This window comes from Burkholderia sp. FL-7-2-10-S1-D7 (assembly GCF_001524185.1).
GTDB classification, from domain to species: Bacteria; Pseudomonadota; Gammaproteobacteria; order Burkholderiales; family Burkholderiaceae; genus Burkholderia; species Burkholderia diffusa.
The window spans coordinates 1-57,671 of the sequence record NZ_LOWY01000088.1; the positions used below are offsets into that span (position 1 = coordinate 1).

Sequence of the window (57,671 nt, forward strand, 5' to 3'; positions counted from 1 at the left end):
GTCGCGATGTGGTTCAGGTATTCGACGCCGCCGTCGATCCGGCCGTACAGCGTCACGCTTGTCTGTGCGAACGCGGCTGCCGGCGCGGCGGCCACGATCAGCCATGCGAAATGTTTGAGTCGCAAAATGTTGCCCCCTCGGAGTCCAGACCGTCCGACACGCGCCCCATGCGCGCGCCGGCGATCCGTTTACCCGCGATCGATCGAAAAACGTCCGGGGCCCGCCGCGCAGAGCGCGAGCAGGCCGCCCGAGATCGCGATGTTCTTGTAGAAATGAATCATGTTGTTCATCTGCTCGCCGCCCGTCATCGTCCAGAAGTGGTGGCCGATGAGCGCGGTGCCGATCGTATACAGCGCAAGCAGCAGCGCGAGCGGCCGCGTCTGGAAACCGACGAGGATCGCGATGCCGGCGAACAGCTCCATCACGACGGAGATTGCCGCCGAAACGATCGGTGCAGGCGCACCCTCGCTTCCCATGAACGCGATCGTACCGGAGAAGTCGACGATCTTCTTCCAGCCGAACATCACGAACAGGATCACGAGCAGGATTCGGGACAGCAGCAGCAGCACATCGCGCTGGGAAGCGAGAAACGGTTGATTCGGTGTCATGGTGTGATCAACGAAAGCGGTGCGCGAACCGCGCGCACCGGATTGCCTGTGAACCGGAGCGGGCGACTGCCAGCCGCCCGCCCCGCTCTGCAACAACCGGCATCGGGGCCCGCCCGATGTGCTGTGCGCCTCCTCTTGTCAGTATTGACCTGCTTCGTGCCGCGTCGCGTCCGGCATCAACGCGCCTTCGCGACGTCCTGCTCGGTCACCTTCGCGGCCGGGTTGCCGAACTGGCCGGTCAGGTAGTTCGCCAGCGCGGCGATCTGCGCATCCGACAGCTCGTTGCGGAACGCGGGCATCCCGACGTCCTCGCTGCCGGCCTTGCGCTGCACGCCGTTCAGGATCACCTGCACCAGGTTCGCCGGATTCGGCGCGCCCACGGTCGAGTTGTGGAACAGCGACGGGTAATAGCCGTCCGGCGTGCCCTTTCCCTGCATCTGGTGGCACGTCGCGCAGTTGCCGAGATACAGCCGCGCCGGATCGATGCCCGACGATGCGAGCGCCACGCCGCGCAGCTTCAGCCCGTCTTCGGCCGGCTTGCCCCACGACGAGCGCGACTGCTTCGCGTCGCCGCTGGCGACGGCCGGCACCGTGCGGATATACGTCGCGATCGCGCCGATATCGGCGTCGGTCATCTTCGAAAAGCTGTGCTCGACCGCCTCGGCCATCGGGCCGGCAGCCTGCGCGAGGCCCGGCACGCTGCCGGTACGCAGGTACTGGACGAGTTGCTGCTGCGTCCAGCCGCCGATCCCCGCGTTCGGGTCGGACGTGATGTTGTAGCCGTCCCAGCCCGCGAGCACCGAACCCGACAGGAAGCTGCGGCCCGTCTCGTCAAGCGACTTCTCCTGCAGCGCGATGCCGCGCGGCGTGTGGCACGTGCTGCAGTGCGCGAGGCCCTGCACCAGGTACGCGCCGCGGTTCCACTCGGCGCTCTGCGCCGGCTTCGGCTGGTACGCGCCGTCCTTCAGGAACAGCCAGTTCCAGATCTTCAGCGGCCAGCGCATGCTCAGCAGCGCGGGAATCTCGTTCTTCGGCGGCGTCTGCTTGACCGGTTCGACACCGTGCATGAAGTACGCATACAGCGCCTGCACGTCGTCGTCGTTGATCTTCGCGTACGACACGTAAGGCATCGCCGGGTACAGGTTGTCGCCGTTCTTCGCGACGCCGTGGCGCACCGCGCGCTCGAAGTCGTCGAACGTCCAGTTGCCGATGCCGGTGTCCGGGTCCGGCGTGATGTTGCTCGTATAGATCTTGCCGAGCATCGGCACCGGCATCCCGAGGCCGCCGGCGAACGGCTTGCCGCCCTTCGCGGTGTGGCAGGCCATGCAGTCGCCCGCGACCGCGAGATATTCGCCGCGCTTGATCTGCGCGGGATCGGCCGAGTCGGCCGCGCGCACGAGGCCCGGCAGCGCGAGGCAGCCCGCGAGGAGGAAGGTGAGAGTAGATTTCCGCACGGTCAGACTTCCTTCTTCAGCGTGTCCGACATCCGCAGCGCCAGCGCCGCGATCGTCAGCGTCACGTTCACCGTACCGACGGTCGGCATCGTCGAACTGCTCGAGATGAACAGGTTCGGATGGTCGAACGTGCGGCAGTCCTTGTCGACGACCGAGTCGCGTGCATCCGCGCCCATGATCGTCGCGCCCGTGATGTGGTTGTTCGGCGCGAACTCGTCGTTGAACACGACGTCCGTGCCGCCCAGCACCTGCGCCGCGGTCGCATAGACTTCGCGCGTGTGCACGGCGCCGCGCTTCACGTAGTCGTCGATCGCATAGGTGATTTCCGGGCGCGGAATGCCGATCGCGTCGGTGGCGGTCTTGCTCGGCACGATGCGGTTCTCGGGCTGCGGCAGGATTTCGTGGAAGCAGTCGAACTGCACGTAGCGGGCCGAACGATCGCGGATCTGCGCGTCGAGCTCGTCGGACTTCATCAGCTTGCCGGCCTTGAAGATCTTCTGCGTCTCCTGGTTGATGCGCGACATGTTCGACAGATGGATCTTCTTCGCGGCTTCGGTCGCGCGGAACGGACCGTCGCGGAAACCGATCAGCGACGTCATTTCCTGCGGGCCGCGACCCGGCCACAGCTTCTCGCTCGCGTAGAACGACACGCCCGTGCCCGGGTGGTCCATCAGGTTGCGCCCGACCATGTCGGAGCTGTTCGCGACACCGTTCGGGAAGTCGCGGTTCGCCGACATCAGCAGGATCTTCGGCGTCTCGATGCCGTTCGCGGCGACTACGAAGTACTTGCCCTCGACGCGATGGTCGGCGCCCGTCTTGTCCTTGTAGATCGCGGCGACGATGCGCTTGTCCGGCCCCGTCTCGAGCTTGTACACGACCGCGCTGTCGATCAGCTTCGCGCCGGCCTGCTCGGCCTTCTCGACGTGCACGATGCCGTTGTACATCGCACCGATCGGGCAGATCGGCATGCAGTTGTTGTTCCCGCAACAGGTTGGCCGGCCGTCGTACGGACGGCTGTTGCGCGCGACCGGTTCGGTCACCACGTGGAACTTCGGGTCATGGCCGTTGAGCGCGTTCTTGATCGTCTGCTCGTTGAACGACAACGGCAGCGGCGGCATCGGATACGGCTGCTTGCGCGGCGAGTACAGGTCCTCCTCGGGGCCGGGGCCCCACACGCCGAGTTCTTCCTCCGCGCGCTGGTAGTAATGCTCGAGGTCGTCGTACTGGATCGGCCAGTCGCGACCGACGCCGTACACGGTCTTCATCTTGAAGTCATTCGGGATGAAGCGCCACGCCGACGCGGCCCAGTGCCACGTCGTGCCGCCCACCGCGCGGATGTACTGCGAGTTGAACTTGTGCTCGCCCTTCAGGACCAGGTAGTCGTTCGGCGGGCCGTATTCCGGATGCGGCGCCCACGGGCTCGACGGGTACGGCGCCATGAAGTCCGTCTTGTCGGGCTGGTTGCGGAAGCGTTCGACGATTTCCCAGCGCGGCATGCGCGGGCCTGCCTCGAGCAGGATCACCGACTTGCCGGCCATGGCGAGCTGGTGCGCGACGATCGCGCCTGCGACACCGGATCCGACAACCACGACGTCGGCTTTTTGCGTATCGGTATCGGCCATCAGGCTTGCCTCTCGATCGGTTTTTCGGCCCAGAAGCCGGGTTTGTTGGGGCAATACGAAGGAATCACAAGCGTGTCGGATACGACGCTGAACATTAATGCTTCCTCGTACGTAATCACGACGTTGTCGACAATGCCGAGATACCACGCTTCGAGAATCGACAGCGCGGCGGCCTGCTGATCGGGACTCAATGAACCGGACGCGAGCGCGCCGGCGAGTTGCGACAGACCGTCGGCGGTCTTGAACGAGCCCTTCTGCAAGGCCTGCAGGAAGCGGTCGCCGAGCACGCGGCTCAGCCCTTTCTTGCCTGTCAGTGCTTCGGAGAGCGTCATGAACGTATCGAGCGGCGCGGTGCCGGGACTATCGGCCAAGGCTCGCAACGCCAGCGAGCCGGTGAGGCCTGCCGCCGTCAGCGCCAGTGCGCCCTGCAGCCATTGACGCCGCGTGATGCCGGATGCGGCTGCGTCGCGATCGCGACGCGAGTGGGGGGTGTTGTCGTTGTGCATGTTTCCTTCTCTCGAACACCGGATTCGGGAAAACCACGCTTGATATTTCTCAAACTTTCGCGCGGCCCTGAAATGTACGCGCACAATTCGAATTGAACAATGCTTTTATAGTCCAATAAATGTTCCGCAATCCGAGATAATCGACATTTGGCTGCATTTTTGTGTCGTCGGCGCGACAATTCTGCTTCGGGATGCCGGCGTGTCGCAAGCCGGCGGCTCGCCGTCTCCATTCATCCGCTCACATGCGCGTCGGTTAGAATCGCGTGCAATCAAACAGAAAGCTTCCCTCCGAGGGCATCGAGCGATGAAGCAGCACGACAAGCACAACAACACGAATTCAACCCGTCACACCACACGGCTGCTCTGGCGCATCGGCGCGGTCACGGCGCTCGGCGCTGCCGCGGCACTGTCGCTGCATGCGGGCGCCGCACGCACGGTGAGCGTGTCGCCGCAAGGCACCGTCACCGAAGTGCGGCAAAGCGTCGTCAAGTTCGACGAACCGATGGTCGCGTTCGGTTCGGCCTCCGCGCCGAGTCCCGCACGCATGACTTGCAACGACTCCACCGCCGCACGCGGCCAGGGGCACTGGCTCGACGACAAGACGTGGGTCTACGATTTCGAAGACGACCTGCCGCCCGGCGTGCGCTGCGCCGTCGCGCTCAACGACACGCTGCGCTCGGTCGCCGGCAATGCGGTCAGCGGCCCGCGCCGCTTCACGTTTCAAACCGGCGGCCCGTTCCCTGTCACGGTACGCCCCGGCTCGCGCGAGATCGAGGAGCGCCAGGTTTTCGTGCTGAAGCTGAACGGCCCGGCCGAGCCGCGCTCCGCGCTCGCGAACATCTGGTGCGAGGCGGCCGGCATCGGCAACCGCATCCCCGTCACGGCCGCCGACGACGATACCCGCAACGCGCTGCTCGACCACTTCGGGCTGAAGAAGGACGCCGCGCGCGTGCTGACGCTGTCGTGCGCGCAGGCGCTGCCCGCGAGCGCGAAGATGCAACTCGTCTACGGCAAGGGCGTCGCGAGCCCGAGCGGCATCGCGAACGACACCGAGCGCCGCTTCGACTTCACCGTGCGCGCGCCGTTCGCCGCGAGCTTCTCGTGCGAGCGCGAAAATGCGAAGGCGCCCTGCACGCCGCTGCGTCCGCTCACGCTATCGTTCAATGCGCCGATCTCGCGCAAGAACGCCGAAGCGATCAAGCTGCGCGGTCCTGACGGTTCGCTTTCACCGACCTTCGCGGCCGACGATCACAGCGACGAAGTGACGACCGTCACGTTCAACCCGCCGCTGCCTGCGCAGGCGAACCTGACGATCGAGCTGCCGTCCGGCCTGCGCGACGTGACCGACCGCTCGCTCGCGAACGCAGACCTGTTCCCGCTCGCGACGCGCACCGCGCCGATGCCGCCGCTCGCGAAATTCTCGTCGGGCACCTTCGGGATCGTCGAGCGTTTCGCCGAACCGGATACGCCTGCGCTCGTGCCCGTCACGCTGCGCAACGTCGAGGCCGACCTGCATGTCGCGGGCCTCAACACGAGCGGCGCGCAATTCTCGAACCTGAAAGTCGACGACGACACCGCGATTCGTCAATGGATGCGCACCGTCGAGCGCTTCGACAACTGGTCGATGACGGCCGGCACGATCGACGAGCGCATCCCGGGCCTGCTCCGTCGCAAGGGCCAGCACCCCGTCTACGTGCCGCTCCAGGCCGGCGAAAAGATGCCCGCTCCGCAGAACCGTCGCATCGACGTGCGCTCGCTGTCGCTGCTCGCCGGAGAACCGGGTGCGCAGGCACTGACGTTGCCGAAGGCCGATCCGAGGGCGCTGCGTCCGTTCGAGGTCGTCGGCGTGCCGATCGAAAAACCCGGCTTCTACGTGCTCGAACTCGCGTCGCCCGCGCTCGGCCGCTCGCTGCTCGCGAAGCCGTCGAGCATGTACGTACGTACCACCGTGCTCGTCACGAACCTCGGCGTGCATCTGAAACAGGGCCGCGAGAACAACCTCGTGTGGGTCACGACGCTCGACAAGGGCAAGCCCGTGCCGAACGCGCGAATCCGCGTGTCGGATTGCAACGGCGATGAAATCGCGTCCGGCAAGACCGATGTGCACGGCCTGCTGAAGATCGACGGTGCATTCGAGCCGAAGCACGAATGCAGCCAGTCGGAACACTTCGACGACTACTTCGTGTCGGCCCGCGTCGACGATCCAAAGACGGGCCCGGACATGGCGTTCGTCAGCTCGAACTGGAACCGCGGGATCGAATCGTGGCGCTTCAACGTGCCGACCGACACCGACAGCGCGCCGACCGTGCGCGCGCATACCGTGTTCGACCGCACGCTGCTGCGTGCCGGCGAAACCGTGTCGATGAAACACTTCCTGCGCACCGAGACGCTGCAGAGCCTCGCGTTCCCGGCGCAATACCCGACGCGCGTGACGATCCGCCATCTCGGCTCCGACCAGACCTACAAGCTGCCGCTCACGTGGTCCGCCGACCACAGCGCCGACACGCGATTCACGCTGCCGCCCGCGGCGAAGCTCGGCGAATACAGCGTCTCGCTCGAAGGCGGTCCCGACGATGCACCGACCGCCAGCTACTACAGCGGCAGCTTCCGTGTCGAGGCATTCCGCCTGCCGGTGCTCAAGGGGTCGATCGGCGCGCGCGACGCGCAGAAGAGCCCGCTCGTCGCGGTCAAGGAAGCGCCGCTCGCGGTGCAGATCGACTACGTGTCGGGCGGCGGCGCATCGAACCTGCCCGTGCAGGTGTCGGCGCTGATGAAGTGGGCGTCGCCGCCGTTCGCGGATCGCTTCGAGGACTTCAGCTTCACGCCTTATCGTCCGGAGCGCAGCGACGGCAATGCCGACGACGATGCGCAGGACGGCGACAGCGCATCGGCCGCGAACAACGATCCCGACGCGACCCGGTTGATCGCGGACAAGCTGCCGCTGACGCTCGACCGCAACGGTGCCGGCACCGTCACGCTCAAGGGCCTGCCCGACGTCGACGCGCCGAAGCGCATCGCGCTCGAGGCGACGTTCGCCGACCCGAACGGCGAAGTGCAGACGATCCGCGGCGACACGATCCTGTGGCCGGCCGCGGTCGTGGCCGGCATCAAGGCCGGCCGCTGGGTGTCGGTCGGCCAGCGCGTGCCGGTGCAGGCGCTCGCGGTTGACCTGCAGGGCAAGCCGCGCGCATCGGTGGCGGTCGAGATCAAGGGCGTCGCGCACATCACGACGTCGTCGCGCAAGCGGATGGTCGGCGGCTTCTACGCATACGACAACAAGAGCGACACGCGCGACCTCGGCGTGCTGTGCTCGGGCAAGACCGACGACAAGGGCCGCATGGCCTGCGACGCGACGCTCGAACAGGCCGGCAACATCCAGTTGATCGCGGTCGCGAAGGACGGCGACGGCCGCACGTCGAATGCGTCGACGTCCGTCTGGGTCACGCGCGAGGACGAACTCTGGTTCGGCGGCGACAACACCGACCGGATCGACGTGATCCCGGAAAAGACGTCCTACGAGGCGGGCGAAACGGCCCGCTTCCAGGTTCGCATGCCGTTCCGCTATGCAACCGCACTCGTCGCGGTCGAACGCGGCGGCGTGATGGAAACGCACATCGTCGAACTCAACGGCAAGAACCCGACCGTCGACCTGAAGGTCGGCGAATCGTGGGGGCCGAACGTGTACGTGTCGGTGCTCGCGTTGCGCGGCCGAATGCGCGAAGTGCCGTGGTACTCGTTCTTCACCTGGGGCTGGAAGGCGCCGATCGAATGGGCCCGCGCGTTCTGGCGCGAAGGCCGTCACTATGAAGCGCCGACCGCGTTCGTCGATTTGTCGAAGCCCGCGTTCCGCTATGGCCTCGGGGAGATCAAGGTCGGCACGGGCGTGCATCGTCTCGGCGTGTCCGTGACGACCGACGCGACGCGGTACACGGTGCGCGGCAAGGCACAGGCGCACGTGCAGGTCACGCTGCCGAACGGCCAGCCGGCGCCAGCCGGCACGCAGATCGCGGTCGCTGCCGTCGACGAGGCGCTGCTCGAGTTGATGCCGAATAACAGCTGGGACCTGCTCGACGCGATGCTGCAGCGACGCGCGTACGGTGTCGAGACGGCCACCGCGCAGATGGAAATCGTCGGCCGCCGCCACTTCGGCCGCAAGGCCGTACCGGCCGGCGGCGGCGGCGGCAGCTCGCCGACACGCGAGCTGTTCGACACGCTGCTGCTGTGGAATCCGCGCGTGACGCTCGACGCGAACGGCAGCGCGACTGTCGAGGTGCCGCTGAACGACGCGCTCACGCGCTTCCGGATCGTCGCGATCGCGGCGGTCGGCCCCGATCGCTTCGGCACCGGCAGCACGTCGATTCGCAGCACCCAGGATCTGCAGCTGATCTCCGGGCTGCCGCCGCTCGTGCGTGAAGGCGATGCGTTCCGCGCGCAGGTCACGCTGCGCAACACGACCGACCGCGCGATGCAGGTCGTCGTGACGCCGCGCGTGACGGGCCTCGACGTCGCGCCCCAAACCGTGTCGCTCGCAGCCAATGCGGCGACGGAGGTGGCATGGACGATCACCGTGCCCGAGCAGGCGCTCGACGCGGCCGGCGCGCTGAACTGGCGCATCGAGGCGGCCGAGCAAGGTGGCAAGCGCGCGGCCGATGCGCTGGCCGTCGCGCAGAAGGTCGTGCCCGCGCTGCCGGTCACCGTGCAGCAGGCCACGCTCACGCAGGTCGACGGCACGCTGACGGTGCCCGTGTCGGCGCCGGCCGGCGCCGTCAACAACGCACAGGGCGCGCCGCGCGGCGGCATCGCCGTGTCGCTGCAGTCGAAGCTCGCGGACGGCCTGCCCGGCGTGCGACGCTGGTTCGAGCGCTATCCGTATCGCTGCCTCGAACAGCAGACGTCGCGTGCGATCGGCCTTCACGACGCCGCGCAATGGCAGGCGCTGGTTGCGCGCATGCCCGTGTACCTCGACGGCGATGGCCTCGCGAGCTACTTCCCGCCGTCGTCCGACGATGCACACACCGGCAGCCCGACGCTGTCGTCTTATCTGCTCGTGGTCGCCGACGAGGCCGCACGCCTCGACGCACGCTTCGCGCTGCCCGAAGACCTGCGCACGCAGCTCGAGGCCGGGCTCGCACGCTTCGTCGACGGCCGCATCGAGCGCAATGCGTGGGCGCCGCGCCAGGATCGCGATCTGCGCAAGCTCGCCGCGATCGAGGCGCTGTCGCGTTACGGTGCAGCGCAGGGCCGCATGCTCGGTTCGATCGAGATCGCACCGAACCAGTGGCCGACGTCGGCGGTGATCGACTATCACGCGATCCTCACGCGCGTGAAGGACATCCCGCAGCGTGACGAGAAACGCGCGCAGGTCGAGCAGATCCTGCGTGCGCGCCTCACGTATCAGGGCACGCAGCTCGTGTTCTCGACCGCGCGCGACGACGATCTGTGGTGGCTGATGACGAGCAACGAGACCAACGCCGCGCGTCTCGCGCTGGAATTCGCGGGCGACCCGGCGTGGAAGGACGAGATGCCGCGCATCGCGACCGGCCTCCTCGCGCTACAACGCCAGGGCGCATGGCAGACGACGACGTCGAACGCGCTCGGCCAGCTCGCGATCGAACGCTTTTCGCGCACCTACGAGAGCACGCCTGTGGCGGGCACGACGAAGGTCGCGCTCGGCGGCAACGAGCGCGCGATTTCCTGGTCGCAGGCGCCGGCGCCCGCCGACGTCCCCGCGTCGGCCACTGCCGCGACCCGCGCCGCCGCCGCGCGCAGCGTGCTGATGCCGTGGCCGCGTGCGGCGCAGGCGCCGGCCACGCTGTCCGTCATCCAGGACGGAACGGGCCGCCCGTGGGCGACCGTCGAAAGCCTCGCGGCCGTTGCGCTGCGCGCGCCGTTCGCGGCCGGCTACCGGATCACGAAGACGGTCACGCCCGTGTCGCCCGCCGTCAAGGGCGTGCTGACGCGCGGCGACGTCGTGCGCGTGCATCTCGACATCGATGCGCAGAGCGACATGACGTGGGTCGTCGTCAACGATCCGATCCCGTCCGGTGCGACGATCCTCGGCTCCGGCCTCGGCCGCGACTCCGAAGCCGCGACGCAGGGCGAGAAATCCCCGGACGGCGCATGGCCCGCGTTCATCGAACGCGACTTCGACGGCTACCGCGCGTATTACGACTACCTGCCGAAGGGCAAACTCTCGGTCGAATACACGGTGCGGCTGAACAACGTCGGCACCTTCGGGCTGCCGCCGACGCGCGTCGAGGCGCTGTACGCGCCGTCCGTCTACGGCCTGTGGCCGAACCCGCCGATGACCGTGAAGCCGGCCGACGCGGGCAAGTAACGAGTACGTGATGATCGATCGTGCATTGCCGCGGCCGGTGCGTTTCGCCGGCCGCGTATTCGTCGCCGTCGTGCTCGCCGCGCCGCTGGTCGCGCACGCGCTGCCCGGCTACGACGACGTGCGCCGCAACTGGCGCAGCTCTGACTGGGTGCTGCTCGCGCGCGACGGCACGCCGCTGCAGCGCACGCGCGTCGACCTCACCGAGCGGCGCGGCGACTGGGTATCGCTCGCCGACGTGTCGCCAGCGTTCCGCGAGGCGATCGTCGTGTCCGAGGACAAGCGTTTCTACGAACACAGCGGCGTCGACTGGCGCGGGATCGCCGGCGCGGCGTGGGGCAATCTGTGGAACGAGCGCACGCGCGGCGCGTCGACCGTGACGATGCAGCTCGCCGGGCTGCTCGGCGATTCGCCGCGCCGCTCGGGCCAGCGCTCGCTGCCGCAGAAGGCCACGCAGGCGATGAACGCGCTGCTGCTCGAACGCGGCTGGCGCAAGGACCAGATCCTCGAGGCCTACCTGAATCTCGTGCCGTTCCGCGGCGAGACGGTCGGGCTCGCCGCGCTGTCGCAGGTGCTGTTCGGCAAGGCGCCGTCCGGCCTCGACGCGCGTGAAGCCGCGATCGCGGCCGCGCTGGTGCGTGCTCCCAACGCGGCAAGCGCGAAGGTCGCCGAGCGTGCGTGCCGGATCCTGCGCGACATGCACGCGGAACAGGCGTGCGCGTCGCTCGACGGCTACGTGCAGCTCGTGATCGCACGCCCGGCCAACGCCGTGCGCGACGACGGCGCCGCCCTCGCCCCGCACTTCGCGCGCCGCATCGCGGCCGAGGTCAGACCGTCGCCCGGCGCACAGGTGCGCACGACGCTCGATGCGCCGCTGCAGCGCTTCGCGCGCGACACGCTGACGCGCGCGCTGACCGAGCTCAACGCGCCCGCGCACCGGCGCAACGTGCAGGACGGCGCGGTCGTCGTGATCGACAACGCGACCGGCGAGATTCGCGCATGGGTCGGTTCGTCGGGGGCGCTGTCGAGCGCGCGCGACGTCGACGCCGTGCTCGCGCCTCGCCAGGCCGGCTCGACGCTCAAGCCGTTCCTCTATGCGCAGGCGATTGACGAGAAACGGCTGACCGCCGCATCGCTGCTCGACGACGCACCGATCAACCTCGCGGCCGGTGGCGGACTCTACATTCCGCAGAACTACGACAAGGATTTCAAGGGCTGGGTGAGCGTGCGCAGCGCGCTCGGCGGCTCGCTGAACGTGCCGGCCGTGCGCACGCTCGTGCTCGTCACGCCGCACCGCTTCGCGCGCACGCTGACCGCGCTCGGCCTGCCGCTGGCGCAGGAAGGCGATTACTACGGCTTCAGCCTTGCGCTCGGCAGCGCGGACGTCACGCTGCTGTCGCTGACCAACGCGTATCGCGCGCTCGCGAACGGCGGCGTCGCGCGCAAGATCGTCGACCTGCCCGCGCCGTCGCCCGCGTCCGGCATATCGGCATCGGGGCGCACGGACAGCGGCACGCGCGTATTCAGCGAAGCGGCCAGCTTCGTCGTCACCGACATCCTCTCCGACAACAACGCGCGCGTGCGCACGTTCGGCTTCGACAATCCGCTCGCGACGCGCTTCTTCTCGGCGGTGAAGACCGGCACGAGCAAGGACATGCGCGACAACTGGACGGTGGGCTTCACGTCGCGCTATACGGTCGGCGTGTGGGTCGGCAATGCGGACGGCTCGCCAATGTGGGACGTGTCAGGGGTGACGGGCGCGTCGCCCGTATGGTCGGCCGTCGTCGGCTACCTGCACCGCGACCTGCCGAGCCGCGCGCCAGGTCCGCCGGCCGGTGTCGAAACGCGCCGCATCACGTTCGAGCGCGACGTCGAGCCGTCGCGCGACGAGTGGTTCATCGCGGGCACGGCGCTCGACACGATCCGGCTCGCGGCGCCCGTCACGCCCGGCAAGGACGGCGCGCGCGCACCGCTGACGATCGGTGCGCCGACCGACGGCACGATCTTCGCGATCGATCCGGACATTCCGCCGAAGAACCAGCGGATCTGGTTCGAGCGGTCTTCCGGGCATGCGGCGCGGTTCGCGTGGCGGCTCGACGACAAGGTGATCGGGCACGCCGACCGCCTCGCGTGGATGCCGTGGCCGGGCAGGCACCGGCTGGAACTCGTCGACGCGCGCGGCAACGTGGCGGATGCGATCGGCTTCGAGGTGCGCGGCGCGTTCGCGAAGCCGGCCGCGCGCAAGCCCTGAGTGCCCGGGCAGGCCGCTTACTGGCCGGCTGCGTTCGTCTTCGGCGGCTGATTGGAAAAGTCGACGACGGGCGCGGTCGAAATCGCGGATTCGTTCGCGACGCTGAAGTTCGGACGAGGCTGATAGCCGAAGATCCGCGCGATCACGACACCCGGGAACTGGCGGATCTGCACGTTGTACTGCTGCACCGTCTTGATGTAGCGGCCGCGCGCGACCGCGATGCGGTTTTCGGTGCCTTCGAGCTGCGTCTGCAGATCGCGAAACGCCTCGTTCGCCTTCAGTTCCGGATATCGCTCCGACACCACCATCAGCCGGCTCAGCGCGCCCGATAGTTCACCCTGCCGCTGATCGAACGCCGCCAACGCGGCGGGATCCTTTGCCATCTCCGGCGTCATCTGCACGCTGCCCACGCGCGCGCGGGCCGACGCCACCTCGGTCAGCACGCGTTCCTCGTGCGACGCGTAGCCCTTCACCGACGCGGCAAGGTTCGGCACGAGGTCGGCGCGACGCTGATACTGGTTCAGCACCTCCGACCACGCCGCGTTGACGTCCTCATCCGACGACTGGATCGCGTTGTAGCCGCAACCGGCGAGCGGCGCGAGCACGCAGCACACGAGCAGGATTCGAAACCATTTCATTGTTTGTGACTTCCGGTTGAACGCTCCGGCTGGAGCGGTAAGTTGAAAAGAAACGTTCGCGCACGCGCCGCGCACGGCGGCTACCAGCGGCCCGATGCCCCGCCGCCGCCGCTCGAGCCGCCACCGCCGGTGAATGAGTCGGACGAACTGGAACTGGAGCTGGACGAGCCCGAGCCGGACGATGGCCATTTGAAGGACGAAGACGAGGACGAGGACGTGGAGCTGGATGACGACCCATCGCTGCCCGTCAGTTTTTCGACGATCCACAGGATCGCCACCGCCACGCAAAAGACCGCCACCAGAACCTCGCCGGGCGAATATCCCATCAGATGCCCGATCCCGATCAACGCCAGCAACGTCCCGCCGATGATCGCCGTATTCTTGCGCACGCGTGCGGAGCGAACGACGCCGATGCCGAGCAGCCACGCACCGACACCGATGCTCGTCGGGACGATCGCCAGCGCACCCAGGATCGCTTCCAGATCGCCTCTGAAAATCGCGCCGACCGGCAACATCGCAGCCGGCACGATCGTCGCAACGAGGAAGCTGGCCGGCAACATCACCTGCCAGCGCAGCTTGCGCCATTCGGTGACGACACCCAGCGTGACGCCGGTCAGCCCGAGCAGCAACCAGAACAGGAAGCTCCCGACGTCGACGGGGGGAGTCTCCGGCAAGCCGTTCGACAGCCGCTTCGCATCGCCGGACGCCGCGCGCCGAGCATCCTCGTCGGGCAGAGCGCTATCCGACGCCGCCATCTGCGGCGGCGTCATCTCCCGCACCAACGCATCGACCGCATCGCTCACGCCGGCTTCGATACGCTTCTCCCGAAACGCCGGCACGATGCGCTCGCGGATGATTCGCCCTGCGACGATGTCCGGAATCGCACCTTCGAGGCCGTATCCGACCTCGATCCGCACGGTGCGATCGTTCAGTGCGGCGACCAGCAGCAGACCGTTGTCGATCTTGCTCTCGCCGAGACGCCATTTCTCGAACACCGTGGTCGCGAACTGCTCGATGGTCGCGTGGCCGGTCGACCCGACCAGCAGGATCGCCATCTGCACGCCGAGCCGGCGCTCGAGATCGGCGAGACGGTCGGTCAATTCGGACGCACAGGCGACACTGAGCACGCCCGTCATGTCGGTCACGCGGCCCGTGAGCGGCGGCGCCGCTTCGGGGTCGTGGGCGACGGGATAGGAGGCTGCGGCAGCCACGTTCGTGCAGGCCGACGGCGCACTAGCTACCGACGGAATCGCGCCATCGCCGGCGTCGGCCTCGGCGGCGATGGCCGGGACGCAAAGGAACGCCGCGCCGGCCAGCAGCGCGGCGGCCACCGCCGCGTTGCCGATGCCGGCCTTGCCGCGGATGCGCGCGGGTCGCACCGCGTCGCGGGGCGTACCTGCCATCGATGCCGGATCGCCCTCGCAATCCGGGAGGCTTGACCGCCCCATCAGTCGTTTCAGGTTCATGTCGGAAACTGCGCACCGGCTCCGTCGGGAACGGCGCGTTCTCTCGTCGTTTTTTAATCGTCCCGCAGCATAACCAATTGTGAAGGGAATCGAAAGGTTCAGGACCCGGCACGTTCGATCGCGTCCCGCCAGGAAAACGGGCAAGCACCGCCCGAATTCGAGACATAAAATAGGAGCGGCACCGCCCCGCCGGCGCCCACCGGTTGCTCCACTCGCCCAAAGGCCCGCGACCATGAACCTTCGCCACCCACGCTTCGTCCGCCCCGCGCTGGGCGCTGCCTGCGTCGTCGCCGTCGCGGCACTTGCAGGCTGCAACGGCGACGCCTGCTTCGGCGTCGATGTCTGCTTCAACAACACCAACACGCAGACCATCGCGCTGTCGGGCACGGCCGCCACGGGCGCCGCGCTCGCGAGCGCATCGGTGACGGTCAGTTGCGCGCAAGGCTCGGCGACGACGCTGACCGACGGCGGCGGCAACTACCGCGTGGCGGTGAACGCCGTGCTGCCGTGCGTAATCACCGTCGCGGCGAGCGGCACGAGCCTGCATTCGCTCGCCTACGCGGGCGGCACCTTCAACACGACGCCCGAAACCGAGTTGATGCTCGTCTATCTGGCCGCGCAACTCGGCACCAACACGGCCGGGCTGATCGGCAATTTCCAGGGGAATGCACACTTCCAGCAGGTGATGGGCAGCCCGAACCTTGTGCAGGCCGCGCAATCGGCGGTCGTGACGAATCTGCAGCAGCGCTATTCGGTCACACTGTCGACGCCGGCTTTCCTGACGACGCCATTCGTGGTCGGTCAATCGGGCGTCGACAGCGATCTTGACGCGCTGGCCAAGGCCGGCGCGATCGATTCGAACGGCATGCCGGATCCGGCCGCGGTTTCGCTGCTGGCGCAGGCGGGCGCGGCGCAACCGCTGTGAGCGGCCGGCGTGCCGTTGCGGCACGCGTTCACGCAGCCTGTATGGCTTACGCGGCTTCCCCGCTCCCGCACGCCACGCTCGCGGCCTGCTGCTGCGTCAGGTAGCGCAGCAGCTTCGTCACCATCCACACGACGATGAACGACAGCGCGACGAAGAACACCGCGAGCGGCGTCAGCACCTGCACCGACACGAAACCGGCGAGGCCCATCATCGCGGACGACACGAGCAGCAGCGCGCACCCGAGGATCGCGCTCGTCAGCCCCGCGATATGCGGAAACAGCGAATTGCCCTTGGCCATCAACGTCGGATACATCGCGCCCGCGCAGAAGCCCATCACGAGCACCGGCGTCGCGAGCGTCCACACGCGCAGGCCGACGGTCAGCGCCAGCACGAGCATCGCGACCGCCGCGACCGCCATCACGCGTGCGCCGATGCGCAGCCGCTGCTCGGCACTCGGCAGCCCGCGCCCGTGAATCCGGTTCGACAGCCCGCCGAGGAAATACATCAGTCCGATCCCGAGCGCGAGATAGCCGAAGAAGGTCGGCGGCTTGTGCAGCGTGGTCTGCACCATGAACGGCCCGACGATGTTGAACACCAGCAGGATGCTGTAGCACAACCCCTGCGCGAGGAAGCAGCTCTGGAACACCGGGCTCGCGAGCACCTTGCCCGCGTTCGCCATCAGCGTGCGCGGCTCGAGATGGACCGGTTTCGGCAAGGTCTCGCGATAGCGCCACAGCAGCGCCCACATCACCAGCGAGTACACGAGCAGGAACACGAGGCACGCGCGCCAGCCGAACCATTCCTGAAGGTGCGCGCCGATCACCGGCGCGATGATCGGCGCGAGCCCCCACGCGATCGACATGTACGTAAAAGCATGCATCAGCGCCTGGCCCGAGAACGAGTCGGTGATGATCGCCTTCGCGAGCAGGTTCGTGGTCGCGATCCCGAAGCCCTGCAGGCAGCGCGCCAGCACGAACGTCTCCAGGTTCGGCGCGCCGAGCGACAGCAGGCAGCCGATCGTGTAGATGACGAGCCCGAACGCAAGCACGCGCTTGCGCCCGTACGCATCGGCGACCGGGCCGAAGATCAGCTGGCCGAGCGCGTAGGCGGCCATGTAGCCGGACACGCTCGACTGGATCGCCTGCGGCGTCGTCGCGAACGAGCGCGCCATGTCGGGCAGCGCGGGCACGTAGATGTCGATCGCGAGCTGGCCGGCGGAGGCGAACAGGCAGATCAGGAACAACAGGAAGCGCGGCGAGTTCGATTCGCGCGCGGATGTGAGCGAGGCGTTCATGACAACCGGGAAAGGTTCGGACGGCGGCGACACGCGCCGTGCTGTTCGAACATCGAACAACGGTGCGCGGCGAAGTGCGTATTGTGCCTGTTGTTGCGCAGCGCGACAGGAATCCCATGGCGCGGGCACGGTTGAATGCCGATTTCGGCACAGTCTCCACCCGACAGGCCGGCAGCGCCCGGGCCGGAAATCAGATCTGACGCACGCTTTCGCCGCGCCAGCGAGCGGACCAGAAACGGAAACCGCCGGCATCTGCCGGCGGCTTTTCATGTGCGGTGCAATACCGCGACGACGCTTCGATCAGTATTGCGCCTGATCCGTCGGATTCCTGAACAGCTGCTTCATCTCCGGCGACAGCGGATAATTGAGGCTCACGCCCTTCGGCGGAATCGGCTGCATGAACCACTGGTCGTAGAGCTTCTCGGCCGCGCCGGAGGTCTGCATCTTCGCGATCACGCCATCGACCACGCGCTTGAACGCCGGATCGTCCTTGCGCATCATGCACGCGTAGTTTTCGTGAACGAGCGGCGTGCCCGTCACCGTGTACGCACCCGGATTGCGATCCTTCGCGATCTCGCCGTACAGCAGGGGCTCGTCCATCACGAACGCGACCGCGCGCCCCGTCGTGACGTTCATGAACGCTTCAGCGTGATCCTTCGCGCTGATGATCGTCATGTTCATCCCCTTCTCCTCGTTGAGCTTGCGCAGCAGGCGCTCGTCGGACGTGCCTGCCGTCGTCGCGACCGTCTTGCCGGCCAGGTCCGTGAAGTCCTTCACGCCCGAATCCTTGCGCGTGCTGAAGCGGATTCCGTACAGGAAAATACTGTTCGAGAACGCGGCCTGCTTCTGCCGCTCCAGCGTGTTGGTCGTCGACCCGCACTCGAAGTCGATCGTGCCGTTCTGCAGCAGCGGAATCCGGTTCTGCGACGTGATCGGGATTTCCTTCACCGTCAGGTTCGGCGTCTTCAGCTCGGCCTTGAGCGCATCGATGATGCGCGCCGCGATGTCGCGCGAATAACCGATGTTCTTCTGCTCGTTGTCCGAATACGAGAACGGCACCGACGATTCGCGGATACCCAGCGACACGATGCCCGTGTCCTTGATCTTCTTCAGCGTACCGGTGAGCGCCTGCGCATGCGCGGTGCCCGCCAGCGCGCAGGTCAGCGCGACGGCCAGCCAACGGAAGCGGCGATCCATGGTTTTCTCCTGACGAAACGTTGATCGAATCGCGATCGTACGCCTGAAAAAATTCGCGCCTCATCGGGGAAAGCGCCAAACACCATCGTCGAGGCCACGCCGCGAGTAATCGTTTCCGTGGCGCGCAAATGCGCCCGCGCCGCACGTTTCGCCCGCTCAACCGCCTGCGATCTTGCGCCGCGTGAACAGATCATCCGTTCCAAACGCGCGTTCATGCTGCAACACAGCAAGTCAATCGTTTGCGTCTCGCGCTTTTTCACCCAAAACACATTCAAGAAACCGCCTCATCCGCCGTTACCCAGTGCATGGCGCGTCGCAGCAGTTCCGTGCGCGCCCGACAAAAATCAGGTCCGGTTCACGCCGGACAGGCACGACCGCCAGCACGACGGTTATCTACGAGGATCGAGTTTCACCATGAGAGCCAAACGTTTCAATTTCGCGCTGGCCCGCTCCGCTCATGCGCGCATGCTCGCAGGCATGCTGTCTGCCGCAGCCCTGCTTCCGATCGCCGGCTGCGGGGGCGGTGGCGGCGACGGCAGCAGTCCGTCGACTTCCAATGCAGCGCCGGCCCCCTCGCCGTCACCTTCCCCGTCGACCCCGCCCGCAACCAACGGCAGCAATGCATGCGCGACGCAGCAGGCCGCCGTGCAGATGGCTGCCCAGCCGAATGCGCCGGCCGAGCCGCCGGTCGATCACCTGATCGTCAAGCTGAAGACGGTGACCGCCGCGCGCGCGATGGCGGCCCTCGACACCGGCTCGCGGCTCGACGCGGTGATCCAGCGCTCGATGACGCGCTGGACAGCACCGACGACGACCGGCGCCGCACGGACGTATGCCGCCGTGACGACGTCGCAGGCACCGCTGAACGTGCAGGTGGAGCGAACCCTGTCGGACGGCGCGGCCGTGCTGTCGATCGGCCAGCGCATCGCGTCCGGCGACGCGGCGGCGCTCGCGCAGGCATTCGCGGCTGACGGCGACGTCGACTACGCGGAACCCGATCACCCGATGAGAATCCGCGACACGCCGAGCGACCCCGCATATAGTCAGCAGTGGTATCTGTCCGACGCCAGCGTCGGCATCAACGCGCCGCCCGCATGGACGCGAACCAAGGGTGCGCCGACCGTCGTCACGGCGGTGCTCGACACCGGCTACCGGCCGCACCCCGACCTCGTCGGCAACCTGCTGCCCGGCTACAGCTTCATCTCGAACGTCAACACCAGCAACAACGGCCAGACGCGCGGCACCGATGCATCCGATCCGGGCGACTGGGTCACGCAGCAGGAACTGGACGACACCAGCGGCCCGTACTATCACTGCGCGAGCGAACCGAGCGCCAGCAGCTGGCACGGCACGCGCGTGATGGGCGTGATCGGCGCCACCGCCAACAACGGCACCGGCATCGCCGGCGTGTCGTGGCTCGGCCGGATCCTGCCGGTGCGCGTGCTCGGCAAGTGCGGCGGCACGACGAGCGACATCGCGGACGCGATGCGCTGGGCAGCCGGCATCCCGGTCGCCGGCGTGCAGGCGAACCCGAATCCCGCGAAGGTCATCAACCTGAGCCTGGGCGGCGTCGGCGCATGCAGCGCGACGTTCCAGCAGGCGATCGACGATGTGAACGCGAAGGGTGTGACCGTCGTCGTCGCGGCCGGCAACGATGGCCTGTCGACCGCGCTCGACCAGCCAGCGAACTGCCGCGGCGTGATCAGCGTCGGCGCGACCGACGCGACCGGGCGCCGCGCATCGTTCAGCAACTTCGGCTCCGACGTCGCGCTGAGCGCGCCGGGCGTCAACATCCTGTCGACGGCCAACAGCGGTACGACGACACCGGGCACGGACACGTACGGCACCGCGAGCGGCACGAGCCTCGCGACACCGCAGGTGACGGGCATCGTCGGGCTGATGCTGTCGGTAAACGGCAACCTCACGCCCGCTCAGATCCAGCAGAAGCTGCAAGGCGGCGCGCGTGCGGCGATGCTGCCGGCCAGCACGTCGTGCACCGCGCTGCCGGCCGGTTCCGGTATCGCCGATGCAGGCGCTGCTGTCACCGCGTCCATTCAGTAACCAGTACGCCGCCTCGACGCAAGCGCGCGCATGCCTGCCTGGCGTGCGCGCATTTTTTCGTCTGCGGAGCCGGCGTCGTTGCGCCGACGTATTCCAGGAATTGCCTGAAAAAAGGGCGGAAAAAGGGTTGACGCTTCGCACGACGACCCATTACCATCGCCCCCGTCTGATTACATGGAGTGTTCTGTGAACACCGATGCGAGTTGTAGTTGGTCCTCGACCAACTTGACTGCTGCCTGAGGAAACCGCGCAGAGCCTCGTCTTCTGCCGCATCCCGGGAAGCAGGATGCGGCGCCCTTCCGGCCTGACCGGCCAGAATCCCCCGCCGATTTTTTTGATATCGCCGAATGTCCGCGCTGCGCAATCGTGCATTGCCGCGCGCATACGTTCGCGCCGCACGCAGCGCACGCCGCGTGCGTGTTCCGTTCGCGTGCCGTCCGGCCGCGCGCCCTCGCGCGTGCGCGGCTGCCGATCGCCCGTGCCGACCACCCGCAACCGACAGGAGTGCAGATGAACTCAGACGACAGTAGTCGATTATCGCTCGCCGGTGCGACGCCGCGCTTCGTCCTGCGGACCGCACGCCTCGTGCCAGCGAGCCTTCCCCCCTTCACCGATCCACAGCCGATCGCGCCCGGCGCGACGCGGCGGGAAGCGTTCGTGCGTCGATAACGTCACGGTCGCTTCCCGTCCGCCGCCGTAGGCGCAAGGAGCGACTCATGACACAACGAAACACCTCGCAAAAGAAACAGCGCGGCTTCATCAACGCCGGCGCCGGTCAGCAGAACGAACCGCGCGTCATGCGCGCCGCGCAGGAAGCGGCTCGCCCGCTGGAAGAAACCTTCAAGTCGCTGCATACCTGCATGCGCGGCCTCACCTACGCGCAGGCCGCCGACCGCCTGCAGCACGACGGCCCGAACGAAATCGCGCACGACAAGCCGCCGCCCTGGACGCGCCAGCTGCTGCATGCGTTCCACAATCCGTTCGTCTACGTGCTGCTGGTGCTGGCCGCGATCAGCTTCTTCACCGACGTCTATTTCGCGGCACCTGACGATCGCGACTACGTCGGCATGACGATCCTGCTGGCGATGGTCACGATCAGCGCGCTGCTGCGCTTCGTGCAGGAATTCCGGTCGCTTCGCGCGGCCGAAAAGCTCAAGGCGATGGTTCGCACGACGGCGACCGTGCAGCGCGCGGTGACCGACACGTCCGAGCCAGCGCGACGCGAGGTGCCGATGCGCGAAGTGGTGGTCGGCGACATCGTGCACCTGTCGGCCGGCGACATGATTCCCGCAGACGTGCGTCTGCTCGCGTCGCGCGACCTGTTCATCAGCCAGGCGGTGCTGACCGGCGAAGCGCTGCCGGTCGAGAAGTACGATACGCTCGGCGCGGTTGCCGGCAAGTCGGCCCACGCGGGCATGGCGGGCGCGGCGAACGACGCGTCGACGTCGCTGCTCGATCTCGAGAACGTGTGCTTCATGGGCACCAACGTGGTCAGCGGCACCGCGACGGCCGTGGTCGTCGCGACCGGCGAGGACACGTATTTCGGATCGCTCGCGCGCAACGTGGTGAGCCACAAACGCATCGAGACGAGCTTTGACCGCGGCGTCGCGAGCGTGAGCTGGCTGCTGATCCGGTTCATGTTCGTGATGGTGCCGATCGTGTTCATGATCAACGGCCTGACCAAGGGCGACTGGCTGAGCGCGCTCACGTTCGCGCTTGCGGTGGCCGTCGGCCTCACGCCCGAGATGCTGCCGATGATCGTCAGCGCGAACCTCGCGCGCGGTGTGATCGCGATGGCGCGCCGCAAGGTCGTCGTGAAGCGGCTGAACTCCGTGCAGAACTTCGGCGCGATGGACGTGCTGTGCACCGACAAGACCGGCACGCTCACGCAGGACAAGATCATCCTCGAACACCATCTCGACCTGTCCGGCCACCGGAACGAGGACATCCTCCGGCTCGGCTGGCTGAACAGCTTCCATCAGAGCGGCCAGAAGAACCTGATCGACATCGCGGTGGTCGCGCGCGCCGACGAGATCGGCGAGCGCGTGAAGCCGCAGGGCTACAGGAAGATCGACGAGCTGCCGTTCGACTTCGTGCGCCGCCGCCTGTCGGTCGTCGTCGAGGACACGCACGGCGCGCACCTGCTGATCTGCAAGGGCGCGGTCGAGGAAATGCTCGCGGTATCGACCCACGTGCAGGACGAGCACGGCGTGCGCCCGCTCGACTTCGTCGCGCGCAAGCGACTGCTCGAGCAGGCCAACGCATACAACGAGGACGGCTTCCGCGTGCTGGTGCTCGCGACGCGCGCGATCCCGCGCGGCGACGAACGCGAACAATACCGCACCGCCGACGAGCGCGACCTCGTCGTGCGCGGTTTCCTGACCTTCCTCGATCCGCCAAAGGAATCGGCCGCACCGGCGCTCGCCGCGCTGCGCGATAACGGCGTGTCGGTGAAGGTGCTGACGGGCGACAACCCGACCGTCACGATGAAAGTGTGCCGCCAGGTCGGCCTCGAACCGGGCAAGCCGGTGCTCGGCGCCGAAATCGAGGCGCTCGACGACGCGACGCTCGCGCAAGTCGTCGAACGCACGACGGTGTTCGCGAAACTCACGCCGCTGCAGAAGGCGCGCATCGTGAAGGCGCTGCAGGCGAACGGCCATACGGTCGGCTTCCTCGGCGACGGCATCAACGACGCGCCCGCGCTGCGCGACGCCGACGTCGGCATTTCGGTCGACAGCGGCGCCGACATCGCGAAGGAGACCGCCGACATCATCTTGCTCGAAAAGAGCCTGATGGTGCTCGAGGAAGGCGTGATCAAGGGCCGCGAGACGTTCGGCAACATCCTGAAGTACCTGAACATGACGGCCAGCTCGAACTTCGGCAACGTATTCTCGGTGCTCGTCGCCAGCGCGTTCCTGCCGTGGGAGCCGATGCTCGCGACGCAGTTGCTCGTGCTGAACCTGATCTACGACACGTCGCAGATGCTGCTGCCGTGGGACAAGATGGATCCGGAGTTCCTGAAGAAGCCGCGCAAATGGGAAGCCGGCAACATCGGCCGCTTCATGCTGTGGGTCGGGCCGACGTCGTCGGTGTTCGACATCACGACCTACGTGCTGATGTGGACCGTGTTCGGTGCGGGCGCGATGTATCACCTGCAAGGCGGCTCGGGCGGCCAGATCGTGATGAACTCGGGCTGGTTCATCGAGAGCCTCGTGTCGCAGACGCTCGTCGTGCACCTGCTGCGCACGCAGAAGATTCCGTTCCTGCAGAGTACGGCCGCGCTGCCAGTGCTGCTGTCGACATTCACCGCGATCGCGATCGGCTGCTGGCTGCCGTTCTCGCCGTTCGCGGACTCGCTCGGCTTCATGCACCTGCCGGGCACCTACTGGCTGTGGCTCGCCGCAACGATGGTCGGTTACATCCTGCTCGCGCAGATCGTCAAGACGATCTACGTGCGCCGCTACAAGCAGTGGTTCTGATTTCCTCCGGACGACGGCGTGCCGGCCCGCATGGGCCGGCCGCCCACGACGCACTACAGGTGACATGATGAAAAGAAGAATGCTTCCGCTCGCGGCCGCGAGCGCCCTCCTCGCGCCGCTGGATGCCTACGCGGCTCATCCGCTCGTCAGCGACGACACGGGCACGCAGGGCAATGCGAACTGGCAGTTCGAGTTCAACGGCGAGGAAACCTCGAAACAGGACGAGACCGGCCGCCATCAGTTGTGGAACGCGACGCTCACGCGCGGGTTCGGCGAGCACGTCGATCTCTACGTGAACGCGCCTTACACGCATCTGCAAACGCGGACCGACGACAACGGCGCGGGCATCGGCGATGTCGAGATCGGCATGAAATGGCGCTTCGTCGAACACGGGCCGCTATCGCTTGCGCTGAAACCGAAGGTGACGATGCCGACCGGCAACGACGGTCGAGGGCTCGGCACGGGCCGCGTCGGCACCGGCGCGACGCTGCTCGCGCAAGCCGACATCGCGCGCTTCTCGCTGCTCGCGAATGCGGGCCTCGCCTACCAGCCGAATCGCCAGGGCGATCTGCGCTCGGTCTGGGCCGTGTCGGCCGCGGCGCTCTACAAGGCAACCGACACGCTGCAGTTCGTGGCGGACATCGGCCTGTCGCGCAACACCGAAAGCACGGCCGGCGCGAATCCGGCGTTCGTGATTGCCGGCGCGATCTACTCGCCGAAGCGCTGGCTCGATCTCGACATCGGCTACCGGCACGGGCTGAACGACCAGACCTACCGTCATTCCATCATGGGTGGCGTAACGGCGCGGTGGTGATGCCGAGGTGATGCGGCCGACGCCGCATGTCTGAGCGCACCACGACGGGCCGCCTTCGGGCGGCCCGTTTTCTCATTGGCCGTCGTTCGCGCCGAACAGTTGCGCGCGCACGGCGCGCCCCTCTTCGGTCAATGCGGCGCTGCCGGTGCCGTCGTCGTTCAGCGTCGTCGTGCTCAGGCCGGCGGCGTCGAGTTGCGTCAGCACGCGACGCAGCGTGCTCATCGGCAATTGCGCGCGCTTCGCGATCTTCGGCAGCGACCACGTTCTGCCGGACGGATCGGTCGCGGCTTCGTGCAGCGTCGCGAGCGTCGCAACGAGTGCGGGATCGAGCGGGGCGTCGTCGGATTCTGAAGTCATCGGTTCGGGTTCGCGAGCCGGCGCGGGACCGGCATTCAGGACGGATGCAATCGCGGACACTATACGCCCGGTCACGCGCCCTTGATCGCGGCGCGCATGAACGACACGAAACGCGTCGTCACGGGATCGTCGCGGCCGGACAGCCACGCCAGCCCGACGCGCCATTTCGCGTCCCTGCCGGCGAGCGGCAACACGGTCGCGTCGCGCAGCAGGTACTGCGCACGCGACGGAATGAACGCAACGCCGACCCCGGCGGCGACCGACGTGAGCACCGATTGAACGTCCTCCGCCTGCTGCGTGACCTGCGGCACGAAGCGCCGCTCGACGCACCACCGGTCGATCTGCGCGGCGAGCCCGGGGCCGCGTGCGCGCTGCAGCGCGATGAAGCCGATCTCGTTGAGCACGTCGAGATCGGCCGGCACACGCTTGAAGCCGAGGTGCGGCGGCACCGCGAGCGCAAGCCCCTCGTCGATCACCTTGAACGACGACAATCCTTCATCCGACGGCAATCGCAGGAACCCCGCGTCGAGCTTGCCCGCGCGGAGCCGACGCGTCTGCTCGGACGACGACAGGTCGCTCAACGTGACCGCGATGCCCGGATTGCGGCGCCGGAATTCCGCGACAAGTTTCGGCACGAGCGTCAGCACGGACAGGCAGATGCCGAGGCGCAAATGCCCGCGTTGCCCGCTGGTCGCCTCCCGTGCACGCGCGAGTATCTCGTCGGCATCGCGCACGAGCGCCTGCGCGTCGGGCAGGAAGCGTTCACCGAACGGCGTCAGTTCCGCGCCATGCCGCCCGCGCTCGAACAGCTTGCCGCCGAGGCTCGCCTCGAGCGCGCCGATCTGCTTGCTCAGCGCCGGCTGGCTCATGTGCAGCGTGTCGGCCGCGCGGCTGAAATGGCTGAGCTCGGTGACCGTCAGGAAAGTGCGCAGCAGTTTCAATTCCATTCTTCAAAGGAATCGTATCGATCGAAACATTCATTTTACTGATCGAATGGCGTGACGTTCAATACGGGCACGCCCCTTTCGGAATTCACCATCATGCCTCTCGATCATGCGGCCGAGTGCCTGACCGACGTGTCGTTCGACACGGTCGTCACCGACGCAAGCAATGCCGAGCCCGACGCACCGGCGCCCGAGCGTCGCACCGCACGCGCCGACGGCCGCAGCCGCCGCTTCCGCTTCGGCGATGCGCTGGACGACGCGCAGCCGCGCGCCGTCAGCGGTTCGATCGCGATCAGCTTCGCGGTCGTATCACGGCGGAACTGGCCGCGTTGAATCGACACGCCAGGCGCCCGCCGCCGAACGCACGCGTTCGACACTCCGCAAAAAAACACCAGAAATCCGCGCGCATCACGCATCATTGCGCGCACATCCATCGTCATCTCCACGCGATCGACCTTATAATTTCCCGCAGCCACTGACCGCCCACGCATTTCGCGCCGCCGCAACGCGCGTGAAAAGGAGACTTTCGCTTGACCGGCCTCATCGCGCGCCTGCCTCGCGCCCGGACCACCCTGATCATCGCCCTCTCATTGCTGACACTCGCGTTCACGACGAACGCGTCCGCGCAGCCGCATCGCACCGCGTCGCCGCATGCGCATGCGAAAGTCGTCAAGAAGAAACCCGCGCCCCGCAAACACAAGGCCGTCAAGCATCGCCGCCCGCGCGTGAAGCACCATGCGGTCAAGCATCACGCGGCGCCCGCACCGCACCGGCGCGCGAAACGCACGAACGCGGTTCGCCCACGCCCCGCCGCGAAGCCGCGCCTGCTCGCGAGCTGCGGCTACAGCCCGCGCGCGGTACGCTCGCTGCACTCGCGCGCGGCCTACGTGCTCGACGTCGACTCCGGCACGCCGCTGCTGGCCCGCAACGCACGCACGGTGCGGCCGATCGCGTCGATCTCGAAGCTGATGACCGCCGTCGTCGCGCGCGACGCGGACCGGCCGCTGAACGGCGTACTGCGCGTCACCTCGCGCGATCGCGACACGATCAAGTTCACCGGTTCGCGGCTGCCGATCGGCGCCGAACTGTCGCGCCGCCAGATGTTCCATATCGCGCTGATGTCGTCGGAAAATCGCGCGGCCGCCGCGCTGAGCCGCGACTATCCGGGTGGCCGCGCCGCGTTCGTGAAGGCGATGAACCGCGAGGCGCGCCGGCTCGGCATGCGCCATACGCATTTCCGCGAACCGACCGGCCTGTCGCCGCACAACGTGTCGACCGCCGAGGATCTCGCGCGGCTCGTCGACGCAGCCGCGCAGGATCCGCTGATCCGCTATTTCTCGACGGACACGTCGACCACCGTGCAGGCCGGCGATGGCGAGCTGCTGTACGTGAACTCCGATCCGCTCGTCCGCCACGGCAGCCTGCCGATTCGGATACAGAAAACCGGCTTCATCAACGAATCGGGGCACGGCGTCGTCATGCGCATGCACGTGAAGGGCCGCCGCGAAACTGTCGTGCTGCTTGGCGCGCCGACGCGCGCCGGCGTGTCGAGCGATGCACTGAAGATCCATCGCTGGCTGGCCTGCTCGATCCAGTAAGCACGACGTGCGCGGCCGGCGCGCTCATCCACGAAGGAGCGATGCCATGCAGGACGAATACCGTTTCAACGCGTTCGGACGCCTGCTCGCCGTCGTGCGTTCGAACGGCCGCTGGGCCGTGTTCGATCTCGGCGCCGAAGGCAAGCGACGGCCGGCCAACCTGCAGATTCCGTCCGCGCTCGCCGCGGACGAACTTGCGCAATATCTCGGCGACCTGCTGCACGAGCATGCGTCGCCGAAGTACAACGACGTCGTGCCGATTCCGTCGCCGCGCCGCGCGTAACGCGCCGCCGCCCGCCGCCGACATCCCGCCCACCGGGGGTTGCCGCGCCACCACCCGCCACTCCGGTGCATCGACGCCAAATTCAACAGTTTAACTTGCAAGTTAAACTGTCGTGCTCTATGATCCGCCGCATGACACCGCCACGCACACCCGGCGTTTCCGCCGATACCGTCGCCGCCGAACTGACCCTCGCAGTCGGCCAGTTGATCCGCCGGCTGCGTTCCGAGATCGACTCCGAAGGGCTCGGCATGTCGCAGACGAGCGCGCTCGCGCGGCTCGAACGACAGGGCCCGATGACCACCGCCGATCTCGCCCGCGCCGAGGCGATGAAGCCGCAGTCGATGAAGGCCATTCTCGCCAGCCTCGAGGAAGACGGGCTCGTCGAACGCGAACCTCATCCGACCGACGGCCGCCAGATCCTGTTCCTGCTGACCGCAGCCGGCCTCGCGGCACGTCGCAAGCGCGACACCGCGAAGCACAAGTGGCTCGGTGCCGCGATCGAGAAGCTCGGCCCCGAAGACATCCGCACGCTCGCCGCCGCGATTCCGCTGATCCGGCGCATCGGCGAGCAATGACCCCGCCTGCGTGATGCGCGGCATCCGCGCGCACGCTTTTCTTCGCCCAATTCACGGAGCATCACGTCATGAGCACAACCCGTCTCGACACGCAAACGGCGCTCGTCGTCATCGACCTGCAGAAGGGCATCGTCGCGCTGCCCACCGCCCACCCGGTCGCACCGGTGATCGAGCGTGCGCGCGAACTGCTCGACGCCTTCCGTAGCCGCGGCCTGCCCGTCGTGCTCGTCAACGTCGCCGGCAGCGCGCCGGGCCGCACGCAGCAGCAGGTGCGTGCGGATGCCCTGCCCGCCGACTGGGCCGATCTTCTGCCCGAACTGAACCGTCAGCCGAGCGACCATGTCGTGACGAAGAAGACCTGGGGCGCGTTTACCGGCACCGGTCTCGACGCGTACCTGAAAGCGGCCGGCGTCACACAGATCGTGCTGGCCGGCATCGCGACGAGCATCGGCGTCGAATCGACGGCCCGCCAGGCACACGAGCTCGGCTACAACGTGACGCTCGCGATCGACGCGATGACCGACCTCAACGCCGACGCGCACACGAACAGCGTCGAACGGCTGTTCCCGCGTCTAGGCGAGACGGGCCCGACGCAAGAAATCCTCGCGCTGCTCGACCGGCGCGGCGCGTGAGCGACAAACGCGCTCAGCGGGTGCCGGGCCAAGCGGCCGGCCGGCTCGATCCATCGATCTGGAAAGTCAGCGCGGTCGCAACGCTCGGCTCGCTGCTGTCGCAACTCGACGCGACGATCGTCAACGTATCGCTGGCGAGCCTCGCGACCGACCTGCATGCGAGCCTGTCGACGATCCAGTGGGTGACGAGCGCGTACCTGCTCGCGCTCACGCTGGTATTGCCGCTGAACGGCTGGCTGGTCGACCGCATCGGCGCGAAGGCGCTGTACCTGTGGTGTTTCTCCGCGTTCACGCTGACGTCGGCGCTGTGCGGGCTCGCGTGGTCCGCGCCGTCGCTGATCGCATTCCGCGTGCTGCAGGGCGTCAGCGGCGGGCTGCTCGCGCCGATGGCGCAGATGATGATCGCGCGCGTGGCCGGCCAGCAGATGGCGCGCGTGATCGGTTATGCGGCGGTGCCTGTGCTGATCGCGCCGATCCTCGGGCCCGTCGCCGCCGGTGTGATCCTGCAGCACGCATCATGGCGCTGGCTGTTTCTCGTGAATCTGCCGGTCGGTGCACTGGCGCTTGCGCTGGCCGTGTGGTTCCTGCCCGGCGACCGCGAGCACACGCAGCGGCGCGAACTCGACTGGGTCGGCCTCGCGCTGCTGTCGCCGGCGCTCGTGCTGTTCCTGTATGGCGCCGAGCGCATCGACGCGGTGCCCGGCATCGCCGCGATCGCGGGTTCGGTGCTGCTGCTCGCCGCGTTCCTGCGCGTCGCGCGGCGCAAAGGCGAGCATGCGCTGATCGACCTCGCGCTGTTTCGCTCGCGCGTATTCGGCGCGGCCGCTGCCACGCAGTTCCTGTCGAACGGCGCGATCTACGCGGGCCAGATGCTGATCCCGGTGTTCCTGATCGAAGCGTGCGGCCGCTCGCCCGGCGAGATGGGCTGGCTGCTGGCGCCGCTCGGGCTCGGCATGCTCGTCACCTATCCGTCGATGGGCGCGCTGACCAGCCGGTTCGGCGTGCGCCGGCTGGCCGCCGCCGGCGCGCTGCTCGCGCTCGCCGCGACGCTGCCGTTCGTGTATCTCGCGCTGGCCGGCTACGATCCCTACGTGCTGGTGCCTGCGCTGTTTCTGCGCGGGATGGGTCAGAGCGCGATCGGCGCACCGTCGATTTCCGCCGCGTATGCGTCGGTCGAACGGCGCAACCTGCCGATGGCGACGACGTCGCTCAATATCGTCCAGCGCCTTGGCGGCCCGACGTTCACGACGATATGCACGCTGCTTCTCGCATGGCGGCTGCAGGCCGAATCCGTGTCGACGGGCGGCACGCACGGGGCCGCCTACGCGTGGGCGTTCGGCCTGCTTTGCGCACTGCATGCGGCGAGCTTCGTGACGACGCTGTGGCTGCCGCGATGGTCGAGCGGCGCGGGCGGACGGCCGGCGGGGGCCGCGCGGGCCGGTTCGCGCTGAATGCCGGGGCCGCGCCTTCGCGTGGCGCCGCTACTGCAACCACATCGGCACGATCGACGCCGCGAGCAGGATGCCCAACCCGGCATTCACGCAACGCCACTGCCGCTCCGTGCGCAGCACGCGCGCGAACAGCAGCCCGGCACAACACCAGAGCGACAGCGACGCCATCGCCGCCACGCGCCGGCCGCGGCGGAACTGGGCCGCCACCTGCGCCTCGGCTTCGCGCGCATGCGCGCGGCCGCCTAGCCTTCTTCCCCGCTTGCCGCTACGCGACACATGCCCCGAGCGTGCATTGCATGCCAAGTGCGCAGTGTGTTGCCCGGCATGAAAACAAGGCAGTGCGACGTAACGGTGAAAATGTTCCGGAGCCCTACGTCACGCATTCGCGGCATCCGCGCGGAACCCGATGGCACAATCACGGTCCCTTTCATGTGCCCTACACCGGGCGCGCGCCGCATCGCGGCGCAGATTCAACGCACGAGAAGGACCCTGTCTGCCCATATGACCCTGAACGAATCCTGGTTTGCGCCGCTCGTCGGCCTCCTCATCCTGCTCGCCGCCGCCGGCGCGATCACGGCCACCGCCCATTTCCTGCTGTTCCGCGTGGTCGCGCGTCTTGCGCGGCTGTCGGCCACCCGCATCGACGACGCGCTGTTCGAGTTCGGCGCATTCAAGTGGCTGAACCGCATCGTGCCGTTCGTCGTGATCAAGCTCGGGCTCGGCGCGGTGCCCGGCATCCCCGCCGTGGCCGCTCGAACCGCCGACAAGGTGCTGTTCGCGCTGATCGTGTTCCTGGTGTCGATGACGATCAGCGCGACGCTGTCCGCGCTCGAGCACACGCATCGCACGAGCCGGCGCGACCAGCCGCGCCTGTCGCTGAAAGGCGCGATGCAGCTCGTCAAGCTCGTGATGTTCATCACGGCCGCGCTCGTCGTGATCGGCGACGCGACCGGCAAGCAGATCGGTCTGCTGCTGTCGGGCATCGGCGCGATGTCGGCGGTGCTGATGCTGATCTTCAAGGACACGCTGCTCGGCCTCGTCGCCGGCGTGCAGCTGTCGTCGAACGACATGCTGCGGATCGGCGACTGGATCACGATGCCGTCGGCCGGCGCGGACGGCACCGTGATCGACATCACGTTGAACACGGTCAAGGTCGCGAACTTCGATCACACGATCATCACGGTGCCGACCTGGAAGCTGATCACCGAAAGCTACCAGAACTGGCGCGGGATGACCGAGGCCGGCGGGCGCCGCATCAAGCGCGCGCTGTTCGTCGACGCGACGAGCGTGCGCTTTCTCGGCGACGACGAGATCGTACGGCTCGAACGCCTGACGCTCCTGAAGGACTACCTGGAAGACAAGGTCGACGCGATCGCGCAATGGAACGGCACGCTCGGCGCGGCCGGCGAATGCCCGGCGAACCGCCGCCAGCTCACGAATCTCGGCACCTTCCGCGCGTACGTCGCGAACTACCTGAAGGGCCATCCGCGGATCCGCCGCGACATGACGTGCATGGCGCGCCAGCTGCCGCTGACGGCCGAGGGCATTCCGCTCGAACTGTACTGCTTCACCGACACGACGACCTGGGTCGACTACGAGGCGATCCAGTCCGACCTGTTCGATCACCTGATCGCGGTGCTGCCGGAGTTCGGGCTGCGCGTGTACCAGCACCCGTCGGGCTTCGACATGCGCCAGATGGCCGGCGCGGCGCAAGCCGACATGCCGGCGCTGCACGCGCGATAGTGCCTGGCGCGGCGGCCTGCAACGGGTCGCCGCCGGCATCGCTGCGCGCGCGGCGCCGCTCACCGCCCCGCGCAATCGGACGCGAGCCGCCCCACCACCTTCAGCGCATCCTCGATCTGCCGCGACCACGGATAGCTGTAGTTGAGCCGGATGAAGTGCCGGTAATCGGCGGTCGCCGAGAACATGTGGCCGGGCCCGATCGTGATCCCCTGCGCGAGCGCGAGCGCATACAGCTTCATCGCGTCGACCTGCGGCGGCATCTCGACCCACAGCACATACCCGCCCTGCGGCTGCGACAATCGCGTGCCTTCCGGAAAGAAGCGCCGCACCATTGCGCTCATCAGGCTCGCCTGCTGCGCATACTGCTTGCGCATCCGCCGCAGATGGAAATCGTAGCCGTCGTGTTTCAGGTACTCGGCGATCGCGAGCTGCTCGATCGCGGGCGTCGCGAGCGTGTTCAGGAATTTCAGCTTCTCGACCTGGTCGCGGTAGCGGCCGGGCATCGCCCAGCCGATCCGGTAGCGCGGCGACAGGCTCTTCGTGAACGACGCGCAATGCAGCACGAGCCCGTTGCGGTCATACGACTTCAGCGCGCTCGGCGTCGTGTCGCCATAATGCAGCTCGTGATAGACGTCGCTCTCGATCGCGGGCACGTCATGCTTCGCGAGCAGCTCGACGAGCGCGCGCTTGCGCGCATCGGGCATCTGGAAGCCGAGCGGATTGTGGAAATTCGGCATCACCATGCACGCGGCGATGCGCTCGCGCGCGAGGATCCGTTCGAGCGCGTCGAGATCGATGCCGTCGCCCGGATGGGTCGCCACCTCGAGCGCACGCATGCCCATGCGCTCGATCGCGTGCAGCATCGCGTAGAACGTCGGGGACTCCACCGCGATCGTGTCGCCAGGCTTCGCGACGGCCTGCAGGCACAGGTTGATCGCCTCCGTCGCACCGATCGTCATCACGATCTCGCCCGGCTCGACCGGGATCCCGCGCTCCGCGTAGCGTCGCGCGATCTGGCGGATCAGCTCCTGGTTGCCTGGCGGCAGGTCGTCGATCACGCCCCAGCGCGTGCGGCGCCGGCCGATCGCCTGTGCATAGCGCGCAAGACGCTGCACCGGGAACTGCGACGCATCGGGATACGGCGAACCGAGCGGCACCGCGTCGTCGCGCGCGATCGAGCGCAGCGTCGACAGCACGAGCCGGCTCACGTCCACCGCCGACGGCTCGGCGGCCGGCGCCGACACGTGCAGCTCGGCCTCCGCCGGCGCCGTGGCCCGCGCCCGCACGAAGTAGCCCGACTGCGGCCGGCTCTCGATCAGCCCGCGGCTCTCGAGCACGAGATACGCGCGCAGCACGGTCGTGACGCTGAGCTGCTGCTGCCGGCTCGCCTGGCGCACCGACGGAATCCGCTCGCCGGGCCGGTACACGCCGCGCTCGATCTGCGCCTGCAGATCGTCGGCCAGTTGTTCGTAACGCTTCACGCGCCTCCCTTTCAACGTCCCTTCAACAACACAGTTGCGGTCCGCACTGCCTGACTGGGCGCAACTGTACTCTTTTTCGAAGACGAGAGGTGTACACACAGCGGCCGGAACACTGCGCGTACGCTCCGTGCATCGACCCCGACACACGCATCATGAAAAAGAAATCCGCCGCCGTGCGCATCGAACCGTACACCCACCCGGCCGCCGGCTGGGGCGCGCTGAAAGCCGTCACGATCAACCTGATCAAGGAAAAGGTCGCGGGCGGCAACTACCGCACGCTGCTGCGCCAGAACCAGCCGGACGGCTTCGACTGCCCGGGCTGCGCGTGGCCCGACCGCCAGCATGCGTCGACGTTCGAATTCTGCGAGAACGGCGTGAAGGCCGTGGCCGCCGAAGCGACCAGCAAGCGCGTGACGCCCGAATTCTTCGCCGCGCACACCGTCGCCGAGCTGCTCGAACAGTCGGATTTCGAACTCGAACAGCACGGCCGCCTGACCGACCCGATGGTGTACGACGCGCGGACCGACCGCTACGTGCCGATCGCGTGGGACGACGCGTTCGCGCTGATCGCACGCCACCTGCGCGCGCTGCCGGACCCGAACCAGGCGGCGTTCTACACGTCCGGCCGCGCGAGCAACGAGGCGGCGTTCCTCTACCAGCTGCTGGTGCGGCTGTACGGCACCAACAACTTCCCCGACTGCTCGAACATGTGCCACGAGGCGACCAGCCGCGGGCTGCCGGCGTCGGTCGGCGTCGGCAAGGGCACCGTCACGCTCGACGATTTCGAACATGCGGACACGCTGCTGATCTTCGGCCAGAACCCGGCCACCAACCACCCGCGGATGATGGGCGAGCTGCGCGAATGCGCGAAGCGCGGCGCGACGATCGTGTCGATCAACCCGCTGAAGGAACGCGGGCTCGAACGCTTCGCCGATCCGCAAAGCCCGCTCGAGATGCTGACGATGTCGGGCACGAAGATCGCGTCGACGTTCATCCAGCCGACGATCGGCGGCGATTTCGCGCTGATCAAGGGAATGGCGAAGCGCGTGCTCGAACTCGACGACGCCGCGCGCGCCACCGGTGCGCCGCGCGTGCTCGACATCGCGTTCATCGGCGAGCACACGGCCGGCTTCGATGCGTTCGCCGAAGATCTGCGCAACGAAAGCTGGTCCGCGCTGACGGCCGAAAGCGGCGTGCCGTACGAACAGATCGACAGCCTCGCGCAACTTTATGCACGCAGCGAGCGCGTGATCGCGACATGGGGCATGGGCATCACGCAGCACAAGCATTCGGTCGCGACCGTGCAGATGCTGACGAACCTGATGCTGATGCGCGGCAACATCGGCCGCCCCGGCGCGGGTCTGTGCCCGGTGCGCGGCCACTCGAACGTGCAGGGCAACCGCACGGTCGGCATCGAGGAAAAACCGTCGCAGGCGTTCCTCGACCGGCTCGGCCACGTGTTCGACTTCGAGCCGCCGCGCCACCACGGCTACGACGTCGTCGAAACCATCGAAGGCATGCTCGAAGGCCACGTGAAGGTGCTGATCGGCCTCGGCGGCAACTTCGCGATGGCGACGCCCGACACGCCGCGCACGTGGGAAGGCATGCGCCGCTGCGACCTCTCCGTGCACATCACGACGAAGCTGAACCGCAGCCACCTGATCCACGGCCGCGACGCGCTGATCCTCCCGACGCTCGGCCGCACCGAGATCGACCTGCAGGACAACGTCGCGCAGGGCGTGACGGTCGAGGATTCGATGAGCATGGTCCACGTGTCGTACGGGATGAACAAGCCGGCGTCGCCGAACCTGATGTCGGAGCCTGCGATCGTCGCGCACATCGGCCATGCGCTGTTCGGCAGCGGCAAGATCGACTGGCTCGCGTACAAGGACGACTACGCGAAGATCCGCGACGCGATCGAGGCGACCGTCGACGGCTTCTACGACTACAACACGCGCATCGCGCGGCCGGGCGGCTTCCACCTGCGCGTCGCGTCGCGCGACCGCGAATGGCTGACGCCGACGGGCAAGGCCAACTTCATCGCGCATGCGCTGCCGACCGACACGCCGATCCAGCGCGCCCGCGCGCTGCACGGCGAGCGCCTGATGACGCTGATGACGACGCGTTCGCACGACCAGTACAACACGACCGTCTACGGGCTCGACGACCGCTATCGCGGCGTATTCGGCCAGCGCCGCGTGGTGTTCGTCAACCGCGACGACCTCGCGATGCTCGGCCTGAAGGCCGGCGAATGGGTCGACATGGAAACCGTGTGGCACGACGGCATCCAGCGGCGCGCGGACGGTTTCCTGCTCGTCGAATACGACATCCCGCGCGGCTGCATCGGTGCGTACTACCCGGAAACGAACCCGCTGGTGCCGCTCGACAGCGTCGGCGACGTGTGCAACACGCCGACGTCGAAGTCCGTGCCCGTGCTGCTGCATCGCGCGGCCGCGCCGGCGTTGGCCGCTGCCTGACGGAGCGCCGCGATGATCGTTCGGCCGCGCGAGCACTGGCTGCGGATGCTGCTCGTCTGGAACGGGTCGGTACTGCCGACCATCCTGCCGCAGCTCGCGCTGACGCTCGCGATCAGCTTGGTCGCGGTATGGGGCGGCGGCCGCCTGCTCGGCGAGAAGGTGCCGCTGAACCCGACGCCGTTCACGCTGCTCGAACTGAACCCCGAACTGCTGCCGGCCGAAGTGACGCCGAGCCCCGCGTATCGGCTCACCTGACGGGCCGACGCTGCCGTCGCGCGGCGCACGCTCGGCCGGCCTGGCCGCCGTAATAAAGACTTGCAATCGATACAGCCGGAAACGTCAACAGCCGGGGGGCGCACAGCGTTTTTTCGACAAGCGCGCACGTTTCGTGACGCGCAACGACAGGAGAAAACGTCATGCGAGCCCTTACCCGCCATCTCACGATCGCCGCCACCCTGATGTCGGTACTGACCGGCACCGCGTTCGCCGAAACGCCGTGGCAGCAAGCGCATCCGCGCCGCGAGGAGGTCAACCAGCGCCTCGCCAACCAGAATCGCCGGATCCGTCACGAAGTGAAGGAAGGCGAGATGTCGCACGCCCAGGCCGCGCGCCTGCATCGTGACGACCGAAAAATCCGCCAGGAAGAGCGGGACATGGCCGCGCAGGATCACGGCCACATTACGCAGAGCGAAAAGCACGTGCTGAACCAGCAGGAAAACGCGGTCAGCCACAAGATCGGCCAGTAACGCCGGCAAGCGTCGATTCGCCATCGCTTGAAACGCCCGCTGCCGCCGTGCGGCAGCGGGTGCTTGTTGTATCGAATCGTTTCAGCCGGCCGTTCGCGTCAAGTGCCGCAGGTATACTTCGACGTCAGCCGCCACCCGCATCGACCGTCAAGAACGGCACGATTCCGGCGGTTTCGTCGCGAAGCTCCGCGTTTCGCGTACCCCGCGCCCAAGCCTCGACACGAGACACACGACGATCCCGATCATGAAACGATTCCTGTTGCTCCTTCCCGCCGCCCTGCTCGCCGCCTGCGGCTCGGCGCCCTCGTCCGATTCGGCCGCGTCCGGCTCGGCACCGATGATCTACGTATCGTCCGCGCGCCCGGCCTACGCGATCGCGAACTGCCTCGACAGCCGCCTGTCCGGCACCGCGCAGTCGCAGCACAACGGCGTGACCGACATCACCGTCGGGTCGCGCTCGTATTTCGTCACGCTCACGCCGTCGGGCAACGGGTCGGTCGTCAAGGTCGTGCGCGGCTCGGGCAGCGAGCCGGCCGAGGAAGCGATGCGCTTCGCGATCGCGCGCTGCGTGATCTGACCGCCGCCGGCGCCGGGCGCCCCGCCCGGCCCGCCAGCCACGTCACCCGGGCGCCGTCATGCGCGTCCGTCGAATTTTTTCATCCGGGCCGCCGTCGATGAGAGAATCGCACCACGATTCCCTTTCACGGAGCCCGCATGAAGCACCTGCTGTCCCGGCTGTTCGTCAGCGCCGCGCTCGCCGCACTTGTTCCGGCGCTGCCGGCGCAAGCCGCGACGCCGCCCGGCATCTTCGTCGTCGCCACCCAGCTCGGCGAATTCACGACCCTCGATCCGAGCGAAATCTACGAGCTCGTGCCGTCCGAGTACGTCGCGAACACCTACGAACGGCTCGTGCGGGTCGACCTGAAGGACCCGACGCGCTTCGACGGGCAGATCGCGCAATCCTGGTCGGTCGGCGCCGACGGCGTCTCTTACACGTTCAAGCTGCGCCCCGGTCTCACGTTCCACTCCGGCAACCCCGTCACCGCCGACGACGTGGCGTGGTCGCTGCAGCGCACCATCCTGCTCGACAAGGGCCCGGCCGGCGTGCTCGCCGATCTCGGCCTCACGAAGGCGAACGTGATGCAGAAGGTGCGCGCGGTCGACCCGCAGACCTTCGTGCTCGAAACCGACCGCAAGTACGCGCCGAGCTTCGTGCTCAACGTGCTGAGCGCATGTCCGGCGTCGGTGCTCGACAAGAAGCTGCTGATGTCGCACCAGCAGGGCAACGATTTCGGCAGCGCCTGGCTGAAGACCAACGACGCGGGCTCGGGCCCGTACCAGCTCGTCAAGTGGACGCCGAACGAGAGCATCGTGCTGCAGCGTTTCGACAAGTACCGCGCGCCGTATCCGATGAAACGCGTCGTGCTGCGCCATGTGCCCGACGCATCCGCACAGCGGTTGCTGCTGGAAAACGGCGACGTCGACGCCGCGCGCAACCTGAGCCCCGACAGCCTCGCCTCGCTGACCAAGACCGGCAAGATCAAGGTCGCGTCGTGGCCGGTGTCGGCGCTGCTGTACCTGAGCCTGAATACGAAGAACCCGAATCTCGCGAAACCCGACGTGCAACAGGCGATGAAGTGGCTGGTCGACTACGACGGCATCCAGCGCAACATCGTCAGCACGACATACAAAGTGCACGAGACCTTCCTGCCCGAAGGCTTCCTCGGCACGCTGAATTCGAACCCGTACAAGCTCAACGTCGCGAAGGCGAAGGCGCTGCTCGCGAAGGCCGGCTTGCCGAACGGATTCGACGTGACGATGGACATGCCGAACGATTATCCGTACCTCGAGATCGCACAGGCACTGCAGGCGAACTTCGCGCAGGGCGGCATCCGCGTGAAGCTGATCCCGGGCGATGCGAAGCAGGCGATCGGCAAGTACCGCGCGCGCCAGCACGACATCTTCATCGGCGAATGGTCGCCCGACTACATGGACCCGAACAGCAACGCGCGCGGCTTCGCCTGGAATCCTGACAATTCCGACCAGTCGAAGACGAAGATGCTCGCATGGCGCAACAGCTGGGACATCCCGCAACTGACGAAGGACACCGAGGCCGCGCTCGTCGAGCCGTCGCCCGCGAAGCGCGCGCAGCGTTACGAGGCGCTGCAGAAGGCAGTGCTCGCGAACTCGCCGTTCGTCATCATGTTCGAGAAGGTCGTGCAGGTCGCGACGCGCCCCGGCACGACCGGGCCGGAGATCGGGCCGATCAACGATCTCGTGTCGTACCGGACGCTGGCAAAATAAGGCCGACTGCCCGCGCGGCCGGCGACACCGGCGCGCGGGTGCATCCATCATCCAACATGCTTCGCTCGGGGACCACGCAATGCGCTCATTACAAGAACTGCGCCTGGAATTTCTCCAGTACAAGATCGAACCGATCGGCTGGCTCGGCGACAGCCCGTCGCGCTTCGACTTCTACACCCGCACGGCGGAAGGATGCGACAGCATCGTCGAGCTGGGCGTATTCACCGGCCTGACCACGACGGCCTTCATGCTCGCGCAGCCGAAGCGGCTGGTGTCGGTCGACATCACCGATCAGTATTTCCACATCCAGGATGAGCTGAAGCACGCGGCGAATGAACTGGCGATCGACTTCGAATTCAGGATCGCCGACGATCTCGCGATGGAGCCGCTTGCATCCGACCTGCTGTTCATCGACACCACGCACACGTACGAGCAGACGCTCGCCGAATTGAACCGGTTCGGCCCGCTCGCGCGCAAGAAGATCGTGCTGCACGACATGAACACGTCGGGCGTCTACCAGGCCGTATTCCAATGGCTGTGGGACAACAAGCAGTTTCGCATCACGTATCACGACAGCCGCGGCTGCGGCGCGGTCGTTTGCGAGCGTCACGTCGGCTATTGAGCCGCGCACGCGCTACGGGAGGCACCATGCATTCGAACGGGCACGCGGTCTGCGTGGCGATCAACGACAACAACCGCGCGTGGTACGAGATGCTCGTGCCGTTCCTGCTGTCGCTGCGGCACACGGGTTACGACGGACAGGTGGCCGTCATCGGCTACGGGCTGTCCGAGCACAAGCGGCGCATCCTGGAAAGCCAGTCGGTCGACGTGATCGAAGCGTCTAGCGCGTATGCGCTCCCGGTCGGCCGCTTCATCGAGGCCGCCGGCTATTGCGCGCGCAATCCGCACATCACGAAACTCGCGCTGTACGACGCGGACATCTGGTTCTGCGCGCCCTCCTTCGGCCTGTTCTCCCGGATCGCCGACGATCGCCTGTATGCGTGCCCCGACCCGCTGTTCTGCACGTTCGTGGTCACGCCGCTGATCGGTGAGCGGCGCGACGCGCATTGGCGCCTCGTCGTCGACGAGGTGCAGACGCGCCACGGCGGAGCGCTGCAGGCCGGGCTCGTCGCCGGCACGGCCACCGCGTGGGCGCGCTTCGCGGCGCACCTGCGCGACTGCGTCGCCCGCATCGGCACCGACTTCCAGGAATGCTTCGGGATCGACACGACGTTCCTGCACCTGTGGGGCGCACGCGGCGAAACCGCGTTGCTCGACCCGGTCCAGAACTTCGTCAGCAAGAACGGCATTCACGAATCGTTCGACGCGAGCAACGGCACCACGACGCTGCGCTATCAGGGCGAACCGATCCGAGCGCTGCACATGACCGGCGACATCCGCTTCTTCGACCGCTGGCGCTACTACGCGAACCACGTCGACGACGCATTGCGCGACGGCGTGCCGTTCGCGCTGTCGGACGGCACGCCGTCGCCATCCGACACGGCCGCCGCCAGCATCGCCGCGACCGGGTTCGTGCGTTCGGCCGGGCTGACCGTCACTTCCGCCGCGGTCGAGCGCAGCGCGGGCGCGTACCTGCAGGCGATCGACGAACCGGGCGGCACGATGCTCGTCGGCAGCGCGAACCACGAGATCGTGTTGACCGCGACCCGCGACATCGCGCGACTGAACGTGTACATCACGCATCCGTCCGGCACGCCGTCGCCGCTGCGATGCGAGGTGCTGATCAATGGACACGCGCAGCGCAAGGGCACCGAACTGATGACGCATTTCTGGTATCAGATCGCGGCCGGCACCGTCATCACGCTGCGCTCGACGAGCCTCGGCGGCCAGCAGTGCAATGCGATCTGGCGGCTGCGCGAGACGTCGGACATGCAGCAGTAGTCGACGGGCAACGCGCCGAACGCGCGCGTGCCCGGCTTCAAGTGCGCGGCATTTCGTCGAGGCGCTGCGCGGCGCAGCGCCCCGGCAAATCATCTCTGTCAGGCATGAACGCGAAATATGCGTGACAGGAGCAATTTCTCCGTTGCCCGTTGCGATCCTGTCGTTGGGCGCGCACGCCCGCCCCTATCGCCTTCTGCGAAACGATAGTTTTTATTCGCTGGCGCCAATGATTTTGGCTTTGTTAGATAGATGTCATCGAATCACCAAATGACAACGATCTAACAGTCCGATGACCAGCGCATTCGCCCATACCGTCGAATCCCGCTTTGCCGAGCTGACGCCGACCGCGAAGCGTATCGCGAGCTACATGCTCGCGAACCTCGATCGGCTCGGCCTCGAAACCGCCGACCAGATCGCGCAGCAGACCGGCACCAGCGGCATTTCGGTCGGGCGATTCCTGCGCAGCGTCGGCTACCGGAATCTCGACGACCTGAAACGCGAACTGCGTGGCGGCAGCGATCGCCCATGGATGATCACCGACCGCCTCGACGAGTACCGCCGCGCCGCCGCCACGCAAACGACCGCCGGCGAACGCGACAGCGATCGCAGCAGCGGCACACTCGCGTCGTCGCTCGACCGCGAGCTCGACGCGATCCGCCACGTGTACCGGCTCGCCGAAGAACCGGTGTTCGCGCAGGTCGCGGACCGGATCGCGCATGCCGATGCCGTATTCATCCTCGGCATCCAGTCGACCCGCGGCATCAGCAATGCGTTCAGCAGCTATCTCGAATACCTGCGCCCGCGCGTGTTCTATTCCGACGGCCAGTCGGGCTCGTACGTCGACTCGCTGAATTCCGAGTTCGAACGGCCGTACTGCATCGTCACCGACACGCGCGCGTATTCGCGCAGCGCGCGCCGCTATTGCCAGGCCGCCGCCGAACGCGGCCAGCCGTTCGCGCTGGTCACCGATCTGTATTGCCCGTGGGCGCGCGAATGGCCGGCCGACCTGCTGCAGGTGAAGACCGACGTCGGCCAGTTCTGGGATTCGCTCGCGCCGCTCACCTGCCTGTTCAACCTGCTGATCACCGCCGTCGTCGACCGCCTCGGTCCCGCGGTCGACCGGCGCGTCGCGCGCAACCGCGAACTGCAGCGCACGTTCGACCAATTCGAATCCTGAGTCAACCGGACCACCGATGAACCATCACCGCCTCGTCGAAATCACGCCCGCCACGCATCGCATCGAGATCGATCTCGTCTACGCGACCGAGCGCAACCTGACCGGCAAGCCGATCTACCGCAACGCGCACTGTCTGCTGCTCGAGCCGGCCGAAGCCGCGCTGCGCCGCGCGGTCGACGTCGCCGCGCAGGCCGGCTTCACGCTGCGCATCTACGACGCGTACCGGCCGCCGGAGGCGCAGCAGGTGCTGTGGGATTTCCTGCCGGATCCGAACTTCGTCGCCGATCTCGGCCGCGGATCGAACCACAGCCGCGGCACCGCGCTGGACCTGACGCTCGTCGGCGCGAACGGCGAGCCGCTCGACATGGGCACCGGCTTCGACGAGATGGTGGCCGCGTCGGGCCACTTTCACGCGGGGTTGCCCGAGCACGTGCAATGCAACCGGCTGCTGCTGCTCGGCGTGATGCACGCGGCCGGCTTCGCGCACATCGACAGCGAGTGGTGGCACTACGAGCTGCCCGGTTCGCACGCGCTGCCGCAGATCGACAACGCGGCGAGCGGCCCGTGGCGCCTGATGTAACGATGCCGCACGCCCCCCTTTTTCATGCAGGTTCACGTTCAACGACTCAAACGACAGATGGAGAAGCGCCCATGAAATTCCCGACCTCCCGGCTCGTCGCGGCGCTGGCCGCCGCGTCCCTGTTCGCCGCCGTTCCGCTTTCCACCGCCCATGCGGAAACGCCGAAGGACATGTTCGTGATGGCCACGCTGCTCGACGAATTCACGACGCTCGATCCGGGCGAAATCTACGAGCTGGTGCCGGAGGAATTCGTCGCGAACACGTACGACCGCCTCGTGCGCGTCGACCTGCGCGATCCGTCGAAATTCAACGGCAACGTCGCGCAGTCGTGGACGGTGAGCCCCGACGGGCTGACCTACACGTTCAAGCTGCGCTCGGGCCTCAAGTTCCACTCGGGCAACCCGCTGACGGCCGACGACGTCGCGTGGTCGATCCAGCGCACGGTGCTGCTCGACAAGGGCCCGGCCGCGGTGCTGACCGGCATCGGGCTCACGAAGGCCAACGTCGCGGCGAACGTGAAGAAGCTCGACGACCAGACGGTGTCGATCACGACCGATCATAAGTACGCGCCGACCTTCGTGCTCAACGTGCTCGGCTCGTGGCCCGCGTCGGTGCTCGACAAGAAATTGCTGCTGTCGCACCAGCAGGGCAACGACTTCGGCAACGCGTGGTTGAAGACCAACGAGGCCGGCTCCGGCGCGTACAAGCTCGTCAAGTGGTCGCCCAGCGACAGCATCGTGCTGCAGCGCTTCGACGGCTACCGGCTGCCGCTCGCGATGAAGCGCATCGTGCTGCGCCACGTGCCCGAAGCGGCGAGCCAGCGGCTGCTGCTGGAAAACGGCGACGTCGACGCGGCGCGCGACCTGAGCCCGGACGATCTCGCGTCGGTCGTGAAGTCGGGCAAGGCGAAAGTCATGGCCTCGCCGCAGGCGACGCTGCTGTATCTCGGCCTGAACACGAAGAACCCGACGCTCGCGAAGCCCGACGTGCAGGAAGCGCTGAAGTGGCTGGTCGACTATGCGGGCCTCCAGGCCAACGTCGTGAAGACGACCTACAAGGTGCATCAGACCTTCCTGCCGGAAGGCTTCCTCGGCACGCTGAATTCGAACCCGTACAAGCTCGACGTCGCGAAGGCGAAGGCGCTGCTCGCGAAGGCCGGCGTGCCGAACGGCTTCTCGGTGACGATGGACGTGCGCAACGACTATCCGTACACGGAGATCGCGCAGGCCGTGCAGGCGAACTTCGCGCAGGCGGGCATCAAGGTGCAGCTGATCCCCGGCGACAACAAGCAGACGCTCGCGAAATACCGCGCGCGCCAGCACGACATCTACATCGGCGAATGGTCGGCCGACTACATCGACCCGCACAGCAACGCGCAGGGTTTCGCATGGAACCCCGACAACTCCGACAAGTCGAGCTACAAGATGCTGGCCTGGCGCAACAGCTGGGACATTCCTCAACTGACGAAGGAAACCGACGCCGCGCTCGCCGAGCCGACCGCCGCGCAACGCGCGCAGCGGTACCAGGCGATGCAGAAGGCGATGCTCGCGCGCTCGCCGTTCGTGATCATGTTCGAGAAGGTTGCGCAGGTCGCGACGCGGCCCGGCGTGAGCGGACTCGAAGTCGGGCCGATCAACGACCTCGTGTCGTACCGTAACCTGAAGAAGCAATAAGGTTCGCCGCATGTCGACTCCCGCCTCCTCCCTTGAAGCACTGCGCACGCTGCCCGCGCGGCGCCCGGCCGTACGCTGGGTGCTACGCGTGCTGCGCTGGGCGCTCACGCTCGCCATCACGTTCGCGGGGCTGCTCGCGCTGACGTTCGTGATCGGCCGCAAGGTGCCGATCGATCCCGTGCTCGCGATCCTCGGCGATCGCGCGTCGGCCGAAGCCTACGCGGCCGAACGCATCGCGCTCGGCCTCGACAAGCCGCTCGTCACGCAGTTCCTGATCTACGCGCGCGACGTGCTGCACGGCAATCTCGGCATGTCGCTGCTGACGTCGAACCCCGTGCTCGACGACATCAGGCGCGTGTTCCCCGCCACGCTCGAACTCGCGACGATCGCGACGTTGATCGGTATCGCAATCGGCGTGCCGCTCGGCGTCGCGGCCGCGGTGAAGCACAACCGGCCGATCGACCACATCGCCCGCTTCGTCGGCCTGATCGGCAATTCGGTGCCGGTATTCTGGCTCGGGCTGATGGGGCTGCTGCTGTTCTATGCGCGGCTGCACTGGGTCGGCGGCCCCGGCCGGCTCGATCCCGTGTACGACGGCATGGTCGACCCGCGCACGGGCAGCCTGCTGCTCGACGCGGCGCTTGCCGGCGAGTGGGACGTGTTCCGCAACGCGGTGTCGCACATCGCGTTGCCGGCCACGATCCTCGGCTACTACTCGGTCGCGTACCTGAGCCGGATGACGCGCTCGTTCATGCTCGACCAGCTGAGCCAGGAATACATCGTCACCGCGCGCGCGAAGGGCTTGTCCGAGCGGCGCGTGATCTGGCGGCATGCGTTCGGCAACATCGCGGTGCCGCTGCTCACCGTGATCGCGCTCACGTACAGCAACCTGCTCGAAGGCTCGGTGCTGACCGAGATCGTGTTCGCGTGGCCGGGGCTCGGCTCGTACCTGACCGGCGCGCTCCTGAACGCCGACATGAACGCCGTGCTCGGCGCGACGCTCGTGATCGGCGTGATGTTCATCACCGTCAACCTGCTGACCGACGCGCTGTACCGTGTGTTCGATCCGCGTGCACGCTGAGGACCGCTTCGACATGACCGTTTCCATCCCGCTTCCTTCACCGACCATGCCGAAGGCCACCCGACCATGAATGCCGAACCTCTCACGCTGCGCGCGTGGCTGCTTTCCGATGCGCCCGCGTCGCGCTCGCAGGCCGCGTTCGGCCTCGCCTACCGCCGCTGGCGCCGTTTCGCGGGCAATCCGCTCAACCTGTTCGGGCTCGCGATCCTGGTGACGCTGATCGTCGTCGCGATCGTCGGCCCGCTGATCATGCCGCACGATCCGCTGCGCCAGGTGCTGTCCGACCGGCTGCTGCCGCCCGGCTCCGCATCGCACTGGCTCGGCACCGACCAGCTCGGCCGCGACATCCTTTCGCGGATGATCGCGGGCGCTCGCCTCACGCTCGGCATCGCGCTGCTCGTCGTCGTGATCGTCGTGCCGATCGGCCTCGCGATCGGCACGACGGCCGGCTATTGCGGCGGCTTCGTCGACAGCGTGCTGATGCGCATCACCGACATCGCGCTCGCGTTCCCGAAGATCGTGCTCGCGCTCGCATTCGCGGCCGCGCTCGGGCCCGGCGTGATCAACGCCGTCGTCGCGATCTCGATCACCGCGTGGCCCGCGTATGCGCGGCTCGCGCGCGCGGAGACGATCCGCATCGCGCAGGCCGACTTCATCCACGCCGCGCGGCTGCAAGGCGCGTCGGGCCCGCGGATCCTGCTGCGCTACATCATGCCGCTGTGCATGTCGTCGGTGATCGTGCGCGCGACGCTCGACATGGCCGGCATCATCCTGACCGTCGCGGGCCTCGGCTTTCTCGGCCTCGGCGCGCAGCCGCCGAGCCCCGAGTGGGGCTTCATGGTCGCGTCGGGCCGCAACGTGCTGCTCGACGCGTGGTGGGTCGCGACGCTGCCCGGCATCGCCATCCTGCTCGTGAGCCTCGCGTTCAACCTGCTCGGCGACGGGCTGCGCGACGTCTTCGATCCCCGCCATGGAGCATGACATGCCGATGAATTCCACCACCACCGCGCCCGCACCGCTCTGCGAGATCGACGGCCTGAAAATCGGCTTTCGCGGACACGACGGCGTCGTCACCGACGCGGTGCGCGACCTGTCGCTGACGCTCGCGCCCGGCGAACGGCTCGGCATCGTCGGCGAATCGGGCTCCGGCAAGTCGCTGACGGGCCGCGCGCTGCTCGGCCTGCTGCCCGAAGCCGCGCGCTGGTCGGCCCGCACGATGCGCTTCGCGGGCCAGGACCTGCTCGCGATGTCCGCGAGCGAGCGCCGACGCCTGTGCGGCAGCCAGATGGGGATGATCCTGCAGGATCCGAAGTATTCGCTGAACCCGGTGATGACCGTCGCGAAGCAGATGGGCGAAGCGTTCCGGCGGCACGAGCCGGGCTTGCGCGGCCGCGCGCTGCGCGAGCGGATCGTCGACGCGCTCGCGGCCGTGCAGATCCGCGACCCGGCGCGCGTCGCCGATGCGTATCCGCACGAGCTGTCGGGCGGCATGGGCCAGCGCGTGATGATCGCGATGATGGTGTCGACGGGCCCGCGCCTGCTGATCGCCGACGAGCCGACCTCCGCGCTCGACGTCGCGGTGTCGATGCAGGTGCTCGCGGTGCTCGACGCGATGATCGCGCGGCACAACACGGGCCTGATGTTCGTCAGCCACGACCTGCCGCTCGTGATGTCGTTCTGCGATCGCGTCGCGGTGATGTATGCGGGGCGCGTGGTCGAAACCTGCGCCGCGCGCGACCTGCGCGATGCGACGCACCCCTACACGCGCGGGCTGCTCGCGGCGAACCCGCCGCTCGCGAACCCGCCCGACGAACTGCCGGTGCTGCGGCGCGATCCGGCGTGGCTCGACGCCGCTGCGCCCGCGCCGACCTATCCCATACCGCAGGAGGCCGCACGATGATCGACGTCGATCACGTATCGATCCGTTTCCCGACCCGCACGGGTCATGTCGACGCCGTGCGCGATGCCAGCTTCGCGGTACGCGACGGCGAGGTGTTCGGGCTCGTCGGCGAATCGGGCTCCGGCAAGTCGACGCTGCTGCGCGCGCTGACCGGCCTCGTGCCGCTCGCGGGCGGCAGCCTGTCGATCGACGGACGGCCCGTCGGCGGCACGCCCGACCGCGCATTTCGCCGCCACGTGCAGATGGTGTTCCAGGATCCGTACGCATCGCTGCATCCGCGCTTCACGGTCGACCAGACGCTGCGCGAGCCGCTGTCGATCCACGCGATCGACGACGCCGACGCGCGCATCGCCCGCGCGCTGTCCGAAGTCGGGCTCGGCCCGTCGTTCCGCTTCCGCTATCCGCACCAGCTGTCGGGCGGCCAGCGCCAGCGTGTCGCGATCGCGCGCGCGCTGATCGTCGAGCCGCGCGTGCTGCTGCTCGACGAGCCGACGTCCGCGCTCGACGTGTCGGTGCAGGCCGAAATCCTGAACCTGCTGCGCCGCCTGCATCGCGAACGCAACCTGACGATGATCCTCGTGAGCCACAACCTCGCGGTGATCGGCTTCCTGTGCCAGCGCGTCGCGGTGATGCAGCATGGCGAGATCGTCGAACAGCTGCGGATCGAGGACGTGCGCACCGGACAGGTCACACGCGACTACACGCGCACGCTGCTGCGCGCGACCGAAGGCTACCGCCGCCTCGATCCGGTCGTCTGACATGAGTGCGACGCGCGGGCGTGCGATACTCGGCACCCCGTGCGTCGGTGCGCCAGTGCACCGGCGCGCCCGCCGAATGGAACCCTCGCGCGCCGCGCGGGTCCATTTCCTTTCGTCAACAGCTCAACAGCTATAGGGAGGCGTTCATGCTGCAATTCATCGAAACCCTGGTGGTCGGGCTCATCGTCGGCCTCCTCGCCCGTGCGCTCAAGCCCGGCGACGACAAAATGGGCATCCTGATGACCATCGTGCTCGGCGTCGTCGGCTCGCTCGTCGCGGGCTACGTCGGCCGCGCTGCCGGCTGGTATGCGCCGGGCCAGGGCGCCGGCTGGATCGCGTCGATCATCGGCGCGATCGTGCTGCTCGTGATCGTCGGCGCGGTGCGCAAGCGCGCGGGCTGACCGCCGCATCGCCCGCGTCGATGCAGAACGGCCGCTCGTCACACGAGCGGCCGTTTTTCTTTCTGCACCCTGCAATTCGCACCCTCGTCGAATCGTTGAGTTCTCAACGATTCACCCGCACAACCGCTGTCCGTTGACCGGATTGCCGCGACCTTACGCCATCGGCAATACCCTGACTTGCCGCCGCACAAATTTGAGATAAATTGATTGGAGGAATACGGCGTCATTTGCTCGTTGCCGATATTTCCCGTTCTTTCATTCAAGAGGTCCAATGGAATTGCCGTTTACGCATACAGCATCGCAGCGTTGACGGACTGCCATTCGAGCGGCCCCGCTGCGACGCGCTTCCTCTCTGGAGCCTGTCATGAAGCATCGCCTGTTTGCCGCCTCGTTTGCCCTGGCTGCCTCGCTTCTGGCGTCGTCCTCGTCTTTTGCCGCCGGCGCGTCCGGCATCATCCACTTCACCGGCATGATCGTCGAGCCGCCGTGCTCGTTCGTACTCGACACGGCCGACGCCGCGCACGCGCACGTGCGCCCCGACTGCCCGCGCCCGGCGAGCGGGCGAGTCGCGTTCGTCGACGCGGCCAGCCTGCGCACGATCAGGACCACGACCTTTACGCAGGCCTCCCGCGCAATCGTTTTACCTGAGCGTGCGGGCAACGCGCATGCGCCGATGATCGCCGTCGTGACGTACCAGTAGCGCCTGCTGCCGGAGACGCCGTGCGTCAGTCGCGATGGCAGGCGATCCAGTCGCTGAACGCGCGGATCTTCTGCTGGCTGCCGATGCTCTCCGGATAGACGAAGAAATAGCGGGCGCCGGTCTCGAGCACGATGTCGAACGGCCGTTCGAGCCGGCGCGCTGCGACGTCGTCGTCGACGAGCGTCACGTCGCCGATCGCGACGCCGAAGCCCTGCATCGCCGCGTTCGTCGCGAGATCGAGCGTGTCGAAGGTCGGCCCGCGCTCCGCGTCGACGGCGCGCTCGCCCGCGTGATCGAGCCACGCGCGCCAGTCGCGGTGGTCACGCGTCGGATGCAGCAGCGTATGGTGCGCGAGATCGCCGACCGCATCGAGCGGCACGGCCTGCCGCAGTTCGGGCGCGCACACCGGCGTCAAGCGCTCGTCGAACAGCGGCAGCGCGAACACGCCGGCGCCCGGCGACGTACCGTAGACGACCGCCGCATCGAACGGCTCGGTCGAAAAATCGACGACGTGCTGCCACGCGGTCGTGATCTGCACGTGGAGCTCGGGATGCTCGCCCTGGAAGCGCATGATGCGCGGCAGCATCCAGCGCATCACGCAAGTCGGCACCTTCAGCGCGAGATCGGTGCGCTGCCGCGTGAGCTTCATCGAGATGTCCTCGATCCGCGCGAAGCTCTCGTTGACCACCGGCAGCAATTGCTCGCCCTCCGCCGTCAGCGTGAGGCCCTTCGCGTGCCGCTTGAACAGCGGGAAGCCGTAATGCGCCTCGAGTGTCTGGATCTGCCGGCTTACCGCGCCCTGCGTGAGGCACAGCTGCTCGGCCGCGCGCGTGAAGCTGCGGTGGCGGGCCACTGTCGAGAAGATCTGCAGCGCGTGCAGGGGTGGAAGTCGGCGCATGACGAAGGGGTAGACGGATCGATCGCACCCAACGACGGCGCGGCAAGACCGCGCGCCGACACCGGCGCGCGCTGATCGACACGATAAGCCAAACGCCGGCTTTACGCGAGGTGCACCGGACGTTCAGGCCGTGGCGGCGAGCGCGCCCGTCGCGATGCGCGCCGCCGACGCGACGACGTCCGCACGTGCCGCCGCGTCGGCACGTGGCTGCGTGAACGACACGGCCAACACGATCGGCGCGCGCGACGGCGGCCACAGCACCGCGACGTCGGTCGTCGTGCCGTAGCCGCCGGTGCCGGTTTTGTCAGCGATGCGCCAGCCCGGCGGCACGCCGGCCGCGATTCCGGTCGCGCCGCGCGCGCCGCCGGTCATCCATTCCGTGAGCTGCGCACGCTGCGGCTCGCGCAGCGTGTCGCCGAGCAGCAACCGCTGCAGCGTGTCGACCATCGCGACCGGTGTCGACGTATCGCGCTCGTCGCGCGGCGCCGCCTGGTTCAGTTCGGGTTCCCAGCGGTCGAGCCGGAACGCGGTGTCGCCGCTTTCGTGCGCGAACGATGTGACGGCCTGCGGACCGCCGAGCACGCCCATCAGCAGGTTCCCCGCGCCCTTGTCGCCCGACTGCAGCATCGCCGTGCAAAGCTGCGCGATCGTCATCCCCGTGTCGACGTGGCTTTCCGTCACCGGCGAGCCGGCCACGACTTCATAGCGGCGATACAGGATGCGGCGCGGCAGCAGCGACGCGTCGAGCGAGCCGCGCGCGAGTATCGCGGCGGCGGCGACGACCGCATAGGTGCCGCACAGCGGGAAGCGCTCGCGCGCGTGATGCGCGATGCGCGTGCCGCTCGACGTATCGAGTGCGGCGACGCCGAGCCGGCCGTTCGACGCTTTTTCGAGCGCGGCGAGTTCGGCCTGGGCGGCATGTGCGCGGCCCTGGTCGGCGACGGGTGCCGACGAGCACGCGGCGACGAACGGCGCGGCGACGGCGGCGAGCAACAGCGAGCGGCGTGTCGGAGAGTGTTCCATGGATGAAGGGTGTTCTGTCGGAAACGGTGGCACGGAGCAACGCACGTGCGCATCGACGATGCACACGCATTCACGCCGACGGCCGGCTCGCGACGGCATACGCCGCACATCCCCGAAGACGTCCGTCGGCCCCGCATGCGGCAAGCCGCACATGAACAGGCCCTAGCGTAGCAGCGAGCGCGGCCGCGTTCCAGCGGCGCGGCCTGCATCAGCCTTGCGACGAAGGCAGGTACGGCATCGGATTGACGGGCTTGCCGTCGCGCCGCACCTCGAACAGCAGCGCGACACGCGAGTTGTCGAGGTCGCCCATCTCGGCGATCTCGTCGCCCCGGCGCACGATGTCGCCGGTCTTCACGAGCAGCTTGCGGTTGTGCGCATAGGCCGTGAGGAAATCCGCGTTGTGCTGGACGATGATCAGCGTGCCGTAATCGTTCAGGCCGCTACCCGCATACATCACGCGGCCGTCGGCCGCCGCGCGAACCGGGTCGCCCGGCCGGCCGGCGATCTGGATGCCGCGGTTCTGCCCCGGCCGGAACGCGTCGACGATCTGGCCGCGCGCGGGCCACGTGAGCGCCACCGCACCCGCGTGCTGCCGGGTTTCCTTCACGACCTGCCGGTCGCTCGCCGTCGACGCGCTCGCCTGCGCGGCGCCCGCCGCATTGCTCGCGGCGGCCGATGCGCTGCCATTCGCGCCCGGTGCCTGTAACGGCTGCAACGGCTGCAACGGCTGCTGGCGAACGATGCGGAGCACCTGTCCCATGCGCAGCCTGCCGCGCCCCGCGAGCTTGTTCCAGGTGCGCAGGTCGGCGACGCTGCAGCCGTTCGCGGACGCGATGCCCGACAGCGTGTCGCCGCGTTTCACCACGTACTTCTGCGCGACGAAAATGGGGGCGGGCGTGGCCGCCTGTGCGGCGGCGGGTTGCCCCGACGGCGATCCCGCCAGCGTGTCGCTCGGCGGGACGGACTGCGTGCCGGCACAACCGGCCATGACGAGCACCGCCGCCAAGCCGGACAGCCACGCCGACTTGCGGCAAATCTCGCGCTGTTTCATGGACGATCGACTCCGGTTTGACAATCTTTCAAGCATCTCAAAAACGGAACGGCCGACGTGTAACCGGATGCAAACAATCATGACAAACGATCACGAACCGGGCGCCGGCGGACACTCGTTACCGGTAATACGGTCGATTTCGGGAAAACTTGACGGTTTCTGGCGCGCGATGCGGAAGAAATTTCGCGATGCGCCGAAATTTCGAATGGCTTTCAATATCCTTATGACCGCATCGGACAATCGATGCGGCTGCGATGGGCGCCCGCTCAGCGCAGCCAGTCGACCAGCTCCGCGCAGGCCCACGCGAGCCCGATGCACAGGAACAGCAGGTGCAACGCGATCTTGAACGACACACCCCACGACGAATCGACCCGCATGACAGTCTCCCCCGGTTGATATGCGGCCATCATCCGGCATCGATCCCGCCCCGAAAATGCGGAACCGGCGAACGAGGTCTCAGGCCCAGCCTGAGACCGGCGCGGCGGTTCCTGCTAACTTATCGGCCATATCCATCCTCACGCGCCCTCACCCCGCCATGCGATTCGACCTGACCGACCTGCGGCTCTTCCTGAACATCTGCGAGGCCGGCACGATCACGGGCGGCGCCGAGCGCACGCACATCACGCTGCAGGCAGCAAGCGAGCGCATTCGCGGGATGGAGGACGAACTCGGCGTGCCACTGCTGCACCGGAGCAAGTCCGGCGCGCAGGTGACCGACGCCGGCCTCGCGCTCGAGCATCACGCGCGCACGGTGCTGCAGCAGATCGACCACATGCGCGGCGAACTGCAGCAATACGGCCAGGGGCTGCGCGGGCATATCCGCCTGCTCTGCAACACGGCGTCGCTGAGCGAATACCTGCCCGACGCGCTCGCCGCGTATCTGCCGCATCATCCGAAACTGTCGATCAGCGTCGAGGAGCGCTCGAGCCAGGAAATCGTGCACGCGATCCGCAACAAGACGGCCGAGGTCGGCATCGTCGCCGATTCGGTCGGGCTCGGCGGGCTCGAGCAGAAGCCATTCCGCGAGGATTGGCTGATCGCGGTCGTGCCGGCCGGGCATCCGCTCGCCGCGCGCGACAAGGTCGCGTTCGACGAGATCGCCGACGCGGATTTCATCGGGCTGACCGACGGCAGCGCGCTGCAGGTCCATCTCGGGGAGCAGGCGCGTGCGCTCGGCAAGCGGATCCGCTACCGTGTGCAGCTGAAGAGTTTCGATGCGATCTGCCGCGTGATCGAAAGCGGCGTGGGGATCGGCATCGTGTCGCGCCATGCGGCCGAGCGCGCGATGCAGACGATGGACGTGCGGCTCGTCGAGCTGTCCGACGCGTGGAGCCACCGCAAGCTGACGCTCTGCGCACGATCGTTCGATGCACTGCCCAAATATACGCAGGCGTTCGTGTCGTATCTGTCGGGCGAAACGGCATCGCGCTGAACGCCCGCGCCGTCCGCAACCGCCGGGCGATACACGAGGAGGCACCGCCGTCATGACGACACCTGATCTCGCCACGCACTACCGCGCCTACATCGACTGCCTGAACCGCCAGGACTGGCCGGCGCTCGGCCAGTACGTCGCCGACAACGTGATCCACAACGACCGGCCGCTCGGCCTGGCCGGCTACCGCGCGATGCTGGAGCAGGATTTCCGCGACATTCCGGATCTCCGATTCGAGATCCGGCTGCTGGTGTGCGAACCGCCGCGCGTCGCATGCCGGCTTCGCTTCGCGTGTGCGCCGAAAGGGACGTTCATGGGGCTCGCCGTCGACGGCACGCGCGTCACGTTCGCCGAGAACGTCATCTACGAATTTCACGACGGCAAGATCCGGCAGGTCTGGTCGGTGATAGACAAGGCGGCGATCGAAGCGCAGCTCTAGCATCGCCGCGGGGCGGCCGCCGGACAGGATCGACAGCCGATATCCGGCTTGATTCGGTTCTTAAGGGTAACGTTTTCCATCATATCTCGTCGGAAGCGCGCCACACGCGCACCTTTCCAACGCTGCCGTCTCTGCCGATATGTCATCGCTGCGCCGCAGCGAAAACAATAACAAATCGCAGAAATTCCTGCACTAACACTCCACACTCACCACATCTTCTGTTTCGGCCATCCGGGTTTTCACCGGCGTCTCCAGCGTGAAAGCGCATTGACATCGAAGCAATCGATGCCTAAATTTGGAAAACGTTTTCCCTCACCTTCAGCGCGGCGCCTCCGTGGCCCGCGCAGGGAGAACGCTTGCCTGCTCGAGTTGCGATTCAAGCCTTCATCACTATTCGAAAACCTGGAGACACGATACATATGCGCAGCAGATTCGCGCTCGGCGCCGCGCTCAGCGCCTTTTCCGTCCTGTTCGTCAGCGCATGCGGCGGCAACGACGTGACCGCCCCGCCACCCTCGTCGCCCCCGCCGTCGACACCGGCGCTCGCGCCGAACTCGTTGCAGGCGCTCGTCTACGGCGCACCCGACACCAGCGTGCCGGCGGGCACGAGCATTCCGGTCACGATGATGGGCCAGATGCGCGCGCTGTTCGACCTGATCCGGAAGTCGCCCGACTTCACGCAGGTCGTCATGGATCTCGGCGACGGTTCGCCGGTTCACGTGCTCGACACGAACACCGGCGACAAATTCCTTCCCGGCAAGCTCGCGCTCGGCCTGTCGTACGTCCTGATCGACATGAAGTCGAAGGGCGACCCGCAATACGCGAGCTATCTCGCGACGTACCAGACGATCACGACCGCGATGATGGCGCAGTCGGGCAGCGACTATACGTATGCCAATACGTCATGGGGCGAGTACTACTACCTCGTCGCGCTGAACAACCTGAAGGCGCACGGCATGCTCAACGAGGTCTTCAGCGACGCGATGCTCGCGACGCTGCAGCAACGGCTCACCTTCTGCGACATGTTCGGCCCCGATGCAAGCGGCAAGACCAGCACCTGCCCGGCCGCCGGCACGCCGATCGACATCGCATCGCTCAACACCGCGCAGAATTACTATGCGGTGTCCTACGGAATTGCCGGCCTGCGGCAGAAACTCGGCTGGAGCAATCCGTCGTTCTCGTCGGCGACCGATCCGGCCGTCGCGACGATGGGCGCGCGCGATGCGCTGCTCTATACGTTGACGAACCACATCCGCAAGGATTCGTCGGGCGGGTTCTCCGACGAAGCGTCGAACACGCACACGACCTATTACGACCAGGCGCGCTACGACCGCTACAGCACGCTGCTGATCGGCGAAGTGACCGAGCGCACATTCGAGATGGGCAACGAGGCGAACCTCACGCCGGAACTGAAGGGCTATCTGCGCAAGTCGGTCGACCTGATCCTGCCGCAGCTGAACGCCGACGGCCAGGGCTTCGACTACGGCCGTTCGATCGGCCCGTACGGCGATTCCGCGTTCATGGAGATCCTGACGGCAGCGGCCAATGCGGGCGTGCTGACCGATCAGGAAAAGCAGATTGCGTACGCGTTCATCTACCGGGCCGCGCGTCGCTTCGACACGTACTGGTACGACCCGTCGCTGCCGACGCCGTCGGTGAACATGTGGGTCAAGGGTCGCGGCACGGACGCCTATCGCGGCAAGCCGCGCGTGATGGGCGAGAATTTCAGCCTGCTGCACCAGTACCTTTACGTGAACGCGTGGTGGAACAAGCTCGGCTTCGGCGGCAAGGCGCCGATGGACGATGCGGCCTACGATGCGTGGCTCGACGCTCTGCCGCGCTACACGCTCACCTGGTACAACCAGCCCGGCGATACCGCGCATCCGTACAACGCGGCACTGCTCACCGTGCGCGACGGCCGCCGCGTGATCAACCTGAATCTCAGCCAGGCGCCCGACTACAACTCGTTCACGCCGTACTACCCGGTGCCGTTCTCCGACAAGCTGATCTACGGGACGACCGATCAGGGCTATGCACTGCTGGTGCCGCAGGTGTCGTACAACGGGAAGACCTACGTTCCCGTCACGTATTACAAGAACCTCAACGTGCAGCAGGCCAACGGGCAGGTGGTCGTGTCGTTCGACACGGCGAAGTTCCGTCTCGCATCGAAGAACGCGGCGTACACGACGGATCTCGACCTGCAGGTGCATACCGTGCTGACGTTCGCGCACGGCACGATCTCGCGCAGCGACACGCTTGCTTCGGGCACGCTCGCCGGCAACCTGTCGGTCGAGACGGACTTCGCGTCGTTCGCGGACTTCGCGTCCACGCAAGCAAACGGCGACGGCACGTCGGTGACGTACGCGAACAGCGCCGCGACCGGCTATGCGGCGTCCGGGTTCGACACCTGCGGGTTGTCCGCCTTCGACACGGTCAACGGCGCGACGAACCCGCTGTCGACGACGCCGATCGGCCAGCTGCACTCGAACTTCGCGTGCAAGACCGCGCCGTTCGCGCTCGGTGCGGGCGTCACCCGCACGTTCGGGTGGACGCTGAAGTACGCCGATCCGGCCTGAGCGGCATGGCCACCGCTCCGTGAGTGTCCTCGAAGCCGGCGCTCGAAACCGGCTTCGGGGCATTCACGCCCGGCGCGCATGGCGCGTGTCGGCGATGCGCGCTCACGGCCACACCGAAGCGGCCATGTAGCCGCCGAGCGCGGTCATCCCGACGAAGAAGCAGCGCTTGAAGGCCCTCTCGCTCATCACGCGCCGCGCATATTGCCCGCCGATCATCCCCGCGAGTGCCGGCACGAGCGCCAGCGCCGATACGCCGAGATCGACCGTCTGCAGCGCGCCCGTCACGCGCAACTGCAGCCCGAGCGCGATCGTCGACGCGGTAAACGAGAGCCCAAGCGCCTGGATCAGGTCGTCCTTCGACAGCCGCAGCGCCTGCAGGTACGGCACGGCCGGCACGACGAATACGCCGGTCGCGGCCGTCACGACGCCCGTCAGATAGCCGATCGCCGCCGACAGCCACTTTTCGTGTCGGCCCGGCGCGGGCAATCGCGCGGCGGCGAGCCCCCAGCAGCCGTACGCGACCAGCACGACGCCAAGTGCCGCGTGGGTCCACGCACTGCCGCCCGCGAGCGCGGGCAGCCCGCCCGTCAACGTGCCGATCGTCAGCCCGGCGAGCAGCGGCCACAGACGCCGCAGCAACGGCCCGAACGACGGGCCGAGCCACAGCTGCCACACATTGGTGATGAACGACGGCACGAGCAGCAGGCTCGCGGCGGCCGACGGCGGCATCGCGAGCGTCAGCAGCCCCATCGCGATCGTCGGCAGCCCGAGGCCGATCATGCCCTTGACCGCACCGGCCAGCAGAAAGACCAGCACGATGATCGTCAGCGTATGGGTTTG

Annotated in this window: 50 protein-coding genes and 2 pseudogenes (1 of these 52 running past the window's edge); 34 read left to right on the plus strand and 18 right to left on the minus strand. The window is 67.3% G+C overall.

What is annotated here, in order from left to right; all coding sequences use genetic code 11:
* The 5 genes from WS75_RS33875 to WS75_RS26120 form a co-directional block, all read right to left on the minus strand.
* Window positions 1-125, minus strand: a 125-nt coding sequence (locus tag WS75_RS33875; protein ID WP_156429891.1) for a porin, incomplete at its 3' end; no start/stop codon positions are given.
* Between the two features lie 63 nt (window positions 126-188).
* Window positions 189-608: a DoxX family protein gene (locus tag WS75_RS26105; RefSeq protein ID WP_059684701.1), complete on the minus strand. Its 420-nt coding sequence runs from the start codon at window positions 606-608 to the stop codon at window positions 189-191.
* Window positions 609-784: 176 nt separating this feature from the next.
* A complete protein-coding gene (locus tag WS75_RS26110; RefSeq protein WP_059684703.1) occupies window positions 785-2,062 on the minus strand; it encodes a cytochrome c in 1,278 nt (425 codons plus the stop codon).
* A gap of 2 nt (window positions 2,063-2,064) precedes the next feature.
* The gene (locus WS75_RS26115; protein ID WP_059684705.1) at window positions 2,065-3,684 is read right to left on the minus strand and encodes a GMC family oxidoreductase; all 1,620 of its coding nucleotides are present in this window, start codon (window positions 3,682-3,684) and stop codon (window positions 2,065-2,067) included.
* The gene (locus WS75_RS26120; protein ID WP_059684707.1) at window positions 3,684-4,190 is read right to left on the minus strand and encodes a sugar dehydrogenase complex small subunit; all 507 of its coding nucleotides are present in this window, start codon (window positions 4,188-4,190) and stop codon (window positions 3,684-3,686) included. Before WS75_RS26120 ends, WS75_RS26115 begins: the two co-directional genes overlap by 1 nt.
* 304 nt (window positions 4,191-4,494) lie before the next feature.
* Here WS75_RS26120 and WS75_RS26125 point away from each other — a divergent pair, with 304 nt between their 5' ends.
* Window positions 4,495-10,527: an alpha-2-macroglobulin family protein gene (locus tag WS75_RS26125; RefSeq protein WP_059684709.1), complete on the plus strand. Its 6,033-nt coding sequence runs from the start codon at window positions 4,495-4,497 to the stop codon at window positions 10,525-10,527.
* A 10-nt stretch (window positions 10,528-10,537) separates the two neighbouring features.
* Window positions 10,538-12,775: a penicillin-binding protein 1C gene (gene pbpC / locus WS75_RS26130; RefSeq protein ID WP_059684711.1), complete on the plus strand. Its 2,238-nt coding sequence runs from the start codon at window positions 10,538-10,540 to the stop codon at window positions 12,773-12,775.
* A 17-nt stretch (window positions 12,776-12,792) separates the two neighbouring features.
* Here pbpC and WS75_RS26135 read toward each other — a convergent pair whose 3' ends face one another.
* On the minus strand, window positions 12,793-13,413 hold the full coding sequence (locus WS75_RS26135; protein WP_059684713.1) for a LemA family protein: 621 nt from the start codon (window positions 13,411-13,413) through the stop codon (window positions 12,793-12,795).
* 80 nt (window positions 13,414-13,493) lie between these two features.
* Window positions 13,494-15,023, minus strand: a complete 1,530-nt coding sequence (locus WS75_RS26140; RefSeq protein ID WP_156429892.1) for a TPM domain-containing protein — start codon at window positions 15,021-15,023, stop codon at window positions 13,494-13,496.
* A gap of 88 nt (window positions 15,024-15,111) precedes the next feature.
* Here WS75_RS26140 and WS75_RS26145 point away from each other — a divergent pair, with 88 nt between their 5' ends.
* Window positions 15,112-15,804, plus strand: a complete 693-nt coding sequence (locus tag WS75_RS26145; RefSeq protein ID WP_059684719.1) for a hypothetical protein — start codon at window positions 15,112-15,114, stop codon at window positions 15,802-15,804.
* Window positions 15,805-15,850: 46 nt separating this feature from the next.
* Here the strand turns inward: WS75_RS26145 and WS75_RS26150 are convergent, their stop codons facing one another.
* Window positions 15,851-17,098 carry a multidrug effflux MFS transporter gene (locus tag WS75_RS26150; RefSeq protein WP_059684720.1) on the minus strand — a complete coding sequence of 416 codons (1,248 nt, stop codon included), beginning with the start codon at window positions 17,096-17,098 and terminating at the stop codon, window positions 15,851-15,853.
* Between the two features lie 38 nt (window positions 17,099-17,136).
* Between WS75_RS26150 and WS75_RS33880 the strand changes: the two genes are divergently transcribed.
* Complete coding sequence (locus WS75_RS33880; protein WP_156429893.1) at window positions 17,137-17,298, plus strand: hypothetical protein; 162 nt, start codon at window positions 17,137-17,139, stop codon at window positions 17,296-17,298.
* 100 nt (window positions 17,299-17,398) lie between these two features.
* On the opposite strand, the gene WS75_RS26155 is transcribed toward WS75_RS33880, so the two are convergent.
* Window positions 17,399-18,295, minus strand: coding sequence for a glutamate/aspartate ABC transporter substrate-binding protein (locus tag WS75_RS26155; RefSeq protein WP_059684723.1), 897 nt, complete (start codon window positions 18,293-18,295; stop codon window positions 17,399-17,401).
* Window positions 18,259-18,570, minus strand: a complete 312-nt coding sequence (locus WS75_RS33885) for a hypothetical protein (protein ID WP_156429894.1) — start codon at window positions 18,568-18,570, stop codon at window positions 18,259-18,261. The genes WS75_RS26155 and WS75_RS33885 overlap by 37 nt, the downstream gene beginning before the upstream one ends.
* Window positions 18,571-18,709: 139 nt before the next feature.
* Here WS75_RS33885 and WS75_RS26160 point away from each other — a divergent pair, with 139 nt between their 5' ends.
* The 4 genes from WS75_RS26160 (at window position 18,710) to WS75_RS26175 (ending at window position 24,649) form a co-directional block, all read left to right on the plus strand.
* Window positions 18,710-20,356, plus strand: coding sequence for a S8 family peptidase (locus WS75_RS26160; protein ID WP_059684725.1), 1,647 nt, complete (start codon window positions 18,710-18,712; stop codon window positions 20,354-20,356).
* A 510-nt stretch (window positions 20,357-20,866) separates the two neighbouring features.
* On the plus strand, window positions 20,867-21,025 hold the full coding sequence (locus WS75_RS34265; protein WP_179948953.1) for a hypothetical protein: 159 nt from the start codon (window positions 20,867-20,869) through the stop codon (window positions 21,023-21,025).
* Window positions 21,026-21,072: 47 nt separating this feature from the next.
* Window positions 21,073-23,835, plus strand: coding sequence for a magnesium-translocating P-type ATPase (gene mgtA / locus WS75_RS26170; protein WP_059684731.1), 2,763 nt, complete (start codon window positions 21,073-21,075; stop codon window positions 23,833-23,835).
* A gap of 67 nt (window positions 23,836-23,902) precedes the next feature.
* A complete protein-coding gene (locus WS75_RS26175) occupies window positions 23,903-24,649 on the plus strand; it encodes a transporter (protein WP_082729742.1) in 747 nt (248 codons plus the stop codon).
* A 72-nt stretch (window positions 24,650-24,721) separates the two neighbouring features.
* Here the strand turns inward: WS75_RS26175 and WS75_RS26180 are convergent, their stop codons facing one another.
* Window positions 24,722-25,006, minus strand: a complete 285-nt coding sequence (locus WS75_RS26180) for a hypothetical protein (protein WP_059684862.1) — start codon at window positions 25,004-25,006, stop codon at window positions 24,722-24,724.
* 71 nt (window positions 25,007-25,077) lie between these two features.
* Complete coding sequence (locus WS75_RS26185) at window positions 25,078-25,953, minus strand: LysR family transcriptional regulator (protein WP_059684736.1); 876 nt, start codon at window positions 25,951-25,953, stop codon at window positions 25,078-25,080.
* Between the two features lie 93 nt (window positions 25,954-26,046).
* Here WS75_RS26185 and WS75_RS26190 point away from each other — a divergent pair, with 93 nt between their 5' ends.
* The 6 genes from WS75_RS26190 (at window position 26,047) to WS75_RS26215 (ending at window position 30,489) form a co-directional block, all read left to right on the plus strand.
* Window positions 26,047-26,283: a hypothetical protein gene (locus tag WS75_RS26190; protein WP_082729743.1), complete on the plus strand. Its 237-nt coding sequence runs from the start codon at window positions 26,047-26,049 to the stop codon at window positions 26,281-26,283.
* A gap of 197 nt (window positions 26,284-26,480) precedes the next feature.
* Entirely contained in the window at window positions 26,481-27,548 is a 1,068-nt protein-coding gene (locus WS75_RS26195) for a serine hydrolase (RefSeq protein ID WP_059684740.1), read from the plus strand.
* Window positions 27,549-27,594: 46 nt separating this feature from the next.
* Window positions 27,595-27,831, plus strand: a complete 237-nt coding sequence (locus tag WS75_RS26200; protein ID WP_059684741.1) for a DUF7661 family protein — start codon at window positions 27,595-27,597, stop codon at window positions 27,829-27,831.
* 119 nt (window positions 27,832-27,950) lie between these two features.
* The gene (locus WS75_RS26205; RefSeq protein ID WP_059684743.1) at window positions 27,951-28,406 is read left to right on the plus strand and encodes a MarR family winged helix-turn-helix transcriptional regulator; all 456 of its coding nucleotides are present in this window, start codon (window positions 27,951-27,953) and stop codon (window positions 28,404-28,406) included.
* A gap of 68 nt (window positions 28,407-28,474) precedes the next feature.
* Complete coding sequence (locus WS75_RS26210; protein WP_059684745.1) at window positions 28,475-29,038, plus strand: isochorismatase family protein; 564 nt, start codon at window positions 28,475-28,477, stop codon at window positions 29,036-29,038.
* The gene (locus WS75_RS26215) at window positions 29,035-30,489 is read left to right on the plus strand and encodes a DHA2 family efflux MFS transporter permease subunit (RefSeq protein ID WP_059684747.1); all 1,455 of its coding nucleotides are present in this window, start codon (window positions 29,035-29,037) and stop codon (window positions 30,487-30,489) included. Before WS75_RS26210 ends, WS75_RS26215 begins: the two co-directional genes overlap by 4 nt.
* Window positions 30,490-30,519: 30 nt before the next feature.
* On the opposite strand, the pseudogene WS75_RS26220 reads toward WS75_RS26215, so the two are convergent.
* Window positions 30,520-30,666: pseudogene (locus WS75_RS26220) on the minus strand (LysE family translocator); the annotation flags it as partial.
* A 324-nt stretch (window positions 30,667-30,990) separates the two neighbouring features.
* On the opposite strand from WS75_RS26220, the gene WS75_RS26225 reads away from it, so the two are divergent.
* Window positions 30,991-32,232 (plus strand): mechanosensitive ion channel family protein, encoded by a 1,242-nt coding sequence (locus WS75_RS26225; protein ID WP_059684750.1) that lies wholly within the window; start codon window positions 30,991-30,993, stop codon window positions 32,230-32,232.
* A 59-nt stretch (window positions 32,233-32,291) separates the two neighbouring features.
* Here the strand turns inward: WS75_RS26225 and WS75_RS26230 are convergent, their stop codons facing one another.
* The gene (locus tag WS75_RS26230; RefSeq protein ID WP_059684752.1) at window positions 32,292-33,713 is read right to left on the minus strand and encodes an aminotransferase-like domain-containing protein; all 1,422 of its coding nucleotides are present in this window, start codon (window positions 33,711-33,713) and stop codon (window positions 32,292-32,294) included.
* A gap of 152 nt (window positions 33,714-33,865) precedes the next feature.
* On the opposite strand from WS75_RS26230, the gene WS75_RS26235 reads away from it, so the two are divergent.
* The 16 genes and pseudogenes from WS75_RS26235 (at window position 33,866) to WS75_RS26310 (ending at window position 49,412) form a co-directional block, all read left to right on the plus strand.
* Window positions 33,866-36,190 (plus strand): FdhF/YdeP family oxidoreductase, encoded by a 2,325-nt coding sequence (locus tag WS75_RS26235; protein WP_059684754.1) that lies wholly within the window; start codon window positions 33,866-33,868, stop codon window positions 36,188-36,190.
* A gap of 12 nt (window positions 36,191-36,202) precedes the next feature.
* Window positions 36,203-36,388, plus strand: a pseudogene (locus WS75_RS26240) (hypothetical protein); the annotation flags it as partial.
* Between the two features lie 218 nt (window positions 36,389-36,606).
* Complete coding sequence (locus tag WS75_RS26245) at window positions 36,607-36,936, plus strand: hypothetical protein (RefSeq protein ID WP_059684758.1); 330 nt, start codon at window positions 36,607-36,609, stop codon at window positions 36,934-36,936.
* A 244-nt stretch (window positions 36,937-37,180) separates the two neighbouring features.
* Window positions 37,181-37,513 carry a hypothetical protein gene (locus WS75_RS26250; protein ID WP_059684762.1) on the plus strand — a complete coding sequence of 111 codons (333 nt, stop codon included), beginning with the start codon at window positions 37,181-37,183 and terminating at the stop codon, window positions 37,511-37,513.
* A gap of 137 nt (window positions 37,514-37,650) precedes the next feature.
* Window positions 37,651-39,240, plus strand: a complete 1,590-nt coding sequence (locus WS75_RS26255) for an ABC transporter substrate-binding protein (protein ID WP_059684763.1) — start codon at window positions 37,651-37,653, stop codon at window positions 39,238-39,240.
* Window positions 39,241-39,319: 79 nt separating this feature from the next.
* The gene (locus WS75_RS26260) at window positions 39,320-39,862 is read left to right on the plus strand and encodes a class I SAM-dependent methyltransferase (protein ID WP_059684765.1); all 543 of its coding nucleotides are present in this window, start codon (window positions 39,320-39,322) and stop codon (window positions 39,860-39,862) included.
* A 26-nt stretch (window positions 39,863-39,888) separates the two neighbouring features.
* Window positions 39,889-41,142, plus strand: a complete 1,254-nt coding sequence (locus WS75_RS26265) for a hypothetical protein (RefSeq protein WP_059684767.1) — start codon at window positions 39,889-39,891, stop codon at window positions 41,140-41,142.
* A 289-nt stretch (window positions 41,143-41,431) separates the two neighbouring features.
* Window positions 41,432-42,319, plus strand: a complete 888-nt coding sequence (gene sapR, locus WS75_RS26270; RefSeq protein WP_059684769.1) for a sap1 transcriptional regulator SapR — start codon at window positions 41,432-41,434, stop codon at window positions 42,317-42,319.
* 16 nt (window positions 42,320-42,335) lie between these two features.
* Window positions 42,336-42,899, plus strand: a complete 564-nt coding sequence (gene ddpX / locus WS75_RS26275) for a D-alanyl-D-alanine dipeptidase (RefSeq protein WP_059684772.1) — start codon at window positions 42,336-42,338, stop codon at window positions 42,897-42,899.
* A 71-nt stretch (window positions 42,900-42,970) separates the two neighbouring features.
* On the plus strand, window positions 42,971-44,572 hold the full coding sequence (locus WS75_RS26280) for an ABC transporter substrate-binding protein (RefSeq protein WP_059684774.1): 1,602 nt from the start codon (window positions 42,971-42,973) through the stop codon (window positions 44,570-44,572).
* Window positions 44,573-44,582: 10 nt separating this feature from the next.
* The gene (locus WS75_RS26285; RefSeq protein WP_059684777.1) at window positions 44,583-45,653 is read left to right on the plus strand and encodes an ABC transporter permease; all 1,071 of its coding nucleotides are present in this window, start codon (window positions 44,583-44,585) and stop codon (window positions 45,651-45,653) included.
* A 66-nt stretch (window positions 45,654-45,719) separates the two neighbouring features.
* Complete coding sequence (nikC, locus tag WS75_RS26290) at window positions 45,720-46,634, plus strand: nickel transporter permease (RefSeq protein WP_059684780.1); 915 nt, start codon at window positions 45,720-45,722, stop codon at window positions 46,632-46,634.
* Between the two features lies 1 nt (window position 46,635).
* Window positions 46,636-47,553 carry an ABC transporter ATP-binding protein gene (locus tag WS75_RS26295; RefSeq protein ID WP_059684783.1) on the plus strand — a complete coding sequence of 306 codons (918 nt, stop codon included), beginning with the start codon at window positions 46,636-46,638 and terminating at the stop codon, window positions 47,551-47,553.
* Entirely contained in the window at window positions 47,550-48,311 is a 762-nt protein-coding gene (locus tag WS75_RS26300) for an ABC transporter ATP-binding protein (RefSeq protein ID WP_059684786.1), read from the plus strand. The genes WS75_RS26295 and WS75_RS26300 overlap by 4 nt, the downstream gene beginning before the upstream one ends.
* 146 nt (window positions 48,312-48,457) lie before the next feature.
* The gene (locus WS75_RS26305; RefSeq protein ID WP_034204657.1) at window positions 48,458-48,712 is read left to right on the plus strand and encodes a GlsB/YeaQ/YmgE family stress response membrane protein; all 255 of its coding nucleotides are present in this window, start codon (window positions 48,458-48,460) and stop codon (window positions 48,710-48,712) included.
* A 364-nt stretch (window positions 48,713-49,076) separates the two neighbouring features.
* Window positions 49,077-49,412 (plus strand): hypothetical protein, encoded by a 336-nt coding sequence (locus WS75_RS26310; RefSeq protein WP_059684788.1) that lies wholly within the window; start codon window positions 49,077-49,079, stop codon window positions 49,410-49,412.
* Between the two features lie 25 nt (window positions 49,413-49,437).
* Here the strand turns inward: WS75_RS26310 and WS75_RS26315 are convergent, their stop codons facing one another.
* From WS75_RS26315 to WS75_RS26325, 3 genes are all read right to left on the minus strand, one after another.
* On the minus strand, window positions 49,438-50,310 hold the full coding sequence (locus WS75_RS26315; protein ID WP_059684791.1) for a LysR substrate-binding domain-containing protein: 873 nt from the start codon (window positions 50,308-50,310) through the stop codon (window positions 49,438-49,440).
* 123 nt (window positions 50,311-50,433) lie between these two features.
* Complete coding sequence (gene bla, locus WS75_RS26320) at window positions 50,434-51,333, minus strand: class A beta-lactamase (RefSeq protein WP_059684794.1); 900 nt, start codon at window positions 51,331-51,333, stop codon at window positions 50,434-50,436.
* Between the two features lie 208 nt (window positions 51,334-51,541).
* Complete coding sequence (locus WS75_RS26325; protein ID WP_059684796.1) at window positions 51,542-52,384, minus strand: peptidoglycan DD-metalloendopeptidase family protein; 843 nt, start codon at window positions 52,382-52,384, stop codon at window positions 51,542-51,544.
* A gap of 535 nt (window positions 52,385-52,919) precedes the next feature.
* On the opposite strand from WS75_RS26325, the gene WS75_RS26330 reads away from it, so the two are divergent.
* The 3 genes from WS75_RS26330 (at window position 52,920) to WS75_RS26340 (ending at window position 56,831) form a co-directional block, all read left to right on the plus strand.
* On the plus strand, window positions 52,920-53,816 hold the full coding sequence (locus WS75_RS26330; protein WP_059684799.1) for a LysR substrate-binding domain-containing protein: 897 nt from the start codon (window positions 52,920-52,922) through the stop codon (window positions 53,814-53,816).
* 52 nt (window positions 53,817-53,868) lie between these two features.
* Window positions 53,869-54,255 carry an ester cyclase gene (locus WS75_RS26335; RefSeq protein ID WP_059684802.1) on the plus strand — a complete coding sequence of 129 codons (387 nt, stop codon included), beginning with the start codon at window positions 53,869-53,871 and terminating at the stop codon, window positions 54,253-54,255.
* A 413-nt stretch (window positions 54,256-54,668) separates the two neighbouring features.
* Complete coding sequence (locus tag WS75_RS26340) at window positions 54,669-56,831, plus strand: hypothetical protein (protein ID WP_059684865.1); 2,163 nt, start codon at window positions 54,669-54,671, stop codon at window positions 56,829-56,831.
* Window positions 56,832-56,933: 102 nt separating this feature from the next.
* Here WS75_RS26340 and WS75_RS26345 read toward each other — a convergent pair whose 3' ends face one another.
* Window positions 56,934-57,671, minus strand: the 3' portion of a protein-coding gene (locus WS75_RS26345) for a sulfite exporter TauE/SafE family protein (protein ID WP_059684804.1). Its footprint extends 3 nt past the window's final position; the window shows 738 of its 741 coding nt (coding positions 4-741); its start codon lies off the right edge, out of view — the gene reads right to left on this strand; the stop codon is at window positions 56,934-56,936.

Coding starts and splice junctions, on each gene's coding strand:
- WS75_RS26105 (WP_059684701.1), bottom strand. CDS start 608: ATGACACCGAATCAACCGTTTCTCGCTTCCCAGCGCGATGTGCTGCTG.
- WS75_RS26115 (WP_059684705.1), bottom strand. CDS start 3,684: ATGGCCGATACCGATACGCAAAAAGCCGACGTCGTGGTTGTCGGATCC.
- WS75_RS26120 (WP_059684707.1), bottom strand. CDS start 4,190: ATGCACAACGACAACACCCCCCACTCGCGTCGCGATCGCGACGCAGCC.
- WS75_RS26125 (WP_059684709.1), top strand. CDS start 4,495: ATGAAGCAGCACGACAAGCACAACAACACGAATTCAACCCGTCACACC.
- pbpC (WP_059684711.1), top strand. CDS start 10,538: ATGATCGATCGTGCATTGCCGCGGCCGGTGCGTTTCGCCGGCCGCGTA.
- WS75_RS26135 (WP_059684713.1), bottom strand. CDS start 13,413: ATGAAATGGTTTCGAATCCTGCTCGTGTGCTGCGTGCTCGCGCCGCTC.
- WS75_RS26145 (WP_059684719.1), top strand. CDS start 15,112: ATGAACCTTCGCCACCCACGCTTCGTCCGCCCCGCGCTGGGCGCTGCC.
- WS75_RS26150 (WP_059684720.1), bottom strand. CDS start 17,098: ATGAACGCCTCGCTCACATCCGCGCGCGAATCGAACTCGCCGCGCTTC.
- WS75_RS26155 (WP_059684723.1), bottom strand. CDS start 18,295: ATGGATCGCCGCTTCCGTTGGCTGGCCGTCGCGCTGACCTGCGCGCTG.
- WS75_RS26160 (WP_059684725.1), top strand. CDS start 18,710: ATGAGAGCCAAACGTTTCAATTTCGCGCTGGCCCGCTCCGCTCATGCG.
- WS75_RS34265 (WP_179948953.1), top strand. CDS start 20,867: ATGAACTCAGACGACAGTAGTCGATTATCGCTCGCCGGTGCGACGCCG.
- mgtA (WP_059684731.1), top strand. CDS start 21,073: ATGACACAACGAAACACCTCGCAAAAGAAACAGCGCGGCTTCATCAAC.
- WS75_RS26175 (WP_082729742.1), top strand. CDS start 23,903: ATGAAAAGAAGAATGCTTCCGCTCGCGGCCGCGAGCGCCCTCCTCGCG.
- WS75_RS26180 (WP_059684862.1), bottom strand. CDS start 25,006: ATGACTTCAGAATCCGACGACGCCCCGCTCGATCCCGCACTCGTTGCG.
- WS75_RS26185 (WP_059684736.1), bottom strand. CDS start 25,953: ATGGAATTGAAACTGCTGCGCACTTTCCTGACGGTCACCGAGCTCAGC.
- WS75_RS26190 (WP_082729743.1), top strand. CDS start 26,047: ATGCCTCTCGATCATGCGGCCGAGTGCCTGACCGACGTGTCGTTCGAC.
- WS75_RS26200 (WP_059684741.1), top strand. CDS start 27,595: ATGCAGGACGAATACCGTTTCAACGCGTTCGGACGCCTGCTCGCCGTC.
- WS75_RS26205 (WP_059684743.1), top strand. CDS start 27,951: ATGATCCGCCGCATGACACCGCCACGCACACCCGGCGTTTCCGCCGAT.
- WS75_RS26210 (WP_059684745.1), top strand. CDS start 28,475: ATGAGCACAACCCGTCTCGACACGCAAACGGCGCTCGTCGTCATCGAC.
- WS75_RS26225 (WP_059684750.1), top strand. CDS start 30,991: ATGACCCTGAACGAATCCTGGTTTGCGCCGCTCGTCGGCCTCCTCATC.
- WS75_RS26235 (WP_059684754.1), top strand. CDS start 33,866: ATGAAAAAGAAATCCGCCGCCGTGCGCATCGAACCGTACACCCACCCG.
- WS75_RS26245 (WP_059684758.1), top strand. CDS start 36,607: ATGCGAGCCCTTACCCGCCATCTCACGATCGCCGCCACCCTGATGTCG.
- WS75_RS26250 (WP_059684762.1), top strand. CDS start 37,181: ATGAAACGATTCCTGTTGCTCCTTCCCGCCGCCCTGCTCGCCGCCTGC.
- WS75_RS26255 (WP_059684763.1), top strand. CDS start 37,651: ATGAAGCACCTGCTGTCCCGGCTGTTCGTCAGCGCCGCGCTCGCCGCA.
- WS75_RS26260 (WP_059684765.1), top strand. CDS start 39,320: ATGCGCTCATTACAAGAACTGCGCCTGGAATTTCTCCAGTACAAGATC.
- WS75_RS26265 (WP_059684767.1), top strand. CDS start 39,889: ATGCATTCGAACGGGCACGCGGTCTGCGTGGCGATCAACGACAACAAC.
- sapR (WP_059684769.1), top strand. CDS start 41,432: ATGACCAGCGCATTCGCCCATACCGTCGAATCCCGCTTTGCCGAGCTG.
- ddpX (WP_059684772.1), top strand. CDS start 42,336: ATGAACCATCACCGCCTCGTCGAAATCACGCCCGCCACGCATCGCATC.
- WS75_RS26280 (WP_059684774.1), top strand. CDS start 42,971: ATGAAATTCCCGACCTCCCGGCTCGTCGCGGCGCTGGCCGCCGCGTCC.
- WS75_RS26285 (WP_059684777.1), top strand. CDS start 44,583: ATGTCGACTCCCGCCTCCTCCCTTGAAGCACTGCGCACGCTGCCCGCG.
- nikC (WP_059684780.1), top strand. CDS start 45,720: ATGAATGCCGAACCTCTCACGCTGCGCGCGTGGCTGCTTTCCGATGCG.
- WS75_RS26295 (WP_059684783.1), top strand. CDS start 46,636: ATGCCGATGAATTCCACCACCACCGCGCCCGCACCGCTCTGCGAGATC.
- WS75_RS26300 (WP_059684786.1), top strand. CDS start 47,550: ATGATCGACGTCGATCACGTATCGATCCGTTTCCCGACCCGCACGGGT.
- WS75_RS26305 (WP_034204657.1), top strand. CDS start 48,458: ATGCTGCAATTCATCGAAACCCTGGTGGTCGGGCTCATCGTCGGCCTC.
- WS75_RS26310 (WP_059684788.1), top strand. CDS start 49,077: ATGAAGCATCGCCTGTTTGCCGCCTCGTTTGCCCTGGCTGCCTCGCTT.
- WS75_RS26315 (WP_059684791.1), bottom strand. CDS start 50,310: ATGCGCCGACTTCCACCCCTGCACGCGCTGCAGATCTTCTCGACAGTG.
- bla (WP_059684794.1), bottom strand. CDS start 51,333: ATGGAACACTCTCCGACACGCCGCTCGCTGTTGCTCGCCGCCGTCGCC.
- WS75_RS26325 (WP_059684796.1), bottom strand. CDS start 52,384: ATGAAACAGCGCGAGATTTGCCGCAAGTCGGCGTGGCTGTCCGGCTTG.
- WS75_RS26330 (WP_059684799.1), top strand. CDS start 52,920: ATGCGATTCGACCTGACCGACCTGCGGCTCTTCCTGAACATCTGCGAG.
- WS75_RS26335 (WP_059684802.1), top strand. CDS start 53,869: ATGACGACACCTGATCTCGCCACGCACTACCGCGCCTACATCGACTGC.